At 50.9% G+C, this 43,920-nt stretch carries 38 protein-coding genes; 18 read left to right on the forward strand and 20 right to left on the reverse strand.

Annotated elements, in window-relative coordinates; all coding sequences use genetic code 11:
* Positions 1–111: 111 nt before the first annotated feature.
* The 4 genes from PsW74_RS27305 to PsW74_RS27320 all read right to left on the reverse strand — a co-directional run bounded on the left by PsW74_RS27305 (position 112) and on the right by PsW74_RS27320 (position 3,071).
* A complete protein-coding gene (locus PsW74_RS27305) occupies positions 112–531 on the reverse strand; it encodes a VOC family protein (protein ID WP_063286953.1) in 420 nt (139 codons plus the stop codon).
* Positions 528–1,196 carry an HAD family phosphatase gene (locus PsW74_RS27310; RefSeq protein ID WP_208988187.1) on the reverse strand — a complete coding sequence of 223 codons (669 nt, stop codon included), beginning with the start codon at positions 1,194–1,196 and terminating at the stop codon, positions 528–530. Before PsW74_RS27310 ends, PsW74_RS27305 begins: the two co-directional genes overlap by 4 nt.
* Positions 1,197–1,281: 85 nt before the next feature.
* The gene (locus tag PsW74_RS27315; protein WP_063286952.1) at positions 1,282–2,337 is read right to left on the reverse strand and encodes a DUF418 domain-containing protein; all 1,056 of its coding nucleotides are present in this window, start codon (positions 2,335–2,337) and stop codon (positions 1,282–1,284) included.
* Between the two features lie 149 nt (positions 2,338–2,486).
* A complete protein-coding gene (locus tag PsW74_RS27320; protein ID WP_208988188.1) occupies positions 2,487–3,071 on the reverse strand; it encodes a TetR/AcrR family transcriptional regulator in 585 nt (194 codons plus the stop codon).
* Between the two features lie 165 nt (positions 3,072–3,236).
* On the opposite strand from PsW74_RS27320, the gene PsW74_RS27325 reads away from it, so the two are divergent.
* Positions 3,237–3,869 (forward strand): hypothetical protein, encoded by a 633-nt coding sequence (locus PsW74_RS27325; protein WP_153041660.1) that lies wholly within the window; start codon positions 3,237–3,239, stop codon positions 3,867–3,869.
* 43 nt (positions 3,870–3,912) lie between these two features.
* Here PsW74_RS27325 and PsW74_RS27330 read toward each other — a convergent pair whose 3' ends face one another.
* Together PsW74_RS27330 and PsW74_RS27335 are read right to left on the reverse strand one after the other, a co-directional pair.
* Positions 3,913–5,103, reverse strand: a complete 1,191-nt coding sequence (locus tag PsW74_RS27330) for a cation:proton antiporter (RefSeq protein ID WP_057464745.1) — start codon at positions 5,101–5,103, stop codon at positions 3,913–3,915.
* A 141-nt stretch (positions 5,104–5,244) separates the two neighbouring features.
* A complete protein-coding gene (locus PsW74_RS27335; protein ID WP_063286950.1) occupies positions 5,245–6,018 on the reverse strand; it encodes a methyltransferase domain-containing protein in 774 nt (257 codons plus the stop codon).
* A 186-nt stretch (positions 6,019–6,204) separates the two neighbouring features.
* Between PsW74_RS27335 and PsW74_RS27340 the strand changes: the two genes are divergently transcribed.
* Positions 6,205–7,206 (forward strand): succinylglutamate desuccinylase/aspartoacylase family protein, encoded by a 1,002-nt coding sequence (locus PsW74_RS27340; RefSeq protein ID WP_063286949.1) that lies wholly within the window; start codon positions 6,205–6,207, stop codon positions 7,204–7,206.
* Between the two features lie 51 nt (positions 7,207–7,257).
* Here PsW74_RS27340 and PsW74_RS27345 read toward each other — a convergent pair whose 3' ends face one another.
* Positions 7,258–8,133 (reverse strand): DMT family transporter, encoded by an 876-nt coding sequence (locus PsW74_RS27345; RefSeq protein ID WP_063286948.1) that lies wholly within the window; start codon positions 8,131–8,133, stop codon positions 7,258–7,260.
* A gap of 117 nt (positions 8,134–8,250) precedes the next feature.
* Between PsW74_RS27345 and PsW74_RS27350 the strand changes: the two genes are divergently transcribed.
* Positions 8,251–9,636 carry a PLP-dependent aminotransferase family protein gene (locus tag PsW74_RS27350; protein WP_063286947.1) on the forward strand — a complete coding sequence of 462 codons (1,386 nt, stop codon included), beginning with the start codon at positions 8,251–8,253 and terminating at the stop codon, positions 9,634–9,636.
* 71 nt (positions 9,637–9,707) lie between these two features.
* Here the strand turns inward: PsW74_RS27350 and PsW74_RS27355 are convergent, their stop codons facing one another.
* The 5 genes from PsW74_RS27355 to PsW74_RS27375 all read right to left on the reverse strand — a co-directional run bounded on the left by PsW74_RS27355 (position 9,708) and on the right by PsW74_RS27375 (position 16,807).
* Entirely contained in the window at positions 9,708–10,355 is a 648-nt protein-coding gene (locus PsW74_RS27355; protein WP_063286946.1) for a DUF1062 domain-containing protein, read from the reverse strand.
* Positions 10,356–10,737: 382 nt separating this feature from the next.
* Positions 10,738–12,399 carry an SDR family oxidoreductase gene (locus tag PsW74_RS27360; RefSeq protein ID WP_063286945.1) on the reverse strand — a complete coding sequence of 554 codons (1,662 nt, stop codon included), beginning with the start codon at positions 12,397–12,399 and terminating at the stop codon, positions 10,738–10,740.
* Positions 12,396–12,854, reverse strand: coding sequence for a DUF393 domain-containing protein (locus PsW74_RS27365; RefSeq protein WP_063286944.1), 459 nt, complete (start codon positions 12,852–12,854; stop codon positions 12,396–12,398). The genes PsW74_RS27360 and PsW74_RS27365 overlap by 4 nt, the downstream gene beginning before the upstream one ends.
* Positions 12,855–12,965: 111 nt before the next feature.
* Positions 12,966–15,635, reverse strand: a complete 2,670-nt coding sequence (adhE, locus tag PsW74_RS27370; protein ID WP_063286943.1) for a bifunctional acetaldehyde-CoA/alcohol dehydrogenase — start codon at positions 15,633–15,635, stop codon at positions 12,966–12,968.
* A gap of 533 nt (positions 15,636–16,168) precedes the next feature.
* The gene (locus tag PsW74_RS27375) at positions 16,169–16,807 is read right to left on the reverse strand and encodes a pseudouridine synthase (RefSeq protein WP_063286942.1); all 639 of its coding nucleotides are present in this window, start codon (positions 16,805–16,807) and stop codon (positions 16,169–16,171) included.
* Positions 16,808–16,958: 151 nt separating this feature from the next.
* On the opposite strand from PsW74_RS27375, the gene PsW74_RS27380 reads away from it, so the two are divergent.
* Together PsW74_RS27380 and PsW74_RS27385 are read left to right on the forward strand one after the other, a co-directional pair.
* Complete coding sequence (locus PsW74_RS27380) at positions 16,959–17,318, forward strand: cupin domain-containing protein (RefSeq protein WP_063286941.1); 360 nt, start codon at positions 16,959–16,961, stop codon at positions 17,316–17,318.
* 188 nt (positions 17,319–17,506) lie between these two features.
* On the forward strand, positions 17,507–17,788 hold the full coding sequence (locus PsW74_RS27385) for an SCP2 sterol-binding domain-containing protein (RefSeq protein ID WP_063286940.1): 282 nt from the start codon (positions 17,507–17,509) through the stop codon (positions 17,786–17,788).
* 61 nt (positions 17,789–17,849) lie between these two features.
* Here PsW74_RS27385 and PsW74_RS27390 read toward each other — a convergent pair whose 3' ends face one another.
* Positions 17,850–18,497, reverse strand: coding sequence for a TetR/AcrR family transcriptional regulator (locus tag PsW74_RS27390; protein WP_057464755.1), 648 nt, complete (start codon positions 18,495–18,497; stop codon positions 17,850–17,852).
* A gap of 97 nt (positions 18,498–18,594) precedes the next feature.
* Between PsW74_RS27390 and PsW74_RS27395 the strand changes: the two genes are divergently transcribed.
* Together PsW74_RS27395 and PsW74_RS27400 are read left to right on the forward strand one after the other, a co-directional pair.
* Positions 18,595–19,401: a response regulator transcription factor gene (locus PsW74_RS27395; protein ID WP_057464756.1), complete on the forward strand. Its 807-nt coding sequence runs from the start codon at positions 18,595–18,597 to the stop codon at positions 19,399–19,401.
* 253 nt (positions 19,402–19,654) lie between these two features.
* Positions 19,655–20,407: a hypothetical protein gene (locus PsW74_RS27400; RefSeq protein ID WP_063286939.1), complete on the forward strand. Its 753-nt coding sequence runs from the start codon at positions 19,655–19,657 to the stop codon at positions 20,405–20,407.
* On the opposite strand, the gene PsW74_RS27405 is transcribed toward PsW74_RS27400, so the two are convergent.
* The 6 genes from PsW74_RS27405 to PsW74_RS27430 form a co-directional block, all read right to left on the reverse strand.
* Positions 20,393–20,818, reverse strand: coding sequence for a Fur family transcriptional regulator (locus PsW74_RS27405; RefSeq protein ID WP_057464805.1), 426 nt, complete (start codon positions 20,816–20,818; stop codon positions 20,393–20,395). The genes PsW74_RS27400 and PsW74_RS27405 overlap by 15 nt on opposite strands.
* 119 nt (positions 20,819–20,937) lie before the next feature.
* The gene (locus tag PsW74_RS27410; protein WP_063286938.1) at positions 20,938–21,753 is read right to left on the reverse strand and encodes a metal ABC transporter permease; all 816 of its coding nucleotides are present in this window, start codon (positions 21,751–21,753) and stop codon (positions 20,938–20,940) included.
* Positions 21,746–22,498, reverse strand: coding sequence for an ATP-binding cassette domain-containing protein (locus tag PsW74_RS27415; RefSeq protein WP_208980839.1), 753 nt, complete (start codon positions 22,496–22,498; stop codon positions 21,746–21,748). The genes PsW74_RS27410 and PsW74_RS27415 overlap by 8 nt, the downstream gene beginning before the upstream one ends.
* A gap of 176 nt (positions 22,499–22,674) precedes the next feature.
* Positions 22,675–23,859: a mannonate dehydratase gene (uxuA, locus tag PsW74_RS27420; protein WP_063286936.1), complete on the reverse strand. Its 1,185-nt coding sequence runs from the start codon at positions 23,857–23,859 to the stop codon at positions 22,675–22,677.
* Positions 23,860–23,918: 59 nt separating this feature from the next.
* Positions 23,919–24,683 (reverse strand): FCD domain-containing protein, encoded by a 765-nt coding sequence (locus PsW74_RS27425; protein ID WP_057464761.1) that lies wholly within the window; start codon positions 24,681–24,683, stop codon positions 23,919–23,921.
* A 13-nt stretch (positions 24,684–24,696) separates the two neighbouring features.
* The gene (locus PsW74_RS27430; protein ID WP_063286935.1) at positions 24,697–26,496 is read right to left on the reverse strand and encodes a glycoside hydrolase family 2; all 1,800 of its coding nucleotides are present in this window, start codon (positions 26,494–26,496) and stop codon (positions 24,697–24,699) included.
* A gap of 655 nt (positions 26,497–27,151) precedes the next feature.
* Between PsW74_RS27430 and PsW74_RS27435 the strand changes: the two genes are divergently transcribed.
* From PsW74_RS27435 to uxaC, 5 genes are all read left to right on the forward strand, one after another.
* Positions 27,152–27,676 carry a TRAP transporter small permease gene (locus PsW74_RS27435; RefSeq protein ID WP_063286934.1) on the forward strand — a complete coding sequence of 175 codons (525 nt, stop codon included), beginning with the start codon at positions 27,152–27,154 and terminating at the stop codon, positions 27,674–27,676.
* A gap of 11 nt (positions 27,677–27,687) precedes the next feature.
* Positions 27,688–29,010 (forward strand): TRAP transporter large permease, encoded by a 1,323-nt coding sequence (locus tag PsW74_RS27440; RefSeq protein ID WP_063286933.1) that lies wholly within the window; start codon positions 27,688–27,690, stop codon positions 29,008–29,010.
* A gap of 53 nt (positions 29,011–29,063) precedes the next feature.
* Positions 29,064–31,463: a glycoside hydrolase family 31 protein gene (locus PsW74_RS27445; RefSeq protein WP_063286932.1), complete on the forward strand. Its 2,400-nt coding sequence runs from the start codon at positions 29,064–29,066 to the stop codon at positions 31,461–31,463.
* Positions 31,464–31,478: 15 nt separating this feature from the next.
* Positions 31,479–32,957, forward strand: coding sequence for a mannitol dehydrogenase family protein (locus tag PsW74_RS27450; RefSeq protein ID WP_063286931.1), 1,479 nt, complete (start codon positions 31,479–31,481; stop codon positions 32,955–32,957).
* Positions 32,958–33,052: 95 nt separating this feature from the next.
* The gene (uxaC, locus tag PsW74_RS27455) at positions 33,053–34,468 is read left to right on the forward strand and encodes a glucuronate isomerase (protein WP_063286930.1); all 1,416 of its coding nucleotides are present in this window, start codon (positions 33,053–33,055) and stop codon (positions 34,466–34,468) included.
* Between the two features lie 85 nt (positions 34,469–34,553).
* Here the strand turns inward: uxaC and PsW74_RS27460 are convergent, their stop codons facing one another.
* Complete coding sequence (locus tag PsW74_RS27460) at positions 34,554–36,380, reverse strand: long-chain fatty acid--CoA ligase (RefSeq protein WP_063286929.1); 1,827 nt, start codon at positions 36,378–36,380, stop codon at positions 34,554–34,556.
* A 372-nt stretch (positions 36,381–36,752) separates the two neighbouring features.
* Here PsW74_RS27460 and PsW74_RS27465 point away from each other — a divergent pair, with 372 nt between their 5' ends.
* The 6 genes from PsW74_RS27465 to PsW74_RS29545 form a co-directional block, all read left to right on the forward strand.
* Positions 36,753–37,937 carry a GAK system CofD-like protein gene (locus PsW74_RS27465; protein ID WP_063286928.1) on the forward strand — a complete coding sequence of 395 codons (1,185 nt, stop codon included), beginning with the start codon at positions 36,753–36,755 and terminating at the stop codon, positions 37,935–37,937.
* A 305-nt stretch (positions 37,938–38,242) separates the two neighbouring features.
* Complete coding sequence (locus PsW74_RS27470; RefSeq protein WP_063286927.1) at positions 38,243–39,643, forward strand: YfcC family protein; 1,401 nt, start codon at positions 38,243–38,245, stop codon at positions 39,641–39,643.
* Positions 39,644–39,765: 122 nt separating this feature from the next.
* On the forward strand, positions 39,766–40,992 hold the full coding sequence (gene arcA / locus PsW74_RS27475; RefSeq protein ID WP_063286967.1) for an arginine deiminase: 1,227 nt from the start codon (positions 39,766–39,768) through the stop codon (positions 40,990–40,992).
* A 55-nt stretch (positions 40,993–41,047) separates the two neighbouring features.
* The gene (gene argF / locus PsW74_RS27480; protein ID WP_063286926.1) at positions 41,048–42,052 is read left to right on the forward strand and encodes an ornithine carbamoyltransferase; all 1,005 of its coding nucleotides are present in this window, start codon (positions 41,048–41,050) and stop codon (positions 42,050–42,052) included.
* Positions 42,052–42,984: a carbamate kinase gene (gene arcC / locus PsW74_RS27485; protein ID WP_063286925.1), complete on the forward strand. Its 933-nt coding sequence runs from the start codon at positions 42,052–42,054 to the stop codon at positions 42,982–42,984. The genes argF and arcC overlap by 1 nt, the downstream gene beginning before the upstream one ends.
* Before the next feature lie 118 nt (positions 42,985–43,102).
* A partial coding sequence (locus PsW74_RS29545; RefSeq protein ID WP_275506035.1) for a Na+/H+ antiporter NhaC family protein occupies positions 43,103–43,920 on the forward strand: 818 nt, incomplete at its 3' end.

Here is a 43,920-nt window from a genome sequence, read left to right on the forward strand (position 1 = left end):
GTTTTTGCGTGTGCGTTTGTATGGATGTGTTGTGCTTTCCCATGGGCTTTAGGGGGTATGGATCCCGGCTCGGGGGCCGGGAAGACACCGAGGGGTTCGCCAGCATGAGGCCTAGATCTCGCGAGTTCCCAGAGACTGGCAGAAGCGGAGCAAGTAACCGTCTGGATCGGCGATGACAAACTGGCGATTGCCGACTTCAGTGTGTTTTTTGCGGTACCACTTGTCCTCGGGCTCCAGAAAGAGCGAGACCTGCGCTTGCTTCAGTGCATGGAGCATAGGCTCTATGGTTTCCACCTCAATCTGCACGTTCAATCCCCTGCCGAATGGATAGGATTGCGGGACGTGGCCATTGTCGAACGTTCTGCCAGTGCCAATCTGGTCGATCATGATCTCCGCGAGGCCAAGGCGCAGATAACAAAACCCTTCTTCTGGCCGCTCGTAGACGCATTCAAAGCCAAGCACCTCGCAATAAAAGCGCTTGGATGCAAGCCAATCGGAGACGGCGAATTCAGGGACCAGCGGGCTGCTCATGCCGGAACGAGGCCGAGCAGGTTTGGTAGGGTGGTCATGGATTGGAACGGGTGGGCTCCGAAGAGGTTTGAGGGTGCCGGGATGGATTCTGGCGTGTAGGCGAAGCAGCGCATGCCCGCGCTGGCGGCGGCTTTCATGCCGGTGGCGCTGTCCTCAATGACGACGCAGTGCTCCGGGTTGATGCCTGCTCTCTTCGCGGCGTGCAGGAACAGGTCTGGCGCGGGTTTGCTGGCGCCGACATCCGTTGCGGTGAAGACGTTGCCGTCAAACCATGGCAGCAGGCCGGTGATTTCCAGCGACATGCGGACCGTGAACGGATGTCCGTTGGAGCCGACGCAGATGGGGATTTTTGCGTTGGCGAGTTGCTTTATCACCTGCTGAATGCCGGTAACGGGCTGGACTTCCTTTTCCAGCAGCGCGTTTGATTGCTCGTGGAAGTCCTTGTTCCAATGGCTGGGCGCGTTCAGGCCTTGCTCTTTAAGGTAGGCGTCAACCTCGCGGCTGGTTTTGCCGACGAACATCTCCCAGCATTGCTGAAAGGTGAGCGGCGCGCCGTAGGACTGCAGCAAACGGTGCAGAGTGCGGATGTAGAGCGGCTCGGAGTCGACAAGCACGCCATCACAATCAAAAATCACAAGTTTGGGTGGGGCCGATAAAAAAGACACTGCAATATTCCCGAGAGTAAAACCGGAGCCTAGCTTTTGGAGGCGGGCGTGGCAAGCGTGGTTTGATTGGCGGGCCTTGCGAGGGCTAGCCTGCCACTTTGCGCATGAGGGCTTCGATTGGGCCGCGTTTGAAGAACTGGTTCCAGATGAGGGCATAGACGACTGCTGTAGCGCAGAAAATGGCTGAGGCGAGGAAGGCTGCCTGCGGGGTTTGGCCGCCGAGCAGGCCGAGTTCTTCCATCACGCCCATGCCGAGCAGGATGTGGGCGAGGTAGAGTGTGAGGGTCTGGCGGCCTGCGGGGTTGAGGACGGTCAGCACGCCGAGGCTTTTCAACATTGGGGCTGCGCGCAGGCATACGCCGACGACCATGGAGGCGACGGACATGCCAGCCATCAGGTAAAACGGCATTGGCGGCACCGGGCTTGTGCCCACCAGATCGGCCAGTTCCGGCTCTACCATCGCGATGAGTGGTTGCAGGTAAGCGCTGACAGCGTTGACGAACAGGAAGGCCAGAAGGCCGCCGAACATGAGCGCATCTTGCGTTTTGGTGGAGGAGAGGTTTGAGCGGCTGAGCATCACGCCAAACAGTAGGAACCCAAGCCACGGGATGACCGGGTGCCAGCCGTTGAAGAACAGATTGCGGATGAAGCCGACGGGTGTCCAGAATTCGGGATAGGTCAGGTCGTTCCAGTTCCAGCCAGCGTCATAATCCAGCAGGATGACCATGAGCACGGAGGTGGCCGCCAGACCCGCAATGAGCCAGCCCAGAGCGCGGGTGCTCAATGGCAGCAGCAGAGCGCCGAAGAGGAAGTAGAACGCGTAGTAGTGCAGGATGTCAGCATCAAAAATGAGCATGTTGAGCAGGCCGAGCACGAGCAGGAAGGCAGCGCGTTTGAACGTGGTGAAGATGGTGAGGTTAAGCTCCCCTTTCATCCCCGCCAAACCAAGCCCGATGCCTGCCAGCACAACGAAGGTGGCTGCAGCTCGTCCTTCCAGTGCGTAGATGATGTTACTGAGGATACCCTCAGCACCTTCTGCACCCATTACGATGGAGAAGTTGACAATCACCATACCCACGAAGGCGATGAACCTGGCAAGGTCCAGCCCCTCCAGTCGCCCGATTTTAGTTGCTGCAGCCATCACGTTCCTATCCGACCTGATATGGCCTATACTGTTCGTTCTGCCTCCCAAAGCACGCCGCGTTCATTTACAACTACGCACCGCACTCTAACATCTTTGTCGGAGCGAATTCTTTTCGTTTGCTTGAATCCAATCAAACGGAACACGCTCTAAACCCCAACGGGTTGCATGCCCTTTACCTTCTTCGTAATGCCGCCAAACAAGGTTTGAATTGCAAGTGCGCTGGCATCATTGGTTGCGATGTTTCCGGCCTGTGATGTGCTTGCTGCTGCATACAAAACAGCGTCCAGCGAGGCGATGATCCAGCTGTTTGGGATGAAGGAGAGAATGTCGCCTTCTTCCTTTGCGCGATCAATTAAATCACAGAGTTCCTTGTCGTGGCGCTTGATTTCTCTAGCAATTTCGGGATCATCCCAGACGTCGGGATTCTTCCAGAGGAAGTGACAGGAATCTGCATAAGGCACCAGAGCGCCTACAATGGCTTTGAGCTGTTCAAACGCTTTGCGCTTGCCTTTGATGGCTGCATAAGACGCTTCGTCCATCTGGTCTAAAGCGCGCAAGGCCACGTCACGCAGCAATTCCTCACGTGTGCCAATAACACGGTGAAGAGTTACGCGTTTTACGCCTGCGGCCTCTGCAATATCTGCCAGAGACGCCCGTGGCTGATTGTTGAGCACACGTACGGCTGCTTCCAGCAGTTTGTCTTTTGTGGTGTTGTTCAATGGTATCGACATGATACTTATATGTATCATTAGATACACAACTGTCAATAAAGGTCCTGTAATTTTCTGCAGGAAATAAGAAGGTTAAAAGCCCATGTTTCTTCTCAATACGACGGATTTTTTATGAGTATTATCAAAAGAATGTGCCAAGCTTGCTTTGTGGCACCGGCTCTTTTCATGAGCGTGATTATTTGCCCACCAGCCTTGGCTGATCATTGGGTGCCCTGGGCGTTTTCATGGGACAAGAATGGCGCAACACAGCAGCATATCAGCCCGCAGCAGGGCTTGAGTAAAATAAAGACAACCTCTCTGTGGAGCCCGGATGGGGAACTACTGGTGATTCAGCTGGTTTCTTCGAAGAGCTTCAAAAAGACAGTTGAGTTGCTGGACAAGGACATTTCCTCCAACAGCAATCCGGAATTGATTGCCAGGTATGGTACGCTTCTGACGTATGGGGCCTATATGTCGGAGGATGAAGGCGAGATGGCTGAGCTGGCAGCCCGTGCTGATGTTTATTTTGATCAGGCACTGAGTCAAGATAAGGCCAGCTGGGGCGCGTGGCTTGGGAAAGCGACACTCTATGGCTTCTCTCATAAGCGGGATCAGGAGGCCTCCTCCATCAAAATCCTGAAGTCCATGATTGAGGCGCAGCAGAAAACCAAGTCCAACTGGCATCATGTGTACCCGTATCTGGTGCTTGGGGCTATTTATGAGCAGAAGCGGGACTTTCTGACTGCCAAAGAAATCTGGACAGAAGGCCTGCAGCACTTCCCCAATAACGAAGCACTGCATGCAAAAATGATTGACTGATCTGATGTGCTGGCGAGATAACCTCTTGCCAGCCCCTCTCTTGCTACTTTTTCTTCAATGCTCTGATGAAGGAATGCGCTGTTAGTCCGTGCAGGATAACGCTGAGGCCGATGGTGGTTACAGCTGTTGATGCGATGACGGAACTGCCCGGCAAGTTCGCATCCAGCACGATAATAGCGAAGACGATGCTTGCCAGGCCTCGTGGGCCAAACCAGCCAATAAAGAGCTTTTCTTTTGTGCTCAAAGGCTCACCGCGCAAGACGAAAAGGACAGGCAGAATTCTGACGACCGTCAGGCTCAGGATGGAATAGGCCAGGATTTCCCAAGTGAACTCGTGCAGGACTGAGCCGATGATAGCTGCACCAAAAATGAGCCATGTCATGAGGGAGAGCGAGTCCCCTATTCCTTCTGCTGAATCCAGGAGCTGTTCTTTGTAGGGCTTCTCCAGCCAGCCGAAAACAATACCGCCCACAAAGGCCGCGATGAACCCGCTGCCACCTGCCAGTTGCGCGACTGAAAAGCAGCAGATCGCTAGAGCAACGACAGTCACTTGCTCCCACGTTTTGGATTGCTCCTTGGTCTGGAAAGAGTAATCAATGATCTGCCCAGCGAGAATGGCAATGCCAATCCCCACAAGAACACCCAGGCCGATCTGCTCAGCAAGCAATTGCGCGGCCATTTTGTTCAGGTGGCTTATCAGGGATGGATCAGCTGCAATTGGGAGGAGAGAAAACACAATTGGAACGCAGATGCCGTCGTTTAACCCGCTTTCGGCGTTCAGAGTTCCTCTGATCTTGGCTGGTACAGAGGGATCTGTCACCACGGCCTTGCCAAGTGCGGCATCCGTTGGAGCAAGTAAAGCGGCCAGAATTGCAATCTCGATGACAGGGAGTTGTGGCAGTAGCGCCATCCCGGCTCCGATGCCAAATATGATTGTGAGCGGCAAGCCAACCAAGAGGAGCCGTCGTGGCAAGTCAATGTTGGTGGCAAGGACCTTGAGATTTGCTTTGGCCGCATCCGTAAACAAAACAATGGCAAGGGCCAACTCGGCCAAAGTCTTGATAGATTCATTGGTGAGTTTGACCTGAAACCACCCCAAACCGTCATTGCCAAGCAAAAAGCCAATAATGCAAAACAGCAATGCTCCATTGATCGGCTTTTGCTCCAGCCGTCGGCTCATCACGCTGTACAAAAAAACCACTGCAAAGATGACGGTCAGATTTTGATAGGACATTTGGCCATTTTAATCCCGGCGGTGTCCACTATTCGTGTTCAATGGATCGCCTTTAAGTTGCGCATTCCCGATACTCTAAGAAGATAGTCTTTGCATTGGTTTAAGCTGCACAAGCCGATTTTCCTCAGCGCCTCAACAGTCTCATTGCTGCCCAACGAAGACCTGTGTCGAATAATCAATCACTATTTGCTCGTCCTCCCCCCAATGTTCTTGCAGGATCTGATCAAGCTCCATCAGGAAAACGCCGTTGCTTGCTTTGATCGCAGCTTGAACTTTTGAGGAGGATTTGGCCATTTCAACAAAATCCTGATGTGACATGGAACGGGACCAAGGGAACCGCCGAACGTTTGCCTGAGCAAAGCCTGCCTTTTGCATCTCCTGCGCATAGTCGAACCTGCGGTAATCTCTTGAGTAACTGGTGTTGTGCGTTTCGATTAAGGTTTCATAGGCATGCATGAAAGCGCAGGCTTCCAGCTGCCGGTTGTTCTCAATAATCACCAGACACCCCTGCGAGGTGAGCACACGCTGCGCTTCCCGGTAGAACTTCGGTCGATCAAACCATTGTGCGGCCTGTGCGACGGTGATGAGATGAAAGGCACTGTCTTCGAACGGAAGCTTTTCAGCAGCGGATTGATGCCAAGACACTTCACCTGCCTTATCCCTTGCTTTTGCCTGAGACAGCATGTCTTCGTTGACGTCGCATCCTGTAAACTTGCTGCCTGGTGACAGCCCTTGAAGTTGGCGCGTCAAAATTCCGGTGCCGCAGCCAACATCCAATAGATGCCCCTGCTCTGCACCTTTGGACTCCTCCAACAGATCCACGATGTGATCCAGCGCATCCTGTGGGTAGCGCGGGCGAGCTTGGTCATAGATTTTCTGCAGGCCGGAAAATGCGTGATCACTTGCGATATTCATGAAGCACCTCAATTTTGCATACATAAGTATACAAAAATCAAACCTAGCTCAAGTTGTTATTGGCAGATCATGTATCAGACACCCGAAGGTGGGATGTTCAGTTTCAGATATTCAGGCCAATCAACACTGTGATGTTTGATGTAAACTCACTTGTTCGATCTGTGTCGGGCACGGTAGGTTTCTTCCATGAAAACAACGAATGATATCATTGATGGTGTACCCGTCATCGAAAAGCTCAGTGTTGATGAGCTTGCTGCTGGGAAACACCGTTTCTTCTTTAAAGCCTCCACAGACTCCCTGGGAAATTACCACCGTATTCCGGTGATTGTGGTCAAGGGTGCGGAACCCGGAACAAAGCTATTCATTCAGTCAACGCTGCATGGGGATGAGGTTCAGGGGGTGGATGTGATCCACCAGTTGTTACCGCATATTGATCCAGCAGCTCTGAAAGGTACTGTTGTTCTGGTACCGGGCGCAAACCCTCCCGGCATGCAGCTGGCTTCGCGCTACTACCCTTCGCAAAATGAGACACAGACCTTCACAAACCTCAATCGCATGATGCCGGGGGATGCGAAGAGCTCAAATGCGGGAAGCCGGTATGCCTATGCGCTTTGGCATAATCTTTACATGGACAATGCGGATATCTTTCTGGACCTGCATACGGATTCAACCGGAACAGCTTTCCCATTCTTTATGTTCGCAGACTTCCGCAGTGCAGATGTATGTCGACTGGCCGCTCTTCAACCTGCAGATCAGATCCTTGAAGATGACGGTATTGATGGCTCGGTTGAGACTGAGTTGGTTCGGGCTGGCGTTCCATCGCTTACCATCGAGCTGGGCTGTGCCAATGTGTTTGATCCGGATATGACCCAGCGCGGCGTTCAGGGCATTTTGAACACCTTGATCGACTATGGGATGATTGCGGGCAAAGTGAACCTGCTTGGGATTGAAAGCTTTGTGGGGAACGACGATATGTCGATCACTGCAGACACTGGCGGGTTTGCGCGTGTGTTGGTGCAGCTCAATCAGGAGGTGACCAAAGGCCAGCTGGTTGCCACCATGACAAACGCTTTCGGCGATGTAGTGGCGAAGTACACTGCGCCTTGTGATGGGCGCGTGCTTTCCGTTTGCACCACTCCTTTACGGGAACCGGGCGCGACCATCGTGCAAATACTGCGACGGGTATAGGTCTCACAGTGAGAGCAGGCCGCTTCGTAGTGACCTGCTCTCGTCTTTTATTTATGCATATCGTTTGGCACCGACCACACAGCCAACCACAACGACTGTCGCTGCAATCATCATTGACGAAATCGTCTCCTGAAGCAGCAATGCTGCAAGCATGAGGCCGAAAAATGGCTGCAGGAGCATAAGCTGTCCAACACCCGCTGCACCGCCCAAAGCCAGCCCGCGATACCAGAACACAAAGCCAACCAACATTGAGAAGACAGATACGTACATGAGGCCATACCACGCGGTGGACTGACTGTCTGGCAGTTGAGCAGGTACACTCAGGATTGCAGCCACCAGCATGACTGGAAGAGCCAGCACAAGTGCCCATGAAATGACCTGCCAGCCTCCCAGCTTTCTTGAAAGTGTCGCCCCTTCTGCATATCCAAGGCCACACACAATAATTGCGCCGAACATGTACAGTGAGCCGAGCAGTGAGCCTTCTGCATTTTGTGAGAGTGCAAACACCGCCACAGCAAGACTGCCCACACCTGAGAACACCCAGAAGAATGGTTTTGGTCTTTCCCCTCCTCTCAACACAGCGAAGATTGCCGTTGAGAATGGTAAAACTCCCATCAGAACCAGTGACTGGGCTGCTGTCATCTGCGCGAGCGCTAATGCAGACAGCAATGGGAAGCCGATCACCACACCAAGTGCAACGACTGCCAATGACAAGATATCCTGCCGTTTTGGGAGAGGCTGTCTCAGCACGCTCAGCAACGCAATGCCCAGCAATGCAGCAATCACTGCGCGTATGCTTGTCAGAAAGAATGGATCAAATCCGGCGACAGCTGTGCGTGTTGCGGGCAAAGAGCCGCTGAAAATTATGACACCGAGCAGACCGTTTCCCCAGCCTGCTGAGCCTCTTTGTGCCAGTGATGCTTGCATCATTCACCTCCGTTTTCTGTTTTTTAGCGAGGTGGGGCTAGGCACAACAGCCACAAAACAATACAATTACGAGAAACTGTACTGCTACAATCGTCAATACAGCAGGTGAGATGTAAAATGGCTTATGGGCAACAAACACAACGCGTGATGCAAGCGGTGCGCAGCAAGATCAGCAGCCGCGCGTTGGAACCGGGTGAGAAACTGCCAAGCATCCGGGGGTTTGCCTCAACAATGAATGTTTCCGCTTCGACAGTGGTTGAGGCTTATGACCGCCTTGCTGCCGAAGGGATTATCTTTGCCCGCAAAGGGGCCGGGTTTTATGTCTCCCCGAAAACGCAACCCTTTACGGTTTCAGAGATTGGACCGCATCTGGACAGGGAGATCGATCCGTTCTGGGTCTCTCGTCAATCGCTGGATACCGGCCGAGATATGCTCAAACCCGGATGTGGCTGGATGCCTGCGGATTGGATGCCGAATGCATCCCTGCGCAAGGCCATTCGTAATTTGAGCAAGGCGGATGATCACTTGCTATCAGATTATGCCAGCACGCGAGGGGCCAGCAATCTGAGACGGTTGCAGGCTAGGCAGTTTGCAGCAGAAGGGATTGAGGTTGATCCGAACCAGATTTTGCTGACTGGCTCTGCGACCCAATCCATTGACCTGTTGTGCCGGTTTTTGCTGCGCCCCGGAGACAAGGTTCTTGTCAGTGACCCGTGTTACTTCAACTTTCAGGCAATCCTGAAAGCGCATCAAGTTGAGATTGTGAGCGTGCCGTACACCAAGACAGGCATGGATTGTGAGCAGTTTGAGCAGGCTGTTGTGGAGCATAAGCCACGTTTTTACATCTCCAACACCTCCTTGCATAACCCCACTGGGGTCACCCTCTCTCCTCAAGGTGCTCATAAGATCCTGAGTATCGCGACCCGGCATGATCTCATCCTGATTGAGGATGATGTGTTTTCTGAGTTTTTGCCAGAAATAACGCCGCGCCTGACTGCCTTGGGCGGCTTTGATCGCGTGATCCGTCTTGGCAGCTTTTCAAAGACACTTTCGGCTTCAGTTCGGTGCGGATACATCGCTGCCAAACCAGAATGGATTGAAGCATTGGTTGACCTGCAAGTAGCCACCAGCTTCGGCGGCCCAAGTCCGATTGCGACAGAATTGATTTACTCCTGCCTGAGTGATGGGCCTTACCGAAAGCACATGGAGGCCTTGCGTATTCGCCTTGCCAAAACACGGCGCGAGGTTTCCGCCAATCTGGCAGAGCTGGGCATTCAGACCTGGTTGATGCCAGAAGGCGGATTTTACCTCTGGTGCTCGCTGCCGGAAGGTGTTGATTCAGCAGAACTCGCCCGCGCAGCCCTGCAGCAAAACATGGTTCTTGCCCCGGGTGATGTCTTCAGCCCAACCCAATCCATGGGCCAGTTCATGCGCTTCAACGTCAGCCAGATGGGGAACCCGATGACCTATGAGATTCTGGCGGACGTGATGTGCAATCTTTAGTGGCTTATTGACGACCTCAATTCAGTAGGAACAAGCCCCCAAATCTTTGTTCTGGGGGCTTGTGGTTGATGTCACGCCTCTACAAATTCATCTGCGAGTAAGGCTGAGTGCACTTGTGTTCTCAGGTTAGTATGATCAGCAAGTTGAAGGCGCACGACTGCGCCGTGTTTGGGAGGTTTCTTCAATTGAAGAGGTTCGTCGTTTCCATCAAGAAGCCCTCCTTGACTGGCGAGTAGTTTCAGGGCGTTTCGTGACACTCCCAGCTCCTGAGCGAGCAATCTATCCAGTCTCAGATTGACGGGCATGACTGCGTTCAGTGTGATTTCGAGAACCGTCCAGTCCCGTGCCGTGCCCTCCACGATTTGCTTATGAATGGTAATCATCCCCTCACCTTCCCTTAACGCAGCGATGGCGGGTAAGCCCGTTTTGTCGAAGGCGTACTTTTTCACTTGCTCCGGGCAATTGATTTGCAGTGCTTCGAGTAGGCTCGGGGTGATCTGCTTGCGGTTGCGACGCTCAAAAATCGGGCGGTTCCACGTGGCATCGCAGGTCATGCATTTGTAAATGAGCCATGCGTCCAGTCTGGTGTCATTTGCATTGAGGCGGAACTTCCCTGATGGTTTGAAGGTCTTAAGAACACCGCAGTTCTTGCAGGGAATAATCGGGTTTGGTGGGTTTTCTGGTTGAAGCGTCCAGACGCATTTAAGCGATTTCGACATGCTTTTGGAATTCCACTTGTCAAAAAGCGGATGCGCAGCATGACGCCGTTACAGCACACGGTAAGGCTAAGGATTTTATAGAAAGCAGCGCGCAAAAATGCGCAAGGATAGTGCCAGAAATCACGAGGCCAAACCGGTCTCATGCCACCATCCGCGCAACAGAAAGCGCCCCGCAAAAGAGTATCTTTTGCAGAACAATGATTGACTATAAGAGACCGGTGATTACATAGGCAAAATTGATTTCTCACGTTGTTAACTAGGCAGTCAGCTCTAGCAAAACACGCCAATCAGCGAAAGAGACTTTGAACGCTACGGAACTTTCCGAGAGCTTGCTGTAGCTTTGCTGCCACATTTACTTAGGTGTAAAGGCTATTTACGGGCACTAAGTCTCTGGTTCGAGGTAACCTTTATAGGAAACGATGTGCCCTACCACTGGAGCTGAAATCTGGACATCAAACGAAAACCGCCCATCCATCTCTTGCTCAAAGCTCTCTCCGTGAGGTAGCAAAATGCGTGGCATGGGTATTGAGAATATAGACCATCTCCGAGGAATAAAGCGCAGCTTTCCCTCATCTAAGACGAGTGCCAGAGCAACCTTCACGGGTCCAAATTGTTCACTCAGAAGGTAACTGTCTTTTCCTCTACCCACTTTCAGAAAAGATTCAAATTCTTTTCCATCAAACGACCGGGTCCAGCTTAGACCATTTTCATCTGGAATCTGGGTGACACGCACATTCGCCGCGTCGTTCGTTTTGGGAAAACCGAACACACGACCTATCATTTTCGAAAGCAGCCCTGAGCCTCGATGAACTACTGCCTGACCTTGCCACGTTTGTTTTTGGCCTGAGCCATGAAAGTTCTGTAATGCAGTTGGAAGAAGATTGAATGCGCTACCAAGCACTTGCTTGAACGGGTTGAGCTCGTCCCTTTGATCTTGCCGGAAGCCCATGCTAATCGGCCTTGTTGCAAAGAGCTTGCTATAGTCTTCCAACTCCAGTTCCCGGGTCGCAGATCTTGCACCTGCTTCGGGCATTTCGCCTGCAGCAATTTTGCGAATAATTGCTTCGATTGCCATGGACGGAATATAGGGGCCATCGTCACCTTCGGCCAACATATGCCATGACTGTTCGACGGGCTTATTATTTGCTGCACCACTTACATGAACAAACATGCCGCCTCTATGCTCGCCAAACTTAAAGAGATTCAATACCCGATAGAAAAGTGGAGATAGCGGCTCAAAGGATGGAAGCCTGAATGTTGACCGCATCCGAGCCATCCAGTTTAACATCTTATGCAAGATCTCAGGAATAGGTCCCGCCCCCATCCAGATCGATTGCATTGTGGGATGCTCAGGTGGCAGGACTTGCAGGTCAGGCACGTCGACTAGCGAAAAATGGGTATTTCTCATGGGCAATTTGCCCGGTACAGAGATCGTGTAGCGTCGTGTTTCAGCAAGACCAATTGCTTGTGCACGTTTGCCTTCACGAAACAGCGTGATTGGCGAACCAGCATAACCAACAATCGCGCGCATTACGTTGAGACCAACTCCAGCAAATGGAGATGGTGCGATACCTCCAGTGACGTGGTGTATCTCCATCGTCTTAGAGATCTCCCGAAGGACACTTGCCGTTAGAACCGGAAAACTGCTCACGCCAGAAATCACAAAAATCCCGGCGGTCTTTGCCTGCTGGTCAAACTGTGAAACACCGAAGACAAAATCTGCGGCATCTGCAAAGTCAAGATAGTTCACTTTAGCTGCAATACAGGCTTCAACGGTGGCATATCTATTTTGACCGTAGGCCTGAAACGGGCCTGAGGCATCAATTACAACATCAGGCTTTATTTCCGGTAGCTGGAGAGCAACATCCGTGCGGTCTAAAGCTAAAGGGGTGAGTGTTGCATCACCACTGTGTTTTTTACAGAAATCTTCAGCCTTATTACGATCACGTCCAGAAACGACAATCTCGAGACTCTCAATATTTAAAAGAAGTTCGATCAGTCGTCCACCAAAGACCCCGTAGCCGCCTAATACCAATATTTTCAAAATAACAGCCTTTTTTTGACTTCAGAATTTTGCACTGAACACAAATCTGCCCTGCCGAAAAACTTGTAGCGGTTACGAGCTACAACCCCGTATATCGCATCCTGCACAAAGCGCGGTAGAATTCGCAATACAAACAGTATGTTCCATACTCCGCCAAGGCGTAAGCCAATGCGTATCAGCGCATCCAAAGAGGTATGTGCCGCTCCATTTTCCAGATATAGCCAGGTCGATGGATTCGATGGATCAAGTCCATAATGGACAGCCAATGCCTGCCCCAGTCTGGATTGCAGAGGCACAATCCTGAACTCTACTTTCCTATCATTCCTTGCTATCCACGCAGCTCCCTTCGCACACAGTCCGCAGTGGGCATCCATGATTGAAATGGGTCCATCATCTGGGAATGCTGGGATACTGCTATCATCCCGATAGGAGAACTTGAGTTGCTTCGTTTCCATGCACAAGAGTTACCATTTTATATTGGTCACTGTAACGCAAAAACCCCGGAGCTGGTGCCCCGGGGTCTTTTTTCGAGCCGCAATGTTTAGCTTGCAGGAATGGCGTTGGGCTTAAGCTTTCGCTTTAGAGGCTTTTTTCGCTTTTTCCTGCGCAAGATCTACAACATCCTCCGCGCGGCCCTCTACGTAGACGCGACCGTAGTAACCATCGAGAAGGAGTTGTTTGATCTCATCGATCAGTGGGTACCGTGGGTTAGCACCGGTGCACTGGTCATCGAATGCTTCCACAGCGACTTCGTCGAGTTTCGCCATGAACTGCTCTTCAGTGATACCCAGGTCTTTGAAGCCTGCTGGGATCTCAAGAGCCTTCTTGACGCTTTCTACCCAAGCAACCAGTTTCTCAACCTTTGCTTCACGGCTGTCTCCAGCTGCTGTGAGGCCCAGATGGTCAGCAATATCGCCGTACCGGCATTTTGCCTGAGGACGCGCATACTGAGAGAATGCGGTCTGCTTGGTTGGGTTGTCATTTGAGTTGTAGCGGATCACGTTAGAGATCAGCATGGCATTGGCCAAACCGTGCGGTACGTGGAACGCTGCACCTACTTTGTGTGCGATAGAGTGGCAAACACCGAGGAAGGAGTTCGCAAATGCGATACCTGCGATGGTTGCACCGTTGTGCACTTTCTCACGTGCATTCGGGGATTCAGCACCCATTTCGTAGGATTCTACGAGGTTCTCTTTAAGCAGTTTGAGAGCCTGCAGAGCCTGACCGTCAGAGTACTCGTTTGCCAGAACAGAGACGTAAGCTTCTGTTGCGTGAGTGATGGCATCAATGCCGCCAAACGCTGTCAGAGACTTCGGCATGTTCATGACAAGGTTCGCATCCACGATTGCCATGTTTGGTGTGAGTTCGTAATCCGCAATTGGGTACTTCATGCCGGTTTCGTCATCAGTCACCACCGCAAACGGGGTTACTTCAGAGCCGGTGCCAGAGGTGGTTGGGATCGCAACCATCTTGGCTTTTTCACCCATTTTAGGGAACTTGTAGATACGTTTACGAATGTCCATGAAGCGCAATGCCAGGTCAGCAAAGTCAACTTCCGGATGTTCGTACATGACCCACATGATCTTTGCTGCATCCATTGGAGAACCACCACCAATTGCAACAATCACATCTGGCTTGAATGCTTTACAAAGGTCAGCGCCTTTGCGCACGATGGACAGTGTTGGATCAGCCTCTACTTCGTAGAAGACATCTGTCTCCATACCCAGGCCTTTGAGAACACGAACAGTCTCATCAGCGTAGCCGTTCTTGAACAAGAATCCATCGGTTACGATCAGTGCGCGCTTTTTGCCTTCCAGATCACCCAGAGCGATTGGCAGACAGCCGCGACGGAAGTAAATGGATTCAGGCAGTTTGTGCCACAGCATGTTTTCAGCTCGCTTCGCAACGGTCTTTTTGTTGATCAGGTGCTTTGGACCTACGTTCTCACTGATGGAGTTACCACCCCAAGAGCCGCAACCCAGTGTGAGGCTTGGTGCGAGGGAGAAGTTGTAAAGGTCACCAATACCGCCGTGGGATGCAGGAGAGTTGATGAGAATACGGGCAGTCTTCATCCGACGGCCAAATTCTTTCACACGGTCTGCGCAGCGGTCCTGATCTGTATAGAACACTGAGGTGTGACCGATGCCGCCCATGGTGACGAGCTTTTCAGCGGTGTCACATGCGTCTTCAAAGCTTTTTGCCTTGTACATTGCAAGCGTTGGAGACAGCTTTTCGTGTGCGAAGGCTTCAGCTTCACTGGCTTCTGTGACTTCACCGATCAGAATCTTGGTACCAGCAGGAACCTTTACGCCGGCCATTTCAGCAATTTTTGGTGCTGGCTGACCTACGATCGCTGCGTTGAGTCCGCCATTTTTCAGCAGCACATCTTTAACAGCCTGAAGCTCTTTGCCTTTCAGCACGTAGCCCTGGTGGCTGGAGAAGCGTTCTTTAACCTGCTCGTAGATTTCCTCGACAACAATAACAGACTGCTCAGATGCACAGATCACGCCGTTATCGAATGTTTTGGACATGAGGACAGAAGCAACAAGGCGCTTCACGTCTGCAAACTCATCAACCACAACCGGGGTGTTACCTGCGCCCACGCCGATGGCTGGTTTACCAGAAGAGTAAGCTGCCTTCACCATGCCCGGACCACCGGTTGCGAGGATCAGGTTGATCTCATCGTGTGTCATCAATGCGTTGGAGAGTTCCACTGTTGGAACGTCAATCCAGCCGATGATGTCTTTTGGCGCACCAGCTTTGATTGCTGCATCCAGAACGATGCGAGCAGCTTCATTGGTTGCCAGCTTTGCACGCGGGTGTGGGCTGAAGATGATACCATTACGGGTCTTCAAAGAAATCAGTGCTTTAAAGATCGCAGTAGAGGTCGGGTTTGTGGTTGGGACAATGCCGCAGATGATGCCTGTAGGTTCAGCAATGGTGATGGTACCAAAGGTGTCATCTTCATCGAGGATACCGCAGGTCTTTTCATCCTTGTATTTGTTGTAGATGTATTCGGAAGCAAACTGGTTTTTGATAACCTTGTCTTCCATTACGCCCATTCCAGTCTCTTCAACCGCCATGCGGGAGAGTGGGATGCGAGCATCCGCAGCAGCCAAAGCCGCTGCACGGAAAATCTTATCTACCTGCTCTTGTGTGTATGTAGCGTAAGTCCGTTGCGCTTTTTTAACCCGAGCAACCAGGGCGTCTAATTCTTCGCGATTAGTGACAGGCATTCTCTTCTCCGTAGGCAAAATCCGAAGCAGAAACGTGACAAACTATCCGTACATGTCACAAAACAGCTCTAGGGAGGAAACCGCTCTTCTGTTCGACACAGGCATTATTGGGTCACATTGTACTTTAGGCGCATGACTTAAGTCAAAAATCAGAGATATATGAATAGGATGTCATAAAACTTGCAATCTGAAGGCTACTCTCAGAGACCAGAATTGCCATAATAATCGAACTTGTCATTTATTGCATAGCATTGCATACAGTTTCCACCCGTAAAATCAGTGATATTACACTTTATATTCAATGAGTTAATGCGGGGTGAGATCGCGATTTTTACTGGGAGATAGCCAGCGATTTGCTTATAGGACAACTGCACTGTCTTATACTGTGTGAAAGTTCTTTTCCTGCAATAATTTGCTGGTAGTTTCACCTAGTGCTTGTGAATAGTGCGCTCTGGCTGCACAAAATACGATATTACCCGTATTTAATGTGACTCATTTTTACAAATTCCATGAGTCTGGCAGGTATTGGCGACTTACAGATCCCAAAACGGACAGGAAGCTGTAAAGGTATTGTATTCACCACCTATGGGATGACGCAGCTCAAGCGTTTGCGCGTGGAGGTGCAATTGCTCTGAGAACACCAGCGCCTCTCCGTCTGCGTAGAAGCGGTCTCCCACAATGACGTGACCAAGCGCGAGCATATGTACGCGAAGTTGGTGAGAGCGGCCTGTGACTGGCATCAACCTTACAAGGGTCGTCGCGTCCTCTCGGCGGACCACTTCCCAACGCGTGAGTGCTGAACGGCCCTGCTCATGGTCAACCATCTGTTTTGGGCGATTGGGCCAGTCACATCGTAAAGGAAGATCAACCTCTCCCTGATCCTCAAAGACATGACCCCATACGCGAGCAATGTAAGTTTTTCGCGTCATGCGCTTTTCGAACTGAAGCCCAACATGACGGTGCGCGTCTTTGTTCATGGCCATCACAAGCAGGCCAGAGGTATCCATATCCAACCGATGGATGGTTGTTGCTGTTGGGTAGATGGATTGAGCGCGGCTTTCCAAACAGTCCCTATGCTCTTCTGCGCGACCAGGAACACTCAACAAACCACTCGGCTTGTTGAGGACCAGAAGCTGCTCATCCTGATGGACGACATCAAGGAAGGGCTCCATGGGTGGTGCGTAGATAAAGGATGGGCTCGGAGTGTTCATGGAGGGGCTTATAACGGCTTGTAAGCAAACGTCAACGGATGAGCTTGTCTGTGTTGTACGAGACTGCAACAGCCCCATATAACCGTCAGTATCCTGTTTTTATGAGGTTCCTATGATTGGCAATTTTAATTCTGAATTTGAAAAGATCACTGACTACTGGTCCCCTCGCGTCGTCGCTCAAGTGAACGACCAGTATGTTAAGGTTGCCAAGGTCAAAGGAGATCTCGCCTGGCACAAGCATGATGACGAAGATGAACTCTTCTATGTTGTGAAAGGCAGTGTCATTATTGAGTACGAGGGGGAAGCTGTTACCCTAAATAAGGGTGACTTTCATGTTGTCCCCAAAGGTAAAATGCATAACCCGGTTGCTCAAGAGGAATGCTGGATCGTGCTCATTGAGCCGGTAGCGACAAAGCACACGGGCGATGTTGTGACTGAGAAGACGAAGTCTTTGGCGGATCAGCTGGCATAACGCCCTACTAAGGCAGCAGGGCTAATTCCGAATAAGCGGAATCTGGTGTCTTTACATTCAACGCATGCTGAATTACGCTTACGTTAACACGATGCCTGATGCGTAATACGTAGCGCGCTACTTAATACACCTTAGGCATCTGCCCGGATTTTTCAAACACTGTAATTTAACAGATGGAGGGAACAAATATGAGCATGGACGCACTTTTGAATGACCTGAAAGGCCGCGTAGAATCCAGCGACTTTGACAGCTCAATCAAGTTTGACTGTGGTGACGAAGGTGTTCTGGTGATTGATGGCAATTTCATCTCCACCGACAACAAAGACGTTGATTGCACAATCGGCGTTACCTTTGAAGACCTTCAGTCTCTGATTGCTGGCGATCTGGACCCAACAGCGGCATTCATGCAGGGCAAGTTCACTATTGATGGTGACATGAGCGTTGCAATGAAACTTAGCCAGCTGATGTAATCTCAGCTGCTAAAAGATCGTGCATTCGGGCCACGTGCCCGGATGCCGCATAGACTAAAGTCTACGCAGATTCCTGCATTCTATGCTCGATAAGTTGCTGCAAAAACATCGCCCAGTGCTCGATGTAAGCCTGTTTATCTTCTTCCTTCATAAACAAACCATCCGAACTGATCAGACCTGTCATCATCTGACGTGAAGCTGTGATGAGCGTCCGCGCGATTGTTTGACTTATTTTATTACTATCGAATATCGCGAGAATTCGATCGTCAGTCACTTTTGCGAAGTTGTCGAAGGTGGGTTTGATGCGGCGACGCAGCGAGTCTTCCGTTCGCGCTGCAACAAGAATTTCCACCATGGTGAGGTACTCAGGAGAGTTCGCCTGATTCGTCCACCATTTGATAGTCAGCTCAGAAATTCTACTTTTATCCTCACCGATTTCGTTCAACCACTCCAAAGTCAACCGAACGGATTTCGCGAGCAACCTTTCCAGAACAAAGACCATCAGATCTTCTTTAGTCGGGAAATGATGCTGCAGCGCACCCTGCGAAAATCTGGTCTTTTCGGTAATTTTCTTAATAGATGCACGGTGATAGCCAAACTCATGCAAACAGCTGATAGCCGCAAGGAGGATCTCCTTACGCATGCGGTCACTCTTCTCTGCCTGAGTAGATTTTCGCGTTTCGCCGGTATCTTGAAAATTATTTTTCATGGAGCCTCACATCAACGCTTGTAAAAAAACCATATGCATGTATTTTTTTCAAGAGATAAGACGAAACACGTAGTGCATAGTTTAGGGAGGAGAAATTATGTATCGGGAGCGTCAGTCCACTGTTGGAACCCTAAGGGAGAAGGTTTCCATGCACACTGTTATTATTGGTGATCCACATCCGGCATTTTCCAGAGCACTTGCGAGTATCTACTCCAATGAGTGTCATGGCGTGAATGTACTTGTGACGAAAAGCTTTTCCGAGTTGCAGACTTGGGTAGAACTTCACCCTTCCGCAGTGGTACTTGTGAACCCTCGTATGAAGGGGGCACCAGGACTCGGCACAGCATCCGCGCTGCTGGAGACCTATGAGATTTCCAGCCTTGTCATGCTGCTTGAGCAAGACAATCCGGGCCTTGCGGATTACTTCATTGCCCGTGGTGCAAGTGCAGCTGTTCCAAAGACTGCTGATTTTTCTGTCTTCAAAGCGATTTTGACCGGCGGCACTGTTGAGGTGACCACTGAGTCCGAAGATGCACAGAACGCATTTGGTATCGACTTTTATGAAGGTCTGGCCAATCTGACACGCCGTCAGGCAACCATTTTGACTTACTTGAAAGAAGGTAAGTTGAACAAACAGATCGCTCATGAGCTCGGAATTTCCGAAGCGACCGTGAAGCATCATGTTTCTGCACTGCTGAGCACCCTGGGCTTCTATTCCCGCTCTCAGCTGGTCGCAATGATCAATGAGCTGGGCATCAACGTGGATTATCGGGGCGGCAACCGCAAAGCGGCGCGTGCCAAGACCAATGCACGCCGCGGAGCCAATGGCTACAAAATCTCAGGCGCGGGTGCTGGTGTGACACCGTCCTCCACATTGCAGCCAACGTATGTTGCAGCTCCTTAAACGGAACTGACACACCTGTGGCGAGATTACCGCTCCCTCGCCGCAGTTTATTCTCCTTCCTTTTACGGGTGTTACAGCAACGATCAGTCCAACAGGTGGCGTTGCTGTAGCGCTCTTGCCACAGCAAGCAATTTGTTTTTCCAGTTTGACTGTTTGCGCCCTACACGCACTTGCCGTTGCGTCAACTTTTCCTCATTATTGATTTTGTAGGCTCCCAAGGCCCGGCTTCAATCTTTCAGAGGACTAGAAAACTGTGCAGCCAAGCGATTTTGCCAGTTTGAGCGACCTTGAGGTCATTTGGAGCGATCATGGCGGTATATGTCCGATCCCCACGCGCACCCTTGTTGCTTCTGATTTGCTCTTAAGCATCGGTCCCTCACCGGACAGAGAGTTTGACCAGACGTTTCAACGTATTTCTGGTGCACTTGTGCTTGCCTATGGAGATCCGCTCTATAATGGTGGGCTCCGCATTATAGACGAAGCTGTCGCGCCTGAGCAGAGCCAGTTGAACCTTGTGTTTTCGTCCAAACATCAAGGCCACTTCAACACGGTTAGCCATGAAGCCTTCTACAACAACGAAAATGCGCTGTATGTTCCGTTTCGAAATTGGAGCGAAGTGCATCCAGAGGACGACATTGAAAGTCTGTTCGGAGATTACTCACCCGGCATCTTTCTGAGGTATGTGGTGAGTGAACGTACTCGTTCCTTCCCGGATATCCTTGCAAGACTTGCAGAACGAGCTACTGGATTACAGGTATGTAGTAAGAACCGATCCCTGCTGTTTTCCAGCCTCTCTGAACTTCGGCGAAAACTTCCAAGTGATCTTATTCTTGTCGATGGCAGCGGGTTTGGCGGCCAGCCAACGTCGCGCCAACAGAAGAAGCCTTTGCTTTACACGACAAACTGGATTTCACGAGAACTGATCGAACCTTCAGAACTGCACCACACAGAGAGCGATGTACCCAGCCTCTTTGATCTACGGCGCAGGTTTTCACTCAGCTCCTGAGGAGCTTTCCAACTTTTCTTGGCAGGATGCACAGGTGCCTTTAATCTCGATGGAGGTTGATTTGGCATCAAAACCATTCGCGCTTGCCCAACCGCTCAGAATTTCCGCGACATCATTGTCAGCAAATTCCAGTGCCTTGCCACAGGCCTCACAAATTGCAAAGCCAACCATCTCTACAGAATGACATGAGGGATGTGCACACGCGACAAAGGCGTTCATACTTTCGAGACGATGGATCAGGCCCAGCCCGATGAGCTTGTCCAGAGCACGGTAGACCTGCAATGGTGCGCGAAGTCCCTCAGAGCGAAGTTGATCCAGAATGGAGTACGCGCTCATAGGTGCATCTGAAGCGCACAGCAAGTCCAGAACCAGACGCTGATTTTTAGTGAGCTTCACTTCTGCAGTTGCCATTGCCACTTCTTTCACTCCAAAGCTTGTTGCATTCCTATGCATTCACGCATCAAGCCCGAACACTTTGTTCTCAAGCGTCTTCTTATCCAAAAACCGGAACCACTTTTCGGGAATACGCTCTACTGCCCTCGCTCCTTTCCCAATACTCTGTTTATGAGCCGGGATGCAAACAATGAAAGCAAAAATAAGCACAGGCTGGCCACTACGATGGATGGACCGGACGCGCTGTCAAACTGTAGTGAGCCTTCCAGACCAAGAATAACACTCGCCACACCGATGATAGATGAGGCAACGGCCATTTGCTCCGGTGTTCTGGCAAACCAGCGCGCTGTCGCTGCTGGGATAATCAGAAGCGCAGTGATCAGCAAAACGCCGACAATCTTCATGGCAATGGCAATGATTGCTGCCATCATGACCATGAAAACGAGCTGTGTCAGGTCTGGATTGAAACCTTCAGCTTCCGCCAATTCCCGATTGACCGTGGACGCCAGCAATGGGCGCCAGAGAAAGTACATCAAACCGAGAATAACTGCGGCGCAGGCGTAAATTGCAATGACGTCCTCATTGCCAACAGCGAGGATATCCCCAAACAGCAAAGAGAGCAGATCAAAACGCACTGAGCTCATGAACGCAATCAGGACCATGCCGAGCGCAAGAGCCGAATGCGACAGTAACCCCAGCAAAGCATCCGTTGAGAGCGCCCCCCGTTTTTGCAAGATGAGCAAACACAGGGAAACCGTCACTGTCACACCCAGTACGCCTACCATGAGATTGATGTTCAACAGGAAGGCAAGCGCAACGCCAAGAAGCGCTGAGTGGGACATGGTATCGCCGAAATAGGCCATCCGACGCCAGACGACGAAGCAACCGAGTGGTCCACTCACGAGAGCAAGTCCAATCCCGGCCAACATGGCTCTTAGAATAAAATCATCCATGATTGCAGCAGTCTCCAGAATCCCCTTTGGATGGAACGATTGTTCCGTCGGCCTTGTGGCTGTGGTCGTGATGGTGGTGGTAGATCGCCAGGGACTGTGAGGCAGCATCTCCAAAGAGCTGCTTGTAGGCATCAGAGGCTGCCACATGTTCTGGTGCGCCGCTGCAGCACACATGGCCGTTAAGGCAGACCACTGTATCTGTCTGCGCCATCACCACGTGCAAGTCATGCGAAATGAGCAGGATACCGCAGTTCAGTTCCTCACGAATTTGGAGGATCAGATTGTAAAGAGCTATCTCACCGGAATAGTCAACACCCTGTACCGGCTCATCCAGAACGAGAAGGTCTGGCGTGCGCAGGATCGCTCTTGCCAACAGTGCTCTTTGATATTCACCACCCGAAAGCTGCTGCACATTGGCATTGATGAGATGCGAGATGCCCGTTTTCTCCAGCACCTTATCAATCTCAGCCCTGGACGGTTTGGCGGTCAGGCTCATCAAGCGGCCGACAGTCAAAGGCATTGTCCAGTCCACGGCAAGCTTTTGAGGGACATAGCCGACTTTGAGATTAGGTTTGCGCTTGATCTTTCCGGCATCTGCTTTCAACACGCCTAATGCGGTTTTCGCGGTCGTGCTTTTGCCAGCGCCATTCGGCCCGATGAGGGTTACAATCTCACCAGCTTTTACACTCAGAGTCACATTCTGGATCAACCAACGGCCTTGCCGTTTGATCCCAACTCCATCCATCTCAATCAATTGCACAATAGGCACCTCAACTCACCGTGGGCAGCACCACGAAGGGGATGGCTTTTATATGTTATGTAATAATATTACACAAATAAAATATTCGTTGATTTCACAGTGAGTACAAAAAAGCCGGAGCAATGCTCCGGCTTATTCATGCTTGATTTTCCGAAATTAGCTTATGCAGGTTCGCGCATCGATCGTATTGCTGTTTCAACACCCCGTAACTCTGCAAGGCCGCGCAAACGGCCCACTGCTGGATAACCCGGTGCAGATTTCATTTGCAGGTCTGAGAGCATGGCATGGCCGTGGTCTGGGCGGAACGGTATCAGATCATCAGAGCCAGATGCTTTCCTACGCTCTTCTTCATCCACCAAGGCTGAGATCACACCAACCATATCAACATCACCAGTCAGATGGTCCGCCTCGTGGAAGGACAGCGGATTGTCTTCACGTTTGGTAGCCCGCAGGTGGACGAAATGGATGCGCTTGGCGTAGCGCTGCACAATGCCTACAAGATCATTATCAGCCCGAACACCCAGAGAGCCAGTGCAGAATGTAAAGCCGTTTTCAGGTACATCGACTGCCTTCGAAATATATTCATAATCAGATTCAGTTGAGCATACCCGTGGTAAGCCTAGCAGAGGGCGCGGAGGATCATCCGGGTGGATTGCCATCACCGCTCCAGTTTCTGCACACACTGGAATGACCTCTTTGAGGAACAGCGCCAGATGCTCTCTTAGCTTATCCGCATCAATGCCGTTGTAGCGCTCCAGGTGGGCGCGAATATCTGCAACCGTGTAGGATTCTTCCGAACCTGGAAGGCCGGCCAGGATCGTTCTAACCAATCCGTCTTTATCTTCCTGAGACATCGCCTCGAAGACAGCGGTTGCGCGCGCAACTTCTTCTGCTGAGTATTCTTCTTTAGCGTTCGGGCGCTCGAGAATGAAGATATCGAAGGCTGTGAAGACATCTGCATCAAAGCGAAGACAGGTCGCGCCTGTTTCTAGTTCGTAGGTCAGATCTGTACGTGTCCAGTCAAGTACAGGCATGAAGTTGTAGCAGATCTTGGTGATGCCGCAGGCCACTAGATTGCGGATAGATTGCTTATAGGTCTCGATATACTTTTCGAAATCCCCAGTGCGCGTTTTTATATGCTCATGGACCGGAACACTTTCGACAACAGACCAGACAAGACCAGCAGCTTCGATCTCGTCTTTGCGCTTTTGAATTTCTTCAACTGGCCACACTACGCCATTCGGGATGTGATGGAGAGCGGTGACAATGCCCGCTGCCCCTGCCTGCCGAACATCTTTGAGAGTGACCGGATCATGTGGGCCATACCAGCGCCAAGTCTGTTCCATGTTTAGCTCTTTGCTTTTCAAATTTTGGGGCCAAGGCCCGGTTTAACATTTCACTTCGGTTATTTTTTGAGATCGTTCACCGCTGCCAGCGGATCGGTATCAAACAGGTATGCGTCAAATGCAGGATCGTCGACATCTGAAAGCTCCAGCAGTGTCATGCGCACATTCTCCAGATGCTGCCACATGGCTTGCCGGGCCATTTGCGGATCCCGGCATTGCAGCGCCGACAGGATTGCCTGGTGATCATCCAACCACTTAATCTGATAGCCTTGGTCGAAGATGCGCTGATGCAGTTGCTCCCACATGCGGGAACGTTTGCGCAGGGTCCAAAGATGCTCAACTGATTCAGTCAGGACAGAGTTCTGGCTTGCCTGAGCGACCAGACGGTGGAACTCCTCGTCAGCTTTGTGACTTCCGGAACCAGATTCAATTTCAACCCGTTCCTTTGCCAGCGTCTCGCGCATTTGCATCACATCAGCTTTGGTCGCCATTGTTGCGGCGAAAGCTGCAATGTTGCTTTCCAGCAGCTGGCGAGCCTGCAGCAGTTCAAATGGGCCAATGTCCTGCTCTAGTGAACTGTCTGGTGTCACATCACCCGGAAGACGAAGAACATAAGTACCTGAGCCTTTGCGGACATCAACAAGCCCCTGCACTTCCAACATGATCATCGCGTCTCTGACCAGCGACCGACTAACGCCCAGATCCTCAGAAATCTTGCGCTCTGTAGGGAGCTTGTCACCAATTGCAAAAGCACCGTTCGCCAAATCGCGAACCAGCTCTTCTGCCACATCCTGATAACGTCTTCTGTTCGAGTCTAATGTCATGGTGCAATCCAGATCAGTTTTTCGCTTTCAGCTCTGCATAAAAATCTGCAAGAAGTTTGAAGGCTGTTTTCTTTGTTTTCTTGTCTGAGGCGATCAAGCCTTTGCGGTTCCAGCCTTGCTGGAACATATTCTGTCGACGTTCGACACGGAAATCATAGAGGATCCATGGTGAGATGCCCTTTACGAATTCTCGCTGGCGTAAGGTGGCAATCTGCTTGCGGTAAACCTCAGCCATGTAACTCTCACTGAAGAAGCCCTTCTCCAGTTTCCCCTCACCGATGTAACCATCTGCACCAGTTTCGGAGATGACCACAGGTTTGCCCGGCTCGGAGTTGTCCAGGAAGTCGATCAGGTCGTCGAAATTCTCCTCATACCAACCATAGTACTCGTTAATGCCGATCACATTGATATGCTGGATCAGGCGATCCTCGATACGGTTCTTGGTGTGGTTCACGAGACAGGCAGCAGAAGTCAGACGTGTCGGGTCCATCTCTTTTGCAGTATCAACCAGATGCTTCATGAACGAGAGGCGCTCGTCAGTGTCTGGGTTCTCGTTTCCAACAGACCAGATGACGACAGATGCTCTGTTGCGATCACGCTTGATCAGCTCCTGAAGCTGGTTGCGGGCGTCTTTGAGGGTATCCGGGTTCTTGAAGTCGATTGCCCAGTAAACCGGAATTTCCTCCCAAAGAAGAATGCCTTCGCGGTCTGCCATTTTTGCCGCGCGTTCATCGTGCGGGTAATGGGCGAACCGCATGAAATTGCAGTTCAGCTCTTTAGCATGTCGGAACCGTTGCTCCAGATCCTCATCACGCAAGACTTTACCGGTAAACTCGTCATCCTCGTGCACGGAGATGCCACGGAAAAAGATTGGCTTGCCATTGAGCAGAACGTCCGTTCCGACTTGATCTATCTGACGGAACCCGATCATGTCTTCGACACGATCTTCACCAACAGAGGCTGTTGCCTGATAGAGGCGCGGGTGTTCTGGTGACCACAGCTCTGGTTTTGATGGGATAACCAGTTTTCCGAAGCCGTCTTTGTCAACGGGAACCTCAGACTTGATGCCCAACTCTTTGAATTCGACTGTGACGGACGCTCTGTCTGGACCGTTGACCTGCAGCTCAATCGCGATTTTATCGTAGGAGCTGTCAGGGATCAGGTAAGCGAAGAAATCTGAGATGAATGTTTTCGGGGTTCTATAGAGCTCTACGTCCCGATAAATGCCACCGTAGTTGAACCAATCGGTATTTCGCATCGGGACACGATCCAGCGTGCGGGTGTTATTCACGCACAGCATCAACCAGTTGCGACCCGATTTTGCGTGATCGGTTAGCTCTACATTGAATGGTGTGGACCCGCCGTAGTGGTTGCCGAGAAACTCGCCATTCAGGAACACCTTACAATCGTACTGCGCTGCTCCAACTCTCAGGAACAAGCGCTCGTCTTCCGGCAGTTCTTCTAACTCCAGCGGGCGGGTGTACCACGCACTGCCTTCAAAGAAGTACCATTTGTCCTTGAGCATGGACCAGCACGAAGGGATTGGAACGGTTTCGCCTGCATAAGGGTCGTAATCGTAAGGCTCAGTTTTATCTTCCGGCGCTTCTGGAGTGAAAGAGAACCATTTCTGACGCAGGCCGGTATCCAGCAGGTCGACGCAGAAGTTCCACTCTCCGTTTAGCGACTCAGCTTTACGGCCACCCGTGAAAATCAGCGTGCTGCTGTTCAGATTCTGCTTATTGAAAGGAACGTCATAGTCCTCATCATGCAAGCAAGCCAGGCCGTTATCGGCACCTTCCATCCGCTCAAGCATCACTGATCCTCATTGACCAATATTGGTTTCGTCGTTGTTGGGACATCCGTCCAAGTTGGTCGACCTATTTGTATGTATTTGAGAAAATCAGGCGAATGTGCCATTGATCTGAAAATCATCACACCGGAACCTCTGTACACTCAAAGAGCTTCATCATTCCGAAATGTATGTATCAAACCAACAATCCAAACTCTCAAGCTGCTGTTATAAATAGTTTAAATAGCTGATTGAGAGTTTCTTCCCCTTCCCTTTGCCTCAGAATACATCTTTCAGCACGCTACCATTGGTTGGCGTTGCTCCCGTCTCTACATCTTCCTTTAAAAACAAGAGGTCAGAGCAATTCCGCTGATACCGTTGAATTGTGGAGAAAGGAGATCAACCAAACCTCTCTCCACACATGTCACATTTGTACAAAACTGCGACATTGTCAAACCATTTTATCATATTGGTTGACCAATAATCAAAAATCAGCAATTAATTGGAGGAGAGGTAATTTAATTGGATTCATTGGATATCCGTAGATTTGCAGATCTCCAACTGAAACCCTCTCACGAATTCAAGATCTCCTGAACAACCCCTCAGGAGAAATTGGTCGCCCACTGTAGATTCTTTCTGCATACTGAGCCCGCGCCTTCACCTGGATTAGGGAAATAAAATGCAAGCGCTGACCAAAATAGTTAACACGATCCTCAAGGCCGTCACGGTGTCGGTTTTTGTCGTGCTCGTGGTGTGTGTGGTTTGGCAGGTTTTTTCAAGATACGTTCTTGGCACGCCAAGCACCGTGACCGATGAACTTGCTCGTTTCATGTTTATGTGGATCGGCCTGATTGGTGCGGCCTATACGCTTGGAATGCGAAGACACCTGGCAATTGATCTTTTAACCGGCTCACTGGTCGGCAATCGGAAATTGTTTTCAGATTACTTCATCATTCTGGCGATCGCCTTCTTCTCAGGTGTTGTCATGCTTTACGGCGGCGGACAACTGGTCCTGAAGACACTCGCCAACGGGCAGGTCTCGCCCGCTCTTCGCGTTCCAATGGGCTACATCTACGCAGCTATTCCGTTCTCTGGCGGCATCATGCTGTTCTACTGCATTGAGTTCTTCATTGGTCTCGTCAATGGCACGGGTACAGGTCCAAACGACCAGATACCTGACGCCACTGATCCTGCTGCAAAATAAGAGTAAGTCTGATGGAATTTTTAAGTAGTGAGCTTCAAAGCGGTCTTATTCTGTTTGGTGTGTTTGGCGTTCTCGTTACACTCGGCGTGCCGATCTCCTTTGCAATCGGGCTGGCGGCAACAGCAACAATCACCTTTTTGATCTCGTTTGATCAGGCCCTTTTTGTTGTTTCACAGAAGATGGCGAGTGGTCTGGACAGCTTTACGCTGTTGGCGATCCCCTTCTTCATTCTCGCTGGCAACATCATGAACTCTGGCGGTATCGCACGCCGCTTGATTGAGCTGGCAAAGATTGTTGGTGGTCGTTTGCCGGGGGCTTTGGCACACGTCAATGTTCTGGCAAATATGCTGTTTGGCTCCATTTCGGGCTCTGCTGTAGCCTCTGCTGCTGCAATCGGTGGCATCATGTCTCCGCTACAGCGCAAAGAAGGCTATGACCCTGCCTTTTCTGCTGCGGTGAACGCTGCCTCCTGTCCAACTGGCATGCTGATCCCACCTTCCTCAACGCTGATCGTTTACTCTCTGATCTCTGGTGGCACATCCGTGGCAACGCTGTTCGTTGCCGGATACTTGCCAGGTATCCTGATGGGGCTTGGTGTGATGGTTGTGGCTGGCATCGTTGCTGCAAACCGTGGCTATCCGCTGATTCCGCTGCCAAGTTTCAAAGAGATCCTCTTCAAAATCGCTGATGCTTTCCTGCCGTTGTTGCTCATCTTCATCATCATGGGCGGTATCATTGGTGGCGTCTTCACAGCGACTGAAGCTTCTGCGGTGGCGGTTGTTTACACCTTGCTGCTGGCTGTTGGCATTTACCGCGAAGTGAAGGTCACTGATCTACCTACCATCATTCTTGAGAGTGCAATCACCAGCTCCATCGTGCTGCTGCTGATCGGGTGTTCTATCGGCATGTCCTGGGCCATGACGTTCTCTGACATTCCGTACGCAATTGGTGAAGCACTGGCGAATGTCTCAGAAAACCCATTCATCATCATGCTGGTAATCAACATCTGCCTGCTGGTGATTGGCACCTTTATGGACATGACCCCTGCGCTGCTGATCTTCACACCAATCTTCCTGCCTGTCGCGACTGAGCTTGGCATGGATCCTGTGCACTTCGGTATCATGATGACCTACAACCTGTGCATCGGCATCATTACGCCGCCAGTGGGCAGTGCGCTGTTCATCAGCTGCTCTGTAGGCAAGGTTGCTATTCAGGACCTAATCAAACCAATGCTGCCGTTCTATGCAGCGGTGATTTCCATCCTGATGCTGGTGACTTTCATTCCAGAAATCAGCCTGTTCCTGCCGCGGGTCATTCTTGGTTACGGCGGATAACAGACAGACACTTTGCAACCATAACAACACCCAACAAAACTGGTTGAAGCATAATGAAAACGCTAGGTAAGTGGTCCTACATCGAGACCGAACAGAACCGGGTTGACCTGCTTGTAGATAACAAGCATCTGCTTTCTCTGTTCGTTCTTGAAGACAAGCTTGTTCGGGTTCTTTTGCGCAAGAATGGTGAGTTCCGGCAAGGACGGACATGGTCCATAACTCCGGCAGAAACGCCGGTACCGTTTGAAGGCCGGTCTCGCCTTTCTGTCGAAGGCTTTTCGCTGCCAGAGTTTAAGCAAGAGCTTGCAGAGGACACACTTACACTGGAGACGCGGACTTTGCGCGTCTGCGTGAAAACGCCACTTCAGATAATCTGGGAGGCAAAATGCGAAGACGGGTCATACCAGGTTATCGCCAGCGAACGGCCTACAGGCGCTTATATGCTTGGTGTTAAAGACCACAAGAACTCGCATTTCTTCAGCCAACCTGCAGAAGACCGGATTTATGGCCTCGGTGAAAAGGCTGGCAATCTGCTGCGCAATGGTCGCCGCTACGAAATGCGTAATCTGGATGCGATGGGGTATGATGCAGAGACCACCGACCCACTTTACAAACATCTGCCGTTTACGCTGACACGCACGGGTTCTGGTGTCTCTTATGGCGTGTTCTACGATAATCTGGTGAGCTGCTGGTTTGATCTTGGCAATGAGATCGACAATTATCATCAGCCTCACAGATCATACCGTGCTGAAGACGGAGATCTGGACTATTACTTTATGCTTGGCCCTTCCCTATTGGAGGTGACCAAGACGCAGGTTTGGCTGACTGGCAAGCATATCTTCCCGCCGAAATGGAGCCTCGGGTATTCCGGCTCGACCATGTATTACACCGATGCGGAGAATGCGCAGGAACAACTGGAAGGCTTTGCTGATCTGATCAAAGAGCACTCCATTCCTTGCGATAGTTTCCAGCTTTCCTCCGGTTACACATCAATTGGCTCCAAACGCTATGTGTTCAACTGGAACTACGAGAAATGTCCTGATCCAAAGGCCATGACCTCAAAGTTTCTGGATGCTGGCGTTCATCTCGCCGCGAACATCAAGCCATGTCTACTACAGGACCATCCTATGTATGGTGATGTGGCAGCGAAAGGCCTGTTCATTCAAGACAGTGAGGTTGATCAGCCAGAACGGTCTCTGTTCTGGGATGATGAAGGTTCTCACCTCGACTTCACCAATCTGGATACTGTGAGCTGGTGGAAAGCCAACGTCACCGAGCAGCTGCTTGAGCGTGGTATCGGTTCCACCTGGAACGATAATAACGAGTATGAGATCTGGGATTTCTCTGCTCGCTGTCAGGGGTTTGGTGATGAGATTGAGGTCGGGCTCATTCGTCCGCTTCATTCTTTCCTGATGATGCGTGCTTCTTATGAAGCACAGGTCGAGTATGCACCAGAAGAGCGCCCTTATCTTATCTCTCGCAGTGGCTGCCCCGGCTTGCAACGCTATGTACAGACGTGGACTGGTGATAACCGAACTGGCTGGAACAACCTGAAATACAACATCAAGATGGGTCTCGGCCTGTCGATGTCAGGTATCTACAATGTCGGCCACGATGTGGGCGGCTTCTCTGGTGCTCGTCCTGATCCTGAGTTGTTTGTTCGCTGGGTTCAAAATGGCGTCATGCATCCGCGTTTCACGATCCATTCGTGGAATGATGATGCAACGGTCAATGAAGCCTGGATGTATCCGGAAGTTACGCCCCTCATCCGCAATGCCATCCAACTGCGTCAGCATCTGATGCCGTATTTCTACACCATGCTGCACGATATGCATGTGATGGATGAGCCGCTTTTGCGCCCAACATTCCTTGATCACGAAGGAGACGCGCGCGCCTTTGCGGAGACAGATGACTATTTGCTCGGCAAGGACCTGTTGGTTGCTTCTGTGGTTGAACAAGGTGCGACAACACGTGAGGTTTATCTGCCAGATAATGGCGATGGCTGGTACGAATTCGATACAGGCGCGTATCACAAGGGCGGACAGACCATCGTTGTTGATGCACCTTTGGAACGCCTCCCCCTGTTCGCGCGTGCTGGTACCGTCATCCCGCTTGCTAACCCAACAGCTAAAAACACCACTGAGTGCCATCTTGAAGCTCTGGCGATCTTCCCGTTCCAAGGCACCGGAAAGCGAGAGCTTGCTGTTTTTGAAGATGATGGCATCAGCCATAAATGGCTCGATGGCACGCACAACACCTTGCATATGGTTCTTTCCAGCACCTCTAACGAGCAAAATTTAACTTTGTACCGCAGCGGTTCACTTGAGATTGATGGACGAGAACTCTCCGTTTTCATCAAAGGCCGCTCACCGAATGGTCTTGTTCCAACTGTGGTCGTGAACGGACAACAGGTTTCGGATGACACTCACACTTTCTCATTCAATGAGCTTTGATAAGGTCCACCTCCTATGACTTTTGAATTTCAGAAACTCGATCTCAATGCGCTTCCAGGTGATGTGTCTGTCCCATCTTATGATCGTACATCACTAAAGCCGCGTGTTGCTCATATTGGTTTTGGTGCCTTTGCCCGTGCTCACGTTGCAATGCATCTGCACGAAACACTTGCTGCCGGTGGTGGTGATTGGGGCCTGCGGGTGATTGAGTTGTTCGGAACGCCGGATCTGCTCGATAAGCTGGCAGAGAATGATCACCTCTACACGTTGGTTGAGACTGCTGATGAAGGCACAAATACCCGGCTCCTCGGCGCTGTTTGCGAAACACAGCACATAGCACGCGATGGCGTTTCAACGCTGATCGACGGACTAGCCGAAGAGCAGTTGAAGGTCATTTCTCTCACCATTACCGAAAAAGGCTATTGCGTTACGAACGGGGCGCTGGATCTGGACAATCCGATGATCCAGCAGGACTTCGCTTCCCCTTCTGCTCCCAAAACCGCAATTGGGTTGATCGTTGCCGGCCTTGCGAAACGCCGGGAACTTGGCAATGGTCCAATCACTGTGATGTCTTGCGATAACCTTCCTCATAATGGCGTGCTCTGCGGAATTGCTGTTCGTGAGTTTGCTGCCAAGCAGAATGCAGAGTTGGCGGCTTGGATTGAGGACAATGTATCTTTCCCATCCACCATGGTGGACCGCATTGTGCCTGCGCTGACTGACGAGTCTCGAGACCTCATCCGTGACAGCCTTGGCGGACAAGTTGATCTGAACGGCATCGTATGTGAGCCGTTTCGCCAGTGGGTGATTGAAGACAACTTCAAAGCTGGACGACCACAGTGGGAGCTTGCTGGCGCGCAACTTGTTACGGATGTTGAGCCGTTTGAAGAGATGAAGCTTCGCACTCTGAACGGCTCTCATTCCTTCCTTGCCTACCTTGGCTTCCTTGCTGGCAAGGAGACCATTGCGGATTGCGCTGCCGATCCTGTGTTTTACGCGGAAGCACGCAAGCTGATGGTGGATGAACAGCTTCCCACATTGGATGTTCCGGGTGATGTGGATCTGGTGGCCTACGCTGACTCATTGCTCAAACGCTACTCCAACTCCAAGCTGAAACACCGTACCTGGCAGATTGCTGCTGATGGAACACAGAAGATGCCGCAGCGCTGGTTAAACTCTGTGAAGTTTCATCTGGCCAATGGCGGCAACTATCGTCATCTGGTGCTCGGTATTGGTGGCTGGATGAACTACATCCGCGCGGATCGCAATGGCGAAAGCTACGAAGTAGTTGATCCGATGAAAGAGAAGCTTGCCGAAATTGTCGCCAAAGACAGCGGCGACGCAACAAGCTATGTCGATACTCTGCTTGCCTTGGATTCTGTGTTCCCATCTGAACTTGTTGCTAACGATGAGTTCAAGAAAGCGGTTCACAAGGCCTACTGCGCAGTGGCAGAAAAAGGTGCCGCGCAGGCCGTCGCTGATTTGGTTGACTAGGTTTTACGAAAATCCTTGCTCGGTCACAGGCTGAGCAAACGCTCATACTCAGGGATTGGTCACAGGATCAATCCCCCTACCTCAGGGCAAAAACGATGCAGCCATTTCTTGGACAAGACTTCCTCCTCGAGACAGAAGCAGCACAGCGGCTTTACCACGACTATGCAGCTGAAATGCCAATCGTGGACTACCACAACCACTTATGTCCGCAGACTATTGCTGAAGATCATCGCTTTGATGATATTGGCCGCGTCTGGCTTGAGGGCGATCACTACAAATGGCGTGCTATGCGGTGGGCTGGGATTGATGAAAGCCTAATCACCGGCAAGGACACCAGCTTCAAAGAGAAGTTCCTCGCCTACGCTTCCGTGATGCCGAAGTTTCTTGGGAACCCGCTGTACCATTGGACGCATCTGGAGATGTATCGCTACTTTGGGCTGGAGGGTGTGATCCTCTCAGAGAAGTCTGCTGAGACTGTCTGGGAAGTTTGTAACGGAAAGCTTGCGACCAAACCATTTTCCGCTCGTGGCCTGTTGCAGATGCAGCACGTGAAGATGCTGGGAACGACTGATGACCCTTGCGATGACCTGCATTGGCATAAGATGATCGCGCAGGATCCAACCTCTACAATGGTTGTTCGGCCTACCTTCCGGCCTGACCCGGCCTTTAAGATCGATAAGCCGACGTTTCCTGATTACATCATGAAACTCAGCAGAACCGTTGGTTTCCATATCGACAAGTATGAGCGTTTGCTTGAGGCACTTTCCATTCGGCTGGATCACTTTGGACGACATGGTTGCCGTGCGGCGGACCATGGTCTGGACTCCATGTTGTTCTGTCCGGTTCCGTCCGGCACCGAATTGAACCGCATCTTCAAAGAAGGGCAAGGTGGAGCAACGCTGAGTATTGACGATGTGACTGCATTTCAATCAGCTGTTCAGGTGTTCCTAGGAAAGGAATACGCAAAACGTGGCTGGGTGATGCAGATGCACATTGGCGCGACACGGAACAACCGTAGCCGCATGTTCAAAGCGCTGGGGCCAGACGTCGGCTGTGATGGCATTGATGATCGTGAGCTTGCTAATCCACTCAACCAGTTCCTCGACACGTTAGATCGTGAAAAAGCATTGCCCAGAACTGTGCTGTATTCTCTTGATCCAACCAAGAACGAAGTTGTCGTAACAACAGCCGGAAATTTCCAGGACGGTTCCTTCGGCGGCAAAATTCAAGCAGGAACAGGCTGGTGGCACAATGACCAGCTGGACGGCATGGAACGCCAGATGACACAGCTTGCGCAGATGGGACTGCTTTCTCAGTTCCTCGGCATGTTGACAGACAGCAGATCGTTCCTATCTTTCCCTCGACACGAGTATTTCCGTCGCTTGCTTTGCAGGATCGTTGGGGAATGGATGGATAAGGGCTACATTCCGGGTGATTTTGAGCTTGCGGGAGGCATGATCAGGGACATTTGCTACAACAATGCAGCAAACTGGTTCCTTGATGAAAAGTAGGTAAGCTTTGGCCCCTGCTTTATCCCTTGGAAGCCCCTTGGACCATGCCTCTGGACCAAGGGGTTTCTGACATCAGGGACCTGCTTTAATCGTCGTGCTTATAGATTGCTTCCAGAGCATCAGCATGGTTATTGAGCACTTTAGCACGCCTGATCTTCAATGTTGGCGTCAGTTCGCCTGTCTGGATCGAGAAGCCATCCGGTAAGATCTCAAACTTGCGAATGCGTTCAACCCGCGAATGACGTGCATTCACTTTTTTGATGCTGGCCTGAATTACACTCCGCAACTGATCTGATTTCAGAACATCTTCTGGTTTAATGTTGTTCTCGGTTGCAAATCGCTGTGCCATCGCCCCATCAATGGTGATCAGAGCGCTTAAAAAGTTCTGATTGTTGCCTGCAACAACCGCATATTCGACAAAAGGAATTTCCATAAGGTCTTGCTCAAGCAACGCAGGCGAGATGTTCTTACCTCCAGACGTGATGATAAGCTCTTTTTTACGGCCTGTGATAAAGAGATAGCCTTCCTTGTCGAAATAGCCGATATCACCGCTGTAGAGCCAACCATCGCGTAAAGCTTCATCTGTTGCGGCAGGGTCATGCGCATAACCAGAGAAGTTGGTGTCTGCTTTGCAGAGTATCTCACCATCTGCGGCGATTTTGATCGTGACACCATCCATCGGCTTACCGACAGACCCCAGACGGGTTGCTCCAATGATATTGATGGTCGCACCACCACAGTTCTCTGACTGGCCATAGACTTCGCGGATGACAATATCCAGTCCTGTAAAGGCCTCCAGAACACGCTTGGATACGGGCGCTCCACCACTCACGAACATGCGCATTTTGTCGAGGCCGATCTTGTGCTTGATCTTGTCGAGCACGAGGCGGTTTGCGATCTTCTTTTTGGTGTTCAGCACCAAACCAGCAGACTTGCCGTTTATGCTTTCTTTGTACCAGTCCTTACTCGTTTGAAGAGACCATTGAATAAGCTTGCCTTTGAAGCCTTTCTCTTTGCTGAGCTGCTTTTCGACTTTCTCATTGATCTTCTCAAAAATCCTCGGAACACCGAATGTTACAGTCGGCCTCACCTCTGGCAAATGCTCGCCGAGGCTGGTCACGGACTTAGCGTAGTAAACCGGGTAGCCAGTGTCACAAGCCTGAATGATGGTGCCGCACTGCTCTGCGATATGAGCCATGGGCAGATAAGAAATATAGCGGTCAGCCGGTGTCGGCTTGAAGGCCAGATTCAATGCATCGGACTCTGTGCGAATTGCACGATGGCTGATCTGCACTGCTTTCGGCAGACCTGTTGTCCCTGAGGTGTAAATCTGGAGTGCAATGTCCTCGGCAACAATGTCATTGAGGCGTTGGTTAAGCTCAGCATCCAGTCCAGGGCTGTTCTCACCCAGGGACATAAAGCTGGCCCATGTGTATTGATCTGGATTTTCGACGCGCCCATCCAAACGAATGGTCTTACGCAGGTGGCGCATATTCTCTGCCTGCTCGCCTATGCCTTTGAGCTGAGCTTTGGTTTCAGCAAGCAAGATGCGGCCTTGCGAATGGCGCAGGATGTAATTGATTTCAGGAGCGGCGGCTGTCCAGTAAATGCCCGTTGGAACAGCCCCGATCATCATGGCAGCTACATCCATGATCGTCCATTCAGGACGATTGTAACTTAAAATACAAACGGCATCGCCGGGATTAACGCCCAGTGCGAGCAGTGCTTTTGCAGCGTTACTTACCTGCTCGCCATATTCGGTCCAGCTCGTTGCTTCCCATCCATCTTTCCCACGAACAAAGTATGCTGGTTTGTCGGCAAGGCGTTCGACAGATTCCATAAATGCTTGGGGAATGGATTTAAACGTGTTTTGAGCTTGTGCTTGAGCAACGGGCCGGGCCTGCGAACTCATGTTATTCTCTCTATTTTTATTATTTCCAGAGCTTTACATCCTCTGAATTTGTCGGTGTCAAATACAGATACCAAGAATACCCATCAAACCCACAAGAACTACAGGTATTTTCTCTTATTTTCATCTCTCTGGTTCATGAGCAACGAATATTCATTTTTGATTTGACAGAGTTTTTACTGAATTCCTGATATATCTAATTGGAAATTTACTTTAATGCTTCTTAGAGGCATTAAAGATTAATCATTATCGCTAGAGTTCTTTGGGGATGCTGTTTATTTAGTTGAGTGGTTTCTGCAATTTAGCGGTAAACCAGAAGAATAGATCTCCTATGGTAACAGGGATCGAAAATCACTCAGTCGGGCAAGTTCATTTATGCAGCAGTTCAGTGTTACGCGCGGTCTAAACCTACCAGATCCTGTTCGCATCAGTCGCTACAAGCGTCTGCCAGAACTTGGCCCTGCCCTCTTGTTCTTCAGCGGAGGAAGCGCGCTTAATCCAACAGCCCGCGCTTTGAAGCAGTACACCCACAACTCCATTCACCTGATGACACCGTTTGATAGCGGTGGAAGTTCTGCTGTTTTACGTCATGCCTTTGGTATGCCCGCAATTGGAGATCTGCGCTCACGCTTGATCGCACTGGCAGATGAAAGTGTTCTTGGGCAGTCCGAGATCTACCGTCTTTTCACACATCGGTTTCCAAAAACGGCTTCTCTTGAGGACTTGCATGGTGAACTGGTGGATTTGTTGGAAGGGCATGATCAACTGATCGCACGGGTTCCCAATCCAATGCGACGCCTGATCCGGCATCAGCTGGCATTTTTTCATGATGCGATGCCATCAGACTTCGATCTGAGAGGCGCCAGTATCGGGAACCTAATCCTTGCCGGGGGGTATCTGAACAACAATCAGAAGCTTGATCCGATTATCTTCCTGTTCTCAAAACTGGTAAACACACTCGGCACGGTTCTGGCGACTGTTGATGCACGTTTGCATCTGGCTGTTGAATTGGATTCTGGTGAGATCATTGTGGGCCAGCATAATATGACTGGCAAAGAAACCTCGCCCATTGCAAGCAAGATTAAACGGACCTATCTGACCCGTTCTCTGGCCGGAGGTGATCCGGTGGAGATTGAGGTCTCTCCTAAAAAGCAGCATCTTATCGAGACTGCAGACATGATCTGCTATCCTCCGGGAAGCTTTCACAGCAGCCTGATCGCTAATCTTCTGCCAAAGGGCGTGGGCAAGTCTATTGCACGTAGCTCAAACCCGAAAGTTTATGTACCCAACCTCGGCAATGATCCCGAGCAATTCGGGATGAGTCCAAATGAGACGGTAGATGCACTCTTGAAACATTTGCGCGCTGATGCGGGGAAAGATACGCCAACAGACAAGTTGCTCAACTTTATCGTCACAGATGAAAAACATGCTGCTGAGTTTGATTGGGCTGAGCTGGAAGCTCAAGGCATTTCCCTGATTGGTGCTGATCTGACAAGCACACATTCGGTTCCTTATTACGACCCGGAAAAACTAGTTTGCATGTTATTGAGTTTTCTCTGAAGTCTTTTTCGTTCAGTTAACTCACTGTATTTTGACAACTTATGCCTTTCGCAGCACACCATCTGACAGAAGCAGATGATTTGCAGTAGCTTGCTTTACCCTATCGCAGGTTGATCACGGCTACATAGTTAGGTCACCTCAAACATCATCTTCAACTTTACTTAAAAACACCCCAACGCTTTGCAATATTTCATTTGTGATGACGCTTAATCAAGAAGCAGAAGACATGTTGACGTAAGTATACGCATAGATATTAGGTAGCAGGAGCATGTTTACATTCGACACATAACCAAGCGGAAAAGCAAATGTCGAAGTTCAAGTTTCCTACCGCGTTTACAATTCTATTTGCCCTCATCATTCTTGTTGCAATTGCAACCTGGTTCGTCCCTGCTGGTAAATATGATCGGGTGATCAACCCAATCCTCGATAAGGAAGTTCCGGTCCCCGGCACCTATCATTTGGTAGAGGCTAATCCTCAAGGTCCCGTTGAAGTCTTTATGGCTCCAATTGCAGGTCTTTATGATCCGATCTCCTACACGGCGAATGCAATTGATGTTGCGGTCTTTGTTCTTGTGATTGGTGGCTTCCTGATGGTTGTGACCCGAACAGGTGCAATTGATGCAGGGATCGCCAAGATTATGACGGGATTGAAGGGGCGAGAGAACCTGATGATCCCCATACTGATGGCCTTCTTTGCAGCCGGGGGCACGATCTATGGGATGGCGGAGGAAAGCCTTGCGTTTTACGCGCTCATCATTCCCGTGATGATCCGCGCTGGTTATGACGCTATGACGGGTGTTGCCGTTATTCTTTTGGGTGCAGGCATCGGAACGCTTGGCTCAACCATCAACCCGTTTGCAACTGTAATCGCCTCTAATGCAGCTGGTGTGCCTTTTACAGACGGCATCGGTCTTCGCTTCCTTATCTTGATTGTTGGTTGGTTGGTCTGTGTGGCTTGGGTCATGCGTTACGCTGCAAAGGTGAAGGCTGATCACACTTCTTCCCTTGTTTCCGAAATGAAGGATGAAAACGAAAAACACTTCCTGCAAGGTGTCTCAACGGACGACATTCCCGATTTCACGGCGAAGCACGGTTGGATCATGACGATCTTCGTCGTCACATTCGGCCTGTTGATCTACGGCGTTGCTGTTCTTGGCTGGTGGATGGGCGAAATGGCTGCCCTCTTCCTTGCTGCCTCTATTCTCGTGGGGATCGTTGCCCGACAAGGTGAACACGAGTTCGTCGACAACTTCCTGGATGGTGCACGTGATCTGCTTGGTGTCGCGCTGATCATCGGGGTTGCACGCGGTATCGTTGTGGTGATGGATGCTGGTTCAATTACCGATACGATCCTTTACTGGTCCGAGCAGGCCGTCAGTGGGCTGAGCAAAGTTGCCTTCATCAATGTGATGTTCTGGCTGGAACTGGTGCTGTCGTTCTTCGTGCCCTCTTCCTCAGGCCTTGCTGTGTTGTCCATGCCGATTATGGCCCCGCTAGCAGGGTTCTCCAATGTAGGGGCAGAATATGTGGTCACAGCCTTCCAATCCGCCAGTGGGCTGTTGAACCTGTTCAACCCTACCTTTGCCGTTGTGATGGGCGGCCTTGCGATTGGGCGCGTGCCTTATGACAAGTGGCTTCGGTTTGCCATCCCGCTCGTGATCATTCTGTTCGTTTTGATCTCACTCGCGCTGTCGCTCAGCGTTTAGAGGCGGTTTCTCCAATCTTCGCAGAGGCAAGCATGCCTCTGCGCCGCACAAATCAAACCTCTGAACCAAACATAGAGACACTGATCTCTCACAAACAAGAATTCTGGAACGGAGTCTGCAACATGACTGAATTTGGTGTTCATTCGGAAGTTGGCAAACTGAAAGAAGTGATGGTTTGCCGTCCCGGGCTTGCGCATATGCGCCTTACGCCCGGCAACTGTCAGGAGTTGCTGTTTGATGATGTGATCTGGGTTCGAGAAGCGCAAAAACACCACTACGACTTCTGCCTCAGAATGGAAGAGCGCGGTGTGAATGTGCTGGAGATGCACAATCTTCTGAAAGAGACGCTGGAGGATCAGGAAGCTCGTAAGTGGGTGCTGGAACGGCGTATCACACACAATCGCGTTGGCTATGGCATGGCCGAGGACCTGCGGGCCTGGCTTTACGAGCAGCCCGAGAAGTTCCTCGCGGATCATCTGATTGGCGGCATTGCGCGGTGTGAATTAGGGTTCAAACCAACAGGTGTGTTTGGGAGTTATCTGGACCCGAACGACTTTGTCATTCCACCCTTACCGAATACCTTGTTCACCCGCGATACGACCTGCTGGATCTATAACGGCGTTACGCTTAATCCGATGTTCTGGCAGGCGCGCCAGAACGAGACGCTCCTCACCACTGCAATTTACAAATTCCACCCTCATTTCAAGGGCAAGGTCAATTTCTGGTGGGGTGATCCGGATGAGGACTTCCATGAATCTACCGTGGAAGGCGGCGACGTCATGCCAATCGGCAATGGGGTTGTTTTAATTGGGATGGGTGAGCGCACCACACCTCAAGCTGTCGGCCAAGTGGCGCGTGCCCTCTTCCGCAATAAGGCAGCAACTCGCGTCATTGCCTGCCAGATGCCAAAGAGCCGTGCAGCGATGCACTTGGACACTGTTTTCACCCTTCTTGATTGCGACAAAGCAACAGCGTTCTCAGGCGTTTGTGATGAGATCATCTGCTTCTCGATCCGTCCTGGAGACAAACCCGAGAGTGTCGATTACAGGCAGGATGAAGGACATCTGTTCGATGTCATCGCCAATGCGCTGGGTATGCAGAAGTTGCATGTGGTGACCACAGGCGGCAATGCTTATGATCAGGAACGCGAGCAATGGGATGATGGCAACAACGTTGTCTGCCTCGAACCTGGTGTCGTGGTTGGGTATCGCCGAAACACCTACACAAACTCAAAACTCCAACGAGCCGGTGTGGAAGTCATCGCCATTGACGGGTCTGAACTGGGTCGTGGTCGCGGTGGTGGACACTGCATGACCTGTCCGACAGTGCGTGACGCCGTGGAGTTCTAGTCTTTTCAAACTCCGTTGAACAATAAAAACATCCAAGAGATGGAGAGTAAGGAAAATGGCTTTCAATCTGAAAGGTCGCAGTTACCTCAAGCTCAAAGACTTCAGCCAACGCGAAGTGCTTTACATGCTGGATCTGGCCCGTGATCTCAAGCGAGCCAAATACTCTGGAACAGAACGGCAGACGCTTGTCGATAAGAACATCTGCCTGATCTTCGAAAAAACCTCTACCCGTACCCGTTGCGCTTTCGAGGTTGCCGCTCACGATCAGGGAGCACATGTCACCTACCTGGATCCATCCGGCTCTCAGATCGGCCACAAGGAGTCCATGAAGGATACCGCACGTGTGCTGGGTCGGATGTTCGATGCCATTGAGTTTCGCGGTTCCGGGCAAAAGGCCGTTGAGACTCTCGCCGAGTACTCTGGCGTCCCGGTCTATAACGGTTTGACTGATGACTGGCATCCAACCCAGATGCTCGCTGACATGTTGACAATGACCGAACACAGCCCCAAGCCGTTGCATGAGATTTCCTTTGCCTATCTGGGCGATGCCCGCAACAACATGGGCAACTCTTTGCTGATGCTGGGCGCTCTATGTGGCTGTGATGTTCGCATTATTGGCCCGCAAGAGCTGCACCCTGAACCGCATGTGCTGAAAGCAGCCGAACTCAATGCAAAACGGTATGGTGCACGCATCACAATTACGGATGATGTCAAAGAAGGTACTGAGGGTGTTGACTTCATCCATACAGATGTCTGGGTCTCCATGGGTGAGCCGCCGGATGTCTGGGACAGCCGGATCAAGTTGCTGCGTGACTATCAGGTCAACAAGGCCTTGATTGAAGGCACCGGCAACCCGAACACATTCTTCATGCATTGTCTGCCAGCCTTCCATAACCGGGAAACTAAGGTGGGTGAAGAGATCTTCCAGAAGTTCGGTATCTCCGAGATGGAAGTGACTGAAGATGTCTTTGAATCAGATCGAAATCTGGCGTTTGAGCAAGCTGAAAACCGGCTCCACACAATTAAAGCCATCATGGTTGCGACGATTGGAGGCCGATAATGCGTGTTGTCGTCGCTCTTGGCGGAAATGCCCTTCTCCGGCGTGGGGAGGCAATGACTGCTGAAAACCAACGAAAGAATGCACGGATCGCCGCAGAAGCGCTGGCGCCACTTTATGATGATGGTCATGAGGTAGTCATCACGCACGGGAATGGCCCTCAGGTCGGCTTGCTGGCTCTGCAAGGTGCTGCTTACGAGCAGGTTGAGGCCTACCCTCTGGATGTGCTGGGTGCTGAAACAGTTGGCATGATTGGCTACATGATCGAGCAGGAACTTGGGAACCTCCTGCCCTTTGAAAAGCCATTTGCCACGATCCTCACGCAGGTTGAAGTTGATCCGAACGATCCGGCTTTCAAAGATCCAACAAAGCCCATCGGTCCGCTTTACTCCAAAGAAGAAGCGGAGAGACTTGCCGATGAGAAAGGCTGGTCCATTCGAGAAGATGGAGATAAGTGGCGGCGTGTTGTGCCAAGCCCATTACCCAAACACATCTTTGAGATCCGGCCTATCAAGTGGCTTCTGGACCATGATGTACTTGTCATCGCAGCAGGTGGAGGCGGCATTCCAACTATGTACAACGAAGAAAAGAAGCTCATTGGTGTGGAATGTGTGATCGATAAAGACCGGTGTTCAGGCCTTCTTGCCAAAGAGATTGATGCTGACGTCTATATTATGGCGACAGATGCGGATGCCGTTTATCTGGATTGGGGTACACCGAGCCAACGCGCGATCAAATCGGCCTCTCCAGATGCACTGGATGCCTACGGTTTTGCTGCAGGTTCTATGGGACCAAAGGTAGAAGCAGCACAAACTTTTGCACGGCAAACCGGCAAGAAATCCGTCATATGCACGCTCGCTGAAGTTCCTCAAGCAATTTTGGGAGAGAAAGGGACTTCAATCACCACAGCAACTGGTGACACCACGTTTTACTGAGATGAACGCCCCGAAGCTGAGTGAGCTTTGAGGCGTTCCTGTTATCAAATGCATTTGATTGTCCTTGGGCTTCATTTTGCCCATCAAAAACAACAGGAACACAAAGGACGAATTGCATATGGCCAAAGTGCCAGCCCCATATTCTCAAAAAATGTCGCTGGCCGGAGCGATCATTCCCGTTGCCTCGCTTGTCATCCTGCTTGCGCTTTCCTACTATCTGTTTGGAGATGAAGCTTCCTCAGGACCAAACCAGATTGCGCTCTTGTTTTGTGCCCTGATCGCCAGCTTTGTGGCGCTGTTTCATGGTTTTCACTTTGATGAACTGAAGGATGCTGTCGTTGATAGCGTGAGCACCGGCCTTCATGCGATCTTCATTTTATTTGCAGTGGGATCGCTGATCGGCACATGGGCTATGTCCGGTACTATCATGGCGATGGTTTATTATGGATTACAACTCCTTAGCCCAAATTACTTCTACTTCACGACCGTCATCATTTGCGCCTTGGTTTCGGTCAGTATTGGTAGTTCGTGGACTGTTGCAGGGACCATTGGTATCGGGTTGATGGGAATCTCGACAAAGATGGGCCTCGATCCGGCTATCACTGCCGGCGCTATCCTGTCGGGCGCTTACTTCGGAGATAAATCCTCCCCACTTTCTGATGCAACTAATCTGGCAACTGCGGCGGCGGGATCTAATCTTTACACTCACATCAAAGAAAATCTCTGGACGTCCATACCTGCTCTCATCATTTCGCTAGCCCTCTTCTGGTGGCTCGGAGAACCCGGAGACTTTGTCGCACAAGGCACGTTGACCAGCATTGAGCAGCACTACGACATTACCTTGCTCAATTTCCTTCCGCTCCTGCTGGTTTTGGGACTGGCAATTGTCCGCTACCCGCCGTTTACGACCATCTTTATTGGTGCATTGGCGGGCGG

It is taken from the genome of Pseudovibrio sp. W74, from assembly GCF_001623085.1.
Taxonomy (GTDB): Bacteria; Pseudomonadota; Alphaproteobacteria; order Rhizobiales; family Stappiaceae; genus Pseudovibrio.

Coding starts and splice junctions, on each gene's coding strand:
- PsW74_RS27305 (WP_063286953.1), bottom strand. CDS start 531: ATGAGCAGCCCGCTGGTCCCTGAATTCGCCGTCTCCGATTGGCTTGCA.
- PsW74_RS27315 (WP_063286952.1), bottom strand. CDS start 2,337: ATGGCTGCAGCAACTAAAATCGGGCGACTGGAGGGGCTGGACCTTGCC.
- PsW74_RS27320 (WP_208988188.1), bottom strand. CDS start 3,071: ATGTCGATACCATTGAACAACACCACAAAAGACAAACTGCTGGAAGCA.
- PsW74_RS27325 (WP_153041660.1), top strand. CDS start 3,237: ATGAGCGTGATTATTTGCCCACCAGCCTTGGCTGATCATTGGGTGCCC.
- PsW74_RS27330 (WP_057464745.1), bottom strand. CDS start 5,103: ATGTCCTATCAAAATCTGACCGTCATCTTTGCAGTGGTTTTTTTGTAC.
- PsW74_RS27335 (WP_063286950.1), bottom strand. CDS start 6,018: ATGAATATCGCAAGTGATCACGCATTTTCCGGCCTGCAGAAAATCTAT.
- PsW74_RS27340 (WP_063286949.1), top strand. CDS start 6,205: ATGAAAACAACGAATGATATCATTGATGGTGTACCCGTCATCGAAAAG.
- PsW74_RS27345 (WP_063286948.1), bottom strand. CDS start 8,133: ATGCAAGCATCACTGGCACAAAGAGGCTCAGCAGGCTGGGGAAACGGT.
- PsW74_RS27350 (WP_063286947.1), top strand. CDS start 8,251: ATGGCTTATGGGCAACAAACACAACGCGTGATGCAAGCGGTGCGCAGC.
- PsW74_RS27355 (WP_063286946.1), bottom strand. CDS start 10,355: ATGTCGAAATCGCTTAAATGCGTCTGGACGCTTCAACCAGAAAACCCA.
- PsW74_RS27365 (WP_063286944.1), bottom strand. CDS start 12,854: ATGGAAACGAAGCAACTCAAGTTCTCCTATCGGGATGATAGCAGTATC.
- adhE (WP_063286943.1), bottom strand. CDS start 15,635: ATGCCTGTCACTAATCGCGAAGAATTAGACGCCCTGGTTGCTCGGGTT.
- PsW74_RS27375 (WP_063286942.1), bottom strand. CDS start 16,807: ATGGAGCCCTTCCTTGATGTCGTCCATCAGGATGAGCAGCTTCTGGTC.
- PsW74_RS27380 (WP_063286941.1), top strand. CDS start 16,959: ATGATTGGCAATTTTAATTCTGAATTTGAAAAGATCACTGACTACTGG.
- PsW74_RS27385 (WP_063286940.1), top strand. CDS start 17,507: ATGAGCATGGACGCACTTTTGAATGACCTGAAAGGCCGCGTAGAATCC.
- PsW74_RS27390 (WP_057464755.1), bottom strand. CDS start 18,497: ATGAAAAATAATTTTCAAGATACCGGCGAAACGCGAAAATCTACTCAG.
- PsW74_RS27395 (WP_057464756.1), top strand. CDS start 18,595: ATGTATCGGGAGCGTCAGTCCACTGTTGGAACCCTAAGGGAGAAGGTT.
- PsW74_RS27405 (WP_057464805.1), bottom strand. CDS start 20,818: ATGGCAACTGCAGAAGTGAAGCTCACTAAAAATCAGCGTCTGGTTCTG.
- PsW74_RS27410 (WP_063286938.1), bottom strand. CDS start 21,753: ATGGATGATTTTATTCTAAGAGCCATGTTGGCCGGGATTGGACTTGCT.
- PsW74_RS27415 (WP_208980839.1), bottom strand. CDS start 22,498: ATGGATGGAGTTGGGATCAAACGGCAAGGCCGTTGGTTGATCCAGAAT.
- uxuA (WP_063286936.1), bottom strand. CDS start 23,859: ATGGAACAGACTTGGCGCTGGTATGGCCCACATGATCCGGTCACTCTC.
- PsW74_RS27425 (WP_057464761.1), bottom strand. CDS start 24,683: ATGACATTAGACTCGAACAGAAGACGTTATCAGGATGTGGCAGAAGAG.
- PsW74_RS27430 (WP_063286935.1), bottom strand. CDS start 26,496: ATGCTTGAGCGGATGGAAGGTGCCGATAACGGCCTGGCTTGCTTGCAT.
- PsW74_RS27435 (WP_063286934.1), top strand. CDS start 27,152: ATGCAAGCGCTGACCAAAATAGTTAACACGATCCTCAAGGCCGTCACG.
- PsW74_RS27440 (WP_063286933.1), top strand. CDS start 27,688: ATGGAATTTTTAAGTAGTGAGCTTCAAAGCGGTCTTATTCTGTTTGGT.
- PsW74_RS27445 (WP_063286932.1), top strand. CDS start 29,064: ATGAAAACGCTAGGTAAGTGGTCCTACATCGAGACCGAACAGAACCGG.
- PsW74_RS27450 (WP_063286931.1), top strand. CDS start 31,479: ATGACTTTTGAATTTCAGAAACTCGATCTCAATGCGCTTCCAGGTGAT.
- uxaC (WP_063286930.1), top strand. CDS start 33,053: ATGCAGCCATTTCTTGGACAAGACTTCCTCCTCGAGACAGAAGCAGCA.
- PsW74_RS27460 (WP_063286929.1), bottom strand. CDS start 36,380: ATGAGTTCGCAGGCCCGGCCCGTTGCTCAAGCACAAGCTCAAAACACG.
- PsW74_RS27465 (WP_063286928.1), top strand. CDS start 36,753: ATGCAGCAGTTCAGTGTTACGCGCGGTCTAAACCTACCAGATCCTGTT.
- PsW74_RS27470 (WP_063286927.1), top strand. CDS start 38,243: ATGTCGAAGTTCAAGTTTCCTACCGCGTTTACAATTCTATTTGCCCTC.
- arcA (WP_063286967.1), top strand. CDS start 39,766: ATGACTGAATTTGGTGTTCATTCGGAAGTTGGCAAACTGAAAGAAGTG.
- argF (WP_063286926.1), top strand. CDS start 41,048: ATGGCTTTCAATCTGAAAGGTCGCAGTTACCTCAAGCTCAAAGACTTC.
- arcC (WP_063286925.1), top strand. CDS start 42,052: ATGCGTGTTGTCGTCGCTCTTGGCGGAAATGCCCTTCTCCGGCGTGGG.